The sequence below is a fragment of the Pseudoalteromonas sp. MSK9-3 genome, from assembly GCF_003590335.1.
Taxonomy (GTDB): Bacteria; Pseudomonadota; Gammaproteobacteria; order Enterobacterales; family Alteromonadaceae; genus Pseudoalteromonas.
On record NZ_MIET01000024.1, the window covers coordinates 230,686 to 288,356 of the forward strand.

Genomic DNA, 57,671 nt, shown 5'->3' on the forward strand with positions numbered 1-57,671 from the left:
ATGTTGAACATCGAGATCGATATTTAACAGCTAGAGATACACTAACGGAATTACTACATCACGATGTAGTGCCTATTATTAATGAAAACGATGCTGTGTCGACCGCTGAAATCACTGTGGGCGATAACGATAACTTATCTGCGATGGTGGCAATACTCGCTAATGCAAATAAGTTGATCTTGTTAACTGATCAATCTGGACTTTTTACAGCCGACCCTCGAAATTGCCCTGACGCACAATTGATTTCTGAGGTACATAAGGTGGATGATGAATTGCGCGCTTTGGCTGGAGGCAGTGGTAGTAGTCTAGGTACGGGGGGGATGGCAACGAAGCTGCAAGCCGCAGATATAGCTCAAAGAGCGGGAGTCGAAACGATTATCGCGAAAGGAAGTGAATGTGATGTTATTACTCAAGTGATAAATAATGACGCACCGAATACCACTTTCTTGCGTTTTAGTGCGCCTGTAGAGGGGCGCAAAAAATGGTTACTCTCTGCGCCAAAATCAACCGGTGCCTTGATCATTGATACCGGTGCCTGTGAGGCGCTCATTAATAATGGCGCAAGTTTGTTAGCCAAAGGGGTTATATCGAGTCAAGGGCAATTTAAAAGGGGAGATCTAGTGACTGTAAAGGATCAGAACGGCCGTATTATCGCGAAAGGTTTATGTGGTTTTTCAGATAGTGAGCTACGCGTGATTAAAGGGTGGCATAGCTCTCAAATTGAAGCGGAGTTAGGGTGTAAGTCATCTTATGAGGTACTTCATAGAGATGATATGGTTTTATTAGAATGTGTATTGTAGTGCGTAATTTACGTAGGGTGGTCTAAGCTATAAGCTCAAGAGTGTTTTGAGGCTTGAGATGAATACTGTCACACCGTGTGGTCATGAATTAACAACACGCTTGCTTGATCAAAAAAGCGAGTGTGCACTAGATAGCTGCTTTAATCGAGTGCTGAGTACCCTAACTCACGAGACGCAGGCGTGTGCGCTCTTTTTTAGTAAGCACTTTTCGCAGATACATACACCTGTGGTCGTTTTTAACTCGTTGGATGAGCCCCTCTCCGACGACACTATCGACCTGCATCTTGCTAAGTTAAAAAAACTCAAACCCAGTATTGAAGTACACCATTATCAAAAAATGAGTGTCTTTCCGGCAAAGTTTGAAAATAACCTACTGGGCTTTTTAGTAGTAAAAGCGACAAATAATGCGCTTAAACCTTTTGAAAACCTCATCGCGCATTTGTTAAATGTGTATGTAAAGCAGCTTTCTACGCTGCATTACGCGTGTATTGACCCACTTTCTCAGTTGTTAAACCGTCAAACCTTTGAAGAAAAAGTGTTGAGCGTGGTTGCCCGAGATAATCACGCAGCAATGCGACAAGGGTATGCTGAGCGGTCTTGGTACTTAGCGATGTTAGATATAGATAACTTTAAGTTGGTTAACGATACATACGGGCATGTGATTGGTGATGAAGTTATTTTGCTGGTGGCGCAGTTGTTAAAAAATAACTTTAGAGCTGAAGATTACGTATTTCGCTATGGTGGTGAAGAGTTTGCTGTGCTTTTTCCAAGCCAAAATGCGCAGACCGCGTTTGAAGGACTTGATAGGATCCGATCGCTCATCGCGGCAACGCGCTTTCCTCAGGTCGGTACTGTGACCGTGAGTGGGGGCTTTGTGACCTTGATTGATATTGGTCAAACTTCAGAGGCTGTGCACCAGGCTGATCAAGCCTTATATTACTCTAAGCAGCATGGACGTAATAAAATGACATATTTTAATGACTTAGATATTAAGCCGTTAGAGCTCAATCAGAGCGATATTGAATTGTTTTAGCTTGTGATATGATATACCCATTATAGATATGGGGAAAAATATGAAATTTGTACGTTGGTTACTTGGACGCATCATCTTATTACTTGATTTTATCTTCACTCCAAGCAGTAAAAAGCGCTCACCAGAGCAACAAAACATGCTTGATATGCAAACTGCGCAGTTTAAATTGTATCAATTTAAAGCCTGCCCTTTTTGCGTAAAGGTGCGTCGTGCGATAAAGCGTGAAGGGTTAAACATTGAAACGCGTGATGCAAAAGCAAATGATCAATATCGGCAAGAGTTAGCGGAGCAAGGGGGTAAAGTAAAAGTACCTTGTTTACGTATCGAGCAAAACAACAAAGTTACTTGGTTGTATGAATCGAGCGACATTGTCAGTTATCTGCAAAAACTTGATAACGCCGCATAAAGACTGCTCACAGAGCAATGAGAAAATTTGAGAATATGGGTTGGTATGCTAGCATACCAACCCATATTTTATTGTCTGATATTTAAGAGAATCCACATGACTATCCGTACTCGTGTAGCCCCGTCGCCGACGGGTGATCCGCATTTAGGCACCGCTTATATTGCGCTTTTTAATTACTGTTTTGCTAAGCAGCAAGGTGGTGAGTTTGTATTACGTATTGAAGATACGGACCAAGTGCGCAGCACCCCAGAATCAGAACAAGCGATTATGGATAGCTTACGTTGGTTAGGTTTAGAGTGGGATCATGGCCCGGATATTGGTGGCGAGTTTGGCCCATATCGCCAATCAGAGCGCAGCGAAATATACAAAAAATATGCACACCAGCTGGTTGAGCAAGGCAAAGCTTTTTATTGTTTTGCGACCTCTGAAGAGCTAGATCAAATGCGTGAAGAGCAAATGGCTGAAGGGTTGCGTCCAAAATATGATGGACGTGGTTTACTGCTAACTGAAGAGCAAATTAAAGCGAACTTAGACGAAGGTAAGCCTTATGTGATTCGTATGAAGATCCCAGCCGAAGGCACCTTTAAGTTTAATGACTATCTGCGTGATGAAATAGAGATCCCGTGGGAAAATGTCGACATGCAGGTGCTACTTAAAGCTGATGGATTCCCAACGTATTTCTTAGCGAATGTGGTTGATGATCACCATATGCAGATCAGTCATATTTTCCGCGGGGAAGAGTGGATCAACTCAGCCCCTAAGTTGCTGAAATTATACGAAGACTTTGGTTGGGAAGCGCCAGTGTTAGGTCACCTTCCATTGTTACGCAACCCTGATAAGTCTAAATTGTCGAAGCGTAAGAACCCCACTTCAATTAATTATTACAAAGAGATGGGTTTTTTACCTGAGGCTGTACTTAATTATCTTGGTCGTATGGGTTGGTCTATGCCTGATGAGCGTGAAAAATTCACGTTAGCAGAAATGATTGAACATTTTGACATGAAACGAGTTTCATTGGGTGGCCCGGTATTTGATGTTGATAAGTTAAGCTGGTTAAACGGCCTTTGGATCCGTGAAAACCTCACTGACGAACAACTTATTCAGCGTTTTGTGGATTGGAAGTTTAACGGTGAAACGCTAGCACGAATTTTACCTGAAGCGAAAGCGCGTATTAACACCTTGTCTGACTTGGTTGATTTGGCTGGTCACTTTGTAGGGGGGATCCCTGAATATGACCCTGCGTTGCTAACGGCGGGTAAAGCGGATGAAGAGGTTGTTCGTCAGGCGTTACAGTTCTTTATTTGGGAACTTGAAAGCTTACGTAGCTGGGAAAAAAGCGAAATTTTTGCGATTGCAAAATCAGTGTCTACGTTCCATGAATTAAAAATTAAAGACTTCTTAGAGCCAATCTTTGTGGCGGTTACAGGTAAAGCATCTTCAACTTCGGTATTGGATGCAATGGAAATCTTAGGCTCAGATCTGTCAAGAGCACGTTTACGTGTTGCGCTAGGGCATATTGGCGTATCGAAGAAACAAGCTAAAAAGCTTGAAAAAGCCTATAGAGATTACCCTGCTTCATAATTCAACTGATTGAATTTTATAATTAAAAAGCCACCTTAAATCTAGGTGGTTTTTTTTATGCTTAAATTTAAACAGATTCGACCTCTTATTGTAAATATTCTGATAACATGGCGCGGTTTTATAACTGATCAAAGAAAGAGTATATGTTAAGTCGTTTTTACCAAGAGCAAGGCGAGCACGTGGTGATCACCCGTGAACAAGGTAGTTTATTTGCAAAGCAAGTTGCAGATGATTTTAATCCATTGCATGACGTTGATGCTAAAAAGTTTTGTGTTCCTGGCGACTTACTTTTTTCTTTGGTTTTAGCCCGTTATGGGGTCAGTGAAAATATGCAGTTTTCATTTGTTGGCATGGTAGATGAATCGTCTTTATTGAGCTTTCCGCAAGGCAGTGACGCCTTTGATATTACCTCAAATGATAAAGTGATGATGTCGGTAAAACGAGAGGGCGAAGCGAACTTATGCCCAACGTTAATTGACAGTTTGACCAAGAACTATGTTGAGTTTTCTGGCACTGCATTTCCGCATGTTATTATTCCTTTAATGGCAGAGCAAGGGGTTATGATAAACCCTGCACGTCCTATGGTAATTTATGAATCAATGGCGATTCATTTAGATGATAAATCTATTTCTCAGGTGGAGCTAGCTGCTGATACACCGGAATTTAGCTACGAAGGTAAACGCGGTAAAATTATTTTACGCTTTAAGTTATTAAGTAACGGTCAGCAAGTTGGTCGGGGTGAAAAGCATATGTTGGTGTCAGGTATTCGTGAATACTGCCAAGATATGGTTGATGATTTAATTACATATTACAACAACAGAAAAGCCACACTATAAACGCACGTTGCCGTGAATATTGATAGTGACGCCTGATGCGGGCATCTGTTGCACGCATTTGTTATACTGCAGCCAATTTATTTGTCTGTGAGTCGTCACTATGTCATTCCAATCTTTGCAGTTAGCGCCTGAGCTTGATCAGGCCTTAGCGACACTGCAGTTTTCTGTCCCCACGCCAATACAACAGCAAAGCATTCCTCTGGTGCTTGAAGGGCATGATTTATTAGCAACAGCACAAACCGGTACGGGCAAAACTGCGGCTTTCATGTTGCCAATCTTACATCGCCTTTTAAAAGAACCTGAACACAATGGTAAGGTAAGGGCTTTAGTGTTGGCACCAACCAGAGAGCTTGCTCAGCAAGTTGCAGCTAATAGTGAAGCGTACGCTCAATACACAGGTTTAAAAGTCGCGTGTATTTACGGCGGGGCGAATATTAGTCCACAAGAGAAGGCACTCAAAGCAGGTGTTGATGTTGTTGTTGCAACTCCAGGTCGGTTACTTGATCACTTGCTAAAGGGGACTTTAAAATTAGACAAGGTATCTCACTTGGTCTTTGATGAAGCCGACCGTATGCTTGATATGGGGTTTATTGGTGAAATTAAGCGCATTATGCGTCATTTACCAGAACAAAGACAAACGCTGCTATTTTCAGCCACCCTCGATGAACAAGTACAAAAATTGGCGGCACAATGGCTTGCCAAGCCGCAGCGAGTGGGTGTAGATCCAGAGAATAGCGCAGCCGAAAAAGTAGAACAGCTATTTTATGCGGTCGATGATGATAGAAAGCGTGAGCTGATGTCACATCTTATCGGGAAGAATAATTGGCAGCAGGTGCTTATTTTTACTCGAACGAAAAATATGGCCGATGAATATGCCAAAGAACTGAATAAAGACGGCTTGCCAACCTTAGCCATTCATGGTGATAAATCGCAAGGTGCCCGCGATAAAGCGTTGGCACAATTTAAGTCAGGTAAAACGCGAGTACTGGTCGCGACTGATGTTGCCGCACGTGGGATAGATATTGTTGATTTAAACTATGTGATAAACGCACAGCTCCCCTTCGTTGCAGAAGATTATATCCATCGCATAGGGCGGACTGGGCGCGCAGGTAAAGCTGGGATGGCATTATCGTTGGTCAGCGTTGATGAGCAGTGGTTATTAGAAGAGCTTGAGGTGTTACTTGATGAACGCCTCACACCGCAATGGTTACAAGGTTATGAACCCGACTTAACGAAGGAGCCCAAAGATAACCGAAAAAACTCAGCGAAAGCACGTAAGCAACGCGATAAAAAACATATTTTAGGTAAGCGAGATCAGCGACGCCGTAAAAAATAAATGAGTTAACTCTGTATTAATGCGACAGGTTTGATGTTTTGTTGGTATGCTTATTAAGCAAGAGGCAACGGACATAGGCACACAAGAGACTGTCGCATGGATACTGATCCTGAGTTACTAGAACAGACTAAATCACAAGAGACGCTCGCGAAATGGCAAAAAACCATTGATTTAATGGCGCGAGTGTTTAATGCCCCCGCCGGGTTTATAGTACAAGCTCAACAAGATGGGTATTCTGTACTGGTCGCTAATCGTAATGAAAAGAACCCTTATTCAGCCGGTGGTGTTATTCCACTCGACACCAATATTTTTTGTAAAAAAGTGGTGTTAGATAATGCACCATTATATGAACGCCATGCGAGTACGAATCAGCGGTGGGATACAAACCCAGAGGTGAGTGAAGATGGGTTCGAATCGTATTTAGGGGTTCCTATTCGGTGGCCTGACGGTAGCGCATTTGGCACGTTATGCGTGATGGATTTTAAAATCACCGCGTATGATATTAATTTACAGGAATTAATAGAGCATCTACGAGATATGCTCGAAGATGATTTGATTTTAATTCACCGCTTTAGCCAAATGCGCCATATTGCCATGCTCGACCCCTTAACCAATATTTATAATCGACGTGCAGTTGTGACACTCGCGGAGCATAAACGTGATATTGCTCTTAAAATGCATATGTACTTTTACTGTATTTTTATTGACCTGAATGAGTTCAAGGCCGTAAATGATCAGTATGGTCACCCTGTTGGTGATAAAGTGTTAAATGGGTTAGCTACAGCTATAAAGGCGGTAAGTCGTGATGATGATTTAGCTGGGCGTATGGGCGGAGATGAGTTTTTAATGTTTGTTCAAGGGCCATCTGGTGACTGGGTAAATGATTTGATGCAACGTTTAACCACGGAATTTGAGCAATTGCTGTTAGCACAAAACCTACCTAATGTGGTGTTTAGCTATGGGCATGCTATGACCGACGATAAGTTTTTTGACTTACAACAATTAATTAGCCTAGCTGATAAAGCTATGTATCAAGCTAAGACTGAAAAGTCTTAACCCAATACACAAAAGCACGCTGCGTGTTATGCAATTTGCTTCTCAGCTAAGTTCAATTCCATAGTGGCCTTGAGTAAGCGGTAAAGGTTTATTGATGCATCTATTTCTTCTTTACGGTTGGTTAAGCTTTCAATATTCAGCCCTAAAGGGACATTCAATCGTGCGCAGCTTTGTAAGATTAAATCTAAGTTTTCACGACAAATGCGGATTGATTCACTCAACGGATTTTGTGAGTCAAGCATGCGCCACTTGGTTGCATCTGGCACCGAGATACCCAACCACTCCATAAATTCAAGCGTCTTTTGTCCGCCACAGGGCGTAAACGTTAAAATAATACGTTTAGGTGTATCGCCTTGTTGCTTGCAAGTTCTTGCGTAGCTGGTGATTAAGTCGATAGTTTCTTGGGGGTTATAGACTGCTTGAGATATAAAAAATTCACAGCCTTGCGCTGTTTTTTCAATTAAACGTTGCTGTTCGTTCTTTTTACTCGCGTGGCGCTCGGCAATCGTGACGCCCCCGAGAAAAAATGATTCTTGATGTGCAGCCAAGGCTTTATAGGCATCGGGTAAGCTTAATCGAATGTCGCCAGTAGAGGATGGACTGCCAACAAGGACTAGGTTATCTAATCCAAATTTGTCTTTTGTGTCGCTTAGCCACTCATTAAATTGTGACGCATCACGCTGTGCCACGCTTTTGTAGGTGATCACATCTAATTGAGATAACTCCCTAATGAGCTGGCTATATTCACATGGATCAACCGTATGTTTAAACGGGAAAGGGCGAGGGGCTTGTGTGCGACTACTTTCATCTTGAATATCATAGATAACGACACCGTCGTACTCTATTTCGTGTAAACGAGCCAGCAGCTTATTGGCAATGGTTTCTAATTGAGCTCTATCAGTACCTTGCTTTGGTGGGGTAGTACCAATCAAGTAAACGCCCTGATTTGGGTCTTGTATTTTGTCTTGCAGTGATAAAGCCATAATCCTCATTCCAGCCTAAAGTCGTTTTGATGGGTATAATATAGCAGCCATTTAGACGTCTAGATAGATTTTTTTATTGAAACTTACTCAACAACCATGAATTAGACGCATATTCTTAATTAGTCTACTGAAATTTATCGACATATTTTTTTACATAAATCTGCCTTTTTTGGGTATAACCCTTGTTAATTTACGGCATAATTGCATGGTTAAACTAGCCACCGCGCTAGTTAAAAAAATAATTTTTAAGGACACATATGAAATTTAAACTATTGGCAACCAGCCTAGCGGTAACACTCGCATTAACTGGCTGTGTAAGTAACAGTGCGAACAACAGTACACCTGTGGCTAGCGTAGCAAATGCCAGTGATAAAGTGTTTTCACAAGATTACCTAATTGAAGAGCTTGAGAATGGCTTACGAGTCATGGTGGTAAAAACGGATTACCCTGATGTGGTGTCATTACAGATCCCAGTATCTGTGGGCTCGCGTGATGAAGTAGAGGCAGGTAAAACCGGTTTTGCCCACTTCTTTGAACATATGATGTTTAAAGGATCTGAAAAGTACCCTCAAGAAGTGTACTCAGATATATTGAAAAACTCAGGTGTTGATAATCGCGCATATACAACCAATGATTTTACTAATTACTATTTGAGCTTTTCAAAAGAACATTTAAACAAAGTCCTTGAAATTGAAGCTGACATATTTCAAAACTTGTCATACACCGAAGAGCAGTTTCGTACTGAAGCTCTGACTGTAAAAGGCGAGTATTTAAAGAACAATGCAAACCCAGTGCGTAAGTTATTATCGGCGGTACGTAACGAGGCCTTCGATAAGCATACCTATAAACACACCACAATGGGCTTTTTCAAAGATATTGAAGCGATGCCAGATCAAATGGCGTATGGGCAAACCTTCTTTGAGCGCTTTTATAAACCAGAATATGTATCAATGGTGATTGTTGGTGACGTTGATCCACAAGAAACCATGAAAGCGGTCAAGCAGCATTGGGGGAATTGGAAAAAAGGTGACTTCAAAGCAGAGGTGCCTGTTGAGCCAAAACAAACTGAGGCAAAATATGTCCATGAGCAATTTGAAGGTATGCCTGGTCATTGGTTATTAGTTTCTTATAAAGGCACTTCATGGGTGCCAGAGAAGAAAGACCGAGCGGCGCTAGATCTGATCTCAGAGTTATACTTTGGTAAAAACTCAGCGTTGTATCAAGAGCTTGTTGTTGACAAACAAATCGCTAGTCAAATGTTCCCGTATAATGCAGAAACGAAAGATCCAGGGCTATTGCACGTATTTGTTAAAGTTGAAAAAGAGCAAGACTTAATAGTTGTACGAGATGCAATTAACCGCACTTATGCTAGTGCGCGCACTGAGTTGGTTGATGCTGATAAATTGGCTGCGTTAAAATCAAATAGAAAATATAGCTTTATTAATGGCCTTGATTCATCACAAGCGATAGCATCTACGCTTGCACGTTATATGCATTTTGAGCGTGATCCTGAAGTGATTAATCAATTATACCAATCGGCTGATTCAGTGACGCCAGAAGATATCCGCACTATCGCGAATGAATATTTTGTCGACAGTGGGCGTACGACAGTTACTATGTCAGATCTTGCTAAGGTATCAGGGTTCGAGCGTGAAGTTTCACTGAATACGCTGGTTACAGACTCAAAACAGCCAGTAGAACGTCACTTTAAGTTACTTGATAAAACCAATACCTCTCCACTTGTTGACGTGAACTTATTGTTTTATACAGGTGCCGCAGCTGATCCTGTTGGTAAAAAAGGGGTGGCAGCACTGACTGCGGCTATGCTTGCAAAAGGCGGCTCGCAAACTAAAACGTATAAAGAGATTCAAACGGCGCTTTACCCAATTGCAGGCAGTTTTAATTACCAAATTGATAAAGAAATGATTTCATTGCGCGGGCGTGTTCACAAAGATAATGCCCAGCAATGGTATGACTTAGTCAGTAGGCAACTACTTGACCCAGGTTTTAGAGAAGATGACTTTAAACGTTTGAAGAAAGAGTTGATAGACGGCATTAAAGCGGGCTTAAAATCGTCTAATGATGAAGAATTAGGTAAAGAGGTGCTTTATCATAAACTTTATCAAGGCCACCCATATGAAAGTTATAACTTTGGTGATTTGTCTGATTTAGATGCGTTAACGTTAGACGATGTGAAAGCTTTTTACCGCAGTGAGTTTACTCAGGCTAAATTAAATGTGGGGATCACTGGTGCGTTATCTGAAAAAGTAAAAGCTCAACTTCTAGATGATTTAGCAACGCTACCAAAAGGTGATGAAGCACGTTTGATGGTACCTGATGCGCCAATATTAACAGGTCGTCACGCTACAATTATCGAGAAAAATGCTAAATCTACCGCTGTGTCGTTTGGTTTCCCTATCGATACAATACGCAGTTCTAAAGATTGGACCGCATTGTGGCTAGTGCGATCATACTTTGGTGAGCACCGTAGTTCGAATAGCTTTTTGTATAAGCGCATTCGTCAAACTCGTGGTATGAACTATGGTGATTACGCATATATTGAATACTTCCCACGTGGTATGTTCCAAACAAAGCCTGATGCGAACTTAGGCCGTTCAGAGCAGATTTTCCAAATTTGGTTACGTCCTCTTCGTTCGAATAACGATGCTCACTTTGCAACACGCGTTGCACAATTTGAGCTAGATAAGTTAATTGAGCAAGGGATGACTGATAAAGACTTTAATGCGACGCGAAACTTCTTAAGTAATTACGTTCCGCAGCTAGTTGCAAGTCAAGATCGCCAATTAGGATATGCACTCGATAGTGAATATTACAACACGGAAAGCTTTGTTGAATATGTTCGTAAACAACTTTCCAATTTGACGGTGGAAGATGTCAATCGCGTGATATCTGACACACTACAAACTGACAATATGCATTATGTTTTCATCACTGGTGATGGTAAAGATATGGCACAGCGTTTGGCGTCGGAGCAAGTATCTTCGCTTAAATACAATACGAATAAGCCAGCATCGCTGATTAATGAAGACAAGCAGATTGAAAAGTATAAGCTTGCCATTCCATCAGGCAATATAACGGTGGAAGATGTAAAAACTGTTTTTGAATAATTAACAGCTTTACGTGATGCTTTAACGAGAAATGGCCATAATTAATTTATGGCCATTTTTATATTTGAGTGAAAAATTGTAATAAATGCTATTTATTACAATGAGATGCTAGATTCTCGTTATACGTGCTTTGTATCACATTAAGTACACCGATATGGTACATAGATAAAAGCGATAATATTGCTCTATACAGAGCAGTTTGTTATAAGTAATAGCGAGAAGGTTTGCAATAGCAGTAACATATCTTGTGTTAAGCCGTTAAAATCTGCAAGTATTAGCAATAGTTAGGTTTTCCTTATGCGTCATGAAATTTGGCACCAGCTTCAAAAAGAAGCAAAAGAATTAGTCAACGTCGAGCCTTTACTCGCAAGTCACGTTTATTCAAGTGTGCTAAATCATGAGTGTTTGGGTGCAGCATTGAGTTTTATCGTTGCTAACAAACTGGCTGATGCCGTGGTATCAGCGTTTACGATAAGAGAATTGTTCGATCAAGCGTTTGTCGATTGCGATAAAATGCTCACGCATGTAGCCCATGATATAAAAGCGGTTAAAGATCGCGACCCAGCGGCCGATAGTTACTTAACCGTAATTTTGAATCTGAAAGGTTTTCATGCGATACAAGCACATCGACTTGCCTACTGCCTATGGCGACAAAACAGAAAAGAATTGGCTCGGTTTATTCAAAGCCGTACATCCGAAGTATTTGGTGTTGACATCCATCCTGCTTGTAAAGTCGGTCATGGCATTATGCTTGATCATGCGACTGGTATAGTGATTGGTGAAACCGCCGTTATTGAAGATAATGTGTCGATTTTACAATCGGTCACGCTGGGTGGTACAGGTAATGAGCAAGGCGACCGTCACCCTAAAATCCGTGCCGGTGTACTCATTGGCGCAGGGGCGAAAGTACTTGGTAACATTGAAGTGGGAGAATGCGCGCGAATTGGTGCCGGTTCTGTCGTATTGAACCCTGTAGCACCGCATACCACGGTCGTTGGGATCCCTGCTAAAGTAGTGGGTAAACCAAACTGTCCTAATCCAGCTGAAAGCATGAACCAAAACTTCTTAGAAGATGAACCAAACTCGGTGAATGATTCTTACACGAGCGCCATGCTCTAGCTGTCATCAAAAGTCGCTCAGTTGGGCTGTTCATCACTTATGATGAGGGTTGCCCAACCAAACGTTTCTCTAAAAATAAATCAATGGGCTCAATTTATCTCTTTGGACTGTGCTTTAGGCACGAGCTGTGTGATCTGCGATGAAATTGTTCCATCATTTAATTGCGTTTGAATTACTTGCCCTTCTTGTAATTGAGAAATCGACTTTATGACTTTATTGTTCGTTTTTGTGATGCTGTAACCACGCGCTAATACACTCAATGGGCTCACACTATTTAACGTTGCAGCCAAGAACGCTAATTTATTTTGACGGGCGTTAGCGTGTTGTTTTTGCAGCTGGCTTAATTGCAACGTTAATTGATTGAGGCGCTGCTTAGCCTGTGTAATACGACCATTAGGATGCTGGTGGCTTAACTTTTGTTCTAATAACGACATGCGACTTTGCAAAAGGTGATGACGCTGATCAAAGGCGCGCTGCAAACGCAGTGACAGTTCGTCAATACGCTGTGATTGCTGCATTAGTTGGTTCTTAGGGTGTTGCAGCCTCAAGCGTTGTGTGAGGTTTTGTGTACGCTGCTTGGCGTAATTAATCTGGTTATTAGTGGCTTTTTTAAGTTGTCGCTTTTTATTAGCGATTAAGTCAATTAAGACATCTTGTTCTGAACTTACGAGTTCAGCCGCCGCAGACGGTGTTGCTGCTCTTAAGTCGGCAGTATAGTCTGATATAGTCGTATCTATTTCATGGCCTACCGCACTAATGATAGGTAAGTTGCTGGCGAAAATAGCCCGTGCGAGTAATTCTTCATTGAAACACCATAGATCCTCAAGAGAGCCCCCACCTCGACCAATAATTAACACGTCTACTTCGTTACGTTGGTTAGCCAGCTGTAACTTTTCGATGAGTTGGAAATGCGCGTCTTTGCCTTGCACTTGGGCTGGATAAATAATCACTTCAAGTTGGGGCGCACGGCGTTGTAATATGGATAAGATATCTTTTACCGCAGCACCCGTCGCAGAGGTAATGATCCCTACTTTGTTGATATGTGCTGGCAATGGTTTCTTATGGGCACTGCCAAAAAGCCCTTCGGCTGCGAGCTTTAGCTTGAGTGCGTCGTATTGCTGTTTAAGTAACCCTTCGCCAGCTGCTTCCATGTGTTCGACTATGACTTGATAATCACCCCTTGGTTCATAGACAGAGATGCGAGCTCGCAGTGTGACCTGTGCGCCATTCACCGGGCGGTAGCTACAATTACGATTATTTCCTCGCCACATTGCAGCTTTTACTTGGGCTTTTTCATCTTTAAGTGAAAAGTACCAATGACCAGACGCAGGCGCAACAAAATTTGAAATTTCTCCAGTTAACTGAATTTGGGCGAAACCTTGCTCTAAAATAGCTCGGATCTCTTTGTTTAATCTAGAAACTGTATAAATATGTTGGGGTATAGTACTGCGTGATTGATAGCTCAATTTAGTCTCTCCAAGTGCCATTGCGGTGTACTTTATCACATTTTTTGATAATATTTATTTACTCGCATGGGGAACGCTGATAAAATTTGCACGCAATTCCTTATACTCAGTTCCACGTGAGAGAAATCGCAAACATGCTAAGAATTGCCAAAGAAGCCCTAACCTTTGATGATGTGCTATTAGTTCCAGCACACTCTACTGTTTTACCTCATACTGCAAATCTATCGACGCGTTTAACGCGTGGTATTGAATTGAACTTACCCCTTGTATCAGCCTCTATGGATACTGTTACTGAAGCGCGTTTAGCGATTGCGTTAGCGCAAGAAGGTGGTATTGGTTTTATTCATAAGAATATGACGATTGAAGAGCAAGCTCGCAATGTACGTAAAGTTAAAACGTATGAAGCGGGGATTGTTTCTTTCCCTGTTACTGTGACTGCAGATTTAACTATTGAAGATGCACTGGTACTTGCTGAAGAAAAAGGCTTCTCAGGTTTTCCTGTGACGGGTGCCGATAATCAGCTTGAAGGGATTGTGACGAGTCGTGATATGCGTTTCGAAACAAAACTAGACCAGCCTGTTTCAACCGTAATGACGAAAAAAGATAAGTTAGTGACGGTGAAAGAAGGCGCATGTCGTGAAGAGATTCTTGGCTTGATGCATGAGCACCGAATCGAAAAGATTTTGGTTGTTGATGATGCATTTAAGCTTAAAGGCATGATCACGGTTAAAGATTATCAAAAAGCCCAAGAAAAGCCGAATGCATGTAAAGATGAGCGTGGCCGTCTTCGTGTTGGTGCTGCTGTAGGTGTTGGTGCGGGTACTGATGAGCGTATCGCTGCATTGGTTGATGCAGGTGTTGATGTATTACTTATCGATACTTCTCATGGTCACTCACAAGGTGTACTTGACCGAGTTAAAGAAACGCGTACTGCATTTCCTGATTTACAAATCGTAGCGGGTAACGTTGCAACAGCTGAAGGTGCGATTGCCCTTGCTGATGCCGGTGTTGACGCGGTTAAAGTGGGTATTGGCCCAGGATCAATTTGTACAACACGTATCGTAACAGGTTGTGGTGTACCACAGATCACGGCTATTTCTGACGCAGTTGAAGGTCTTAAAGGTCGCGATATTCCTGTTATTGCTGACGGCGGTATTCGTTTCTCAGGCGATGTTGTTAAAGCATTGGTTGCAGGTGCGTCGTGCGTTATGGTGGGATCAATGCTGGCGGGTACTGAAGAGTCTCCAGGTGAAGTTGAACTTTATCAAGGCCGTTACTACAAATCATACCGTGGTATGGGGTCATTAGGCGCTATGAACCAAAAAGAGGGTTCGTCAGACCGTTACTTCCAAAACTCTAAGCAAGCTGAAAAGTTAGTGCCAGAAGGCATTGAAGGCCGTGTTGCTTATAAAGGACCTATTGCGACTATTATTCACCAACAAGTTGGTGGTATTCGCAGTGCTATGGGCCTAACAGGCTGTGCTGATATTTTTGAACTAAATACTAAACCACAGTTTGTGCGTGTTACATCTGCTGGTATGGGTGAGTCGCACGTTCATGATGTGCAGATCACCAAAGAAGCGCCTAACTACAGAATGGGCTAACACACTGAAATTCAGCGTGTTTAAATGGGCTAGCATATGCTAGCCCTTCTTAATTTTAAGTAAAGTTCGTTTTTGTGCTTTACTAAATTGATACCAATATAGCGAAGTTAACTCAGAGTAGTTTATTTCGGTTGGTGTGAGTCGTTTCCTAACTACGAGATTATCAATGAGCAAAGACATCCATGATTCCCGCATTTTGATTTTAGACTTCGGTTCACAGTACACGCAGCTAATTGCGCGTCGTGTTCGTGAAATCGGTGTTTATTGTGAGCTATGGGCTTGGGACGTGACCGAAGAGCAGATCCGTGAATTTAATCCGCAAGGTATTATTTTATCGGGTGGCCCAGAGTCAACAACTGAAGATAATAGTCCAAGAGCACCTGAGTACGTATTTAACGCTGGCGTGCCAGTATTAGGCGTATGTTACGGCATGCAAACAATGGCGATGCAGCTTGGTGGCTTAGTTGAAAGCTCTGACAAAAAAGAGTTTGGTTATGCCCGTGTTGAGAAAGTGGGTGACTGTAAGTTATTTGATCAAATTCAAGATCACATTGAAGACGGCACTGACTTTTTAGATGTGTGGATGAGCCACGGCGATAAAGTGATTTCAATTCCTGATACATTTACGACGACAGCGCGCACCGATACGTGCCCTCATGCGGCGATGTCTTGGGAAGAAAAGCGCTTCTATGGTGTGCAATTCCACCCAGAAGTGACACACACGCAGCAAGGCTTGCGTTTATTAGAGCGTTTTGCAATCGACATTTGTGGTTGTGAGAAGTTGTGGACGCCAGCACAAATCATTGATGATGCGATCGCGCGTATTAAAGAAAAAGTAGGGGATGACGAAGTTATCCTTGGCTTATCAGGTGGTGTTGATTCATCAGTAGTTGCGATGCTGATTAACCGTGCGATTGGCGATAAACTTACCTGTGTATTTGTTGATAACGGTTTACTTCGTTTAAACGAAGGTCAACAAGTCATGGATATGTTTGGTGATAAGTTTGGTTTGAATATCATCAAAGTAGATGCTGAAGCCCAGTTTTTGAAAGATCTTGAAGGGTTATCAGATCCTGAAGATAAGCGTAAAGCAATTGGCCATACTTTCATTGATATTTTTGACGAAGAGTCGAAGAAATTAGTGAATGCTAAATGGCTGGCACAAGGGACGATTTATCCTGACGTGATTGAATCGGCAGCCTCTGCAACAGGTAAAGCGCATGTCATCAAGTCACACCATAACGTAGGTGGCTTGCCAGATGATATGGAAATGGGGCTTGTTGAGCCATTACGTGAATTGTTTAAAGATGAAGTACGTAAGATTGGTCTAGAGCTCGGCTTACCTTACGATATGCTTTATCGTCATCCATTCCCAGGGCCAGGTCTAGGTGTACGTGTACTTGGTGAGATCAAGAAAGAGTACTGTGACTTGCTACGTCGCGCAGACGCTATCTTTATTGAAGAGCTGCATAAAGCTGACCTTTATCATAAAGTGTCTCAAGCGTTTACGGTATTCCTACCAGTGAAATCAGTAGGGGTGATGGGTGATGCACGTAAGTATGATTGGGTTGTATCATTACGCTGTGTAGAAACCATTGATTTCATGACTGCGCGTTGGTCACACTTGCCATACGACTTTTTAGGGTTAGTATCGAACCGTATCATTAATGAAATTGATGGTATTTCGCGTGTTGTTTACGATATTTCAGGTAAACCACCAGCAACTATCGAGTGGGAATAACTACGTATTAGTGACTTAGTTTACTAATATTAAAGGCGAATATGTTAAATATTCGCCTTTTTGTTTATTTAAAAGGCAGTTGAACGGTATTTTATAAAATAACGCTTTACCTTTTATAAAACATCTCTATAATTCGTCGTCATTGCAGGGGCGTAGTTCCAATTGGTAGAACAGCGGTCTCCAAAACCGATGGTTGCGGGTTCGAGTCCTGCCGCCCCTGCCACTTCCTTTTTTACTTCATATTTTATATTCTTAGCAACACTCAGTATTATAAAATCGTAGGTTTTTATGCACCCATTGCATGCCGATATTTTAGATGTCTCCCCTTTGGTATTAAAACACACTCATACTGCGTCAACCTCAGATCAGGCTAATGTATACATTGAGCTAAGTCCGCAAATGGCCATCGATATCGGATTGGTTAATACACACCTTGATTTAAATGGTGTGCAACAGGGGCATGATGTGGCGGTTAATGGCCAAGGGCTAATATTGCCTTCAGGGCAATTAAACCCAGAACAGAAACGCCAATTATGGAAACTGTTAAGTGAATACTAATATTAAGCACGACATACTCGCTCAGCTACCTGTGTGTGAATTTATGGCAATAGAAATCGCATGCCATGCCTTTCCTTGGACACAAAAAACGATGGAAGGCTGTTTAGCTGGACGCTACTTTAATGGTGCATTGTATGTAGATGAGCAACTTGCGGGTTTTTATGTAGGTGAGCGAGCTGGGCCCGATAACACCTTAATGGATATTTGTATTGCACCTGAGTTTCAAGGGAATGGCTTAGCGAAAGCCTTGTTACAAGATTTTGTGACGCGCAGTGAGATAATGTCTGCTGAAAACTTGTTTTTAGAAGTGAGGGCATCGAATAAAGCCGCTATTGGTCTGTATGAGCAAGCTGGGTTTATTGAGTCAGGTATTCGTAAAAATTACTACCCGAGTCATGACGGCAAAGAAGATGCGATATTAATGGCATTAGCTCTGTGCTTTATGGGCGGCAGCTAACCTAGATACTGGTGCACCATATAGTCCAATAGAAAAGCATCACCATCTAACTATGCTTATTTAGTTCGCAACTTTCAGTGGCTGTTGATTGGTGAGTGTGTATTTAATTGCCTCAGTCAGATTCAATAACGCATATTGCCACTGGGCTTTATTATTGGTTCGAAGACTCTGTTCTAAATCATCTGCAGCACTATGTACGTTCATAAAGCCAAAACATCCAGCACTGCCTTTTAAGCTATGAGCGAGCGCCCTGAGAGATTCCCATTCCTGATTATCGTAGTACGTTTGTAGCTGAATAAGGTAGTCAGGCAGCTTTTCGATATAGTTTTGGCTGATCTGCATAAACTTTTCACTTTGAAGTAAAGAGTCCCATTGCGACTGGCTGGCGTCTTCAATTTGCAAATGTTCCAGTAAGACCGATCCTAACTCTGCTTTATCAATAGGCTTACCTAGGGTTGCATCACACCCTGCTGCGAGATAGGTATCAACATCTTGCTTCATAACATTCGCTGTAAGAGCAATAATAGGGCCATCATAAGCCGCATGACGGAGCATTTCGGTGGCTTCTAAGCCACCCATTACCGGCATTTGCATATCCATTAATATCAGTTGGTAATCGTTTACGAGTGCCTTTTCTACAGCTTCAGCGCCATTGTTCGCGATATCTGGCGTGATCCCCCATGCTTGTAATAGCAGTGTAACCAAGACTTGGTTATCAGTGTTATCTTCTGCCAGCAATATATGCGCATCTAGATGAGTGTTTGCTAACTCTTCAGACACATTGGGCTCAGGTAGTGCTGCAGATAGCTCATAAGCAAGTTCATACTCGCTGTTTTGATAGTTACCAGCGATGCTAATGGTGAATCGGCTGCCAATACCTTGCTCACTATTTACCTCAACATCTCCGCCAAGCAGTTGTGCCAGATTTTTTGAGATACATAACCCAAGCCCTGTCCCCCCAAAGCGGCGCGTGGTGGTGCTATCTGCCTGTTCAAAAGGTTTAAATACGCGGTCTATTTCAGCTTCAGACATACCAATGCCGGTGTCTTCTACAACAAACTGAAATTGTTGTAATGTTTCATTGAACGAGACTTTGATCTTAATGCCACCGAACTCGGTAAACTTCACTGCATTCGTCGCGATGTTTAATAAAATCTGTTTTAAACGGGTAATATCGCTATTCATGGTTCGTGGAAGCGGGAACTGGTATTCAACAGCAAATGATAAGAGCTTTTCTTGTGCCATAGGCGCCATGATTGAATTAATATCATCTAGCAGGGGCTGGAGTTTTAATTCATTTTTTTCGACGGCCAGCTTTTCGGCTTCGATTTTTGATAGATCGAGAATGTTGTTGATGAGTTCTAATAGGTGCTTTGAATTACGCAGCACAGTATCTAAGTGGTGACGCGTACCTTGTGCATCAGGGTTGTGCAACAGTTGCTCTGTAAAGCCCATGATTGCTGTAAGCGGCGTGCGTATTTCATGGCTCATATTTGCCAAAAAGCGGCTTTTCAATTCATTGGCTTGCTTTGCTTGCGTGATAGCCATACCCAGTTGCTTATTCATTTCTTCTAGAGCACGGGTTCGGTTGTCTACCTTTTCTTCTAAGTGATGTTTATACTCTTCTAATTCACCCTGAAAGTCTCTTATTTGCTTAACCATGTGATTGAAGTCATGAAATAACGTGCCTACTTCATCATTACCTTGTGTGGGTAGATATACGGATAAATCACCGTCACCGACTCTATGACTCGCTTCACCCAATAACTCTATCGGGTTTAATAGTAAGTTGCGCACGACGATAAAAATTAAAATGGGTAATATAATGACTGACAAAATCACAATCAGCGCAGTGATCAGGCTGATGGCTTTACCTGAGTGGTATAACAAAGACTTAGGGATCGTTGATAAGTAATAATAACCACCACTTAGCTGTACGGCGTAGAGCATCCGCTCGATGTTATCTATACTATTGAGGTTAATAGCGTTAAGCGTGCCTTTGTCTGCTACATCATGAATTTGCTCTATTTCATCTGGCGATAGGTAACTACCAAAAAGTTGCTTGTCTGAGCTAAATAAAATCTCACCGCCATCGGTCACTAATAAGTTCAGGGTATTATCGTAGGCAGCTTCAAAAATGCTGGAGTTAATAATAGAAGGATCAACTTTAACGATGATATAGCCTTGTTGATTAGGCTGTCTAAGTTGTAGGTTAACGCCATAAATGCGCTGTACAAAATATAAGTGCGTCGTGCCTTTTTCTGTAGCAACCATGAACTGTTGCTGTCTTAAATTATTATTGATCATTTGACTATAAAACGGGTAATTCTGTGGTGCTTTATTCAAATTATTTGCGTGATAGGCCTGACTTTTACCTGCAGGGTCAATCAAGTTAATGCTTAAAATGTCAGGGTAAGCCTCACTGTAACTGGCAAATACATCAACAAGGGCACTGAGTCGAGACGTACTTGATACATCATAAAAGCTATTGTGATTCAGAAAGTCCATTAATACAGGCGAGTTTGAGAGTAATTTTGTCGTAGACTGGTATATCTCAATGTAGTTAAACATTTTTTGCTGTTGCTGCTCAACAAAGCGACTCACGGTGAGCTTGGCCTGCTTTTGAGTTGAACTCGTTACATTAGTGAGAGTAAAACCACCAAGAAACAACAAGGGTAATATCACCAAGGGGGTGATATACCATAATAGCTTAATACTCAACTTACTTGTTTTCATGGTGTTACATAGATATCCATATGATTGATCAGTATAAGAGATCATTATTGGTTTACGACATTCTAATCCTAAGCCAATGCAGCATGTTTCACAAGAAAACGCGTTAGAGTAAGGTTAAATTGGTGTCTATTTTATGAAGTTTCTATGATAACAGTGGTATGTATACCAATAGTATTAAATGAATAGCTTGCTATGAGGTAATTTAAGTCAGTTATATCATATTGATATGATAGAGCTTTGAGTTGGGTAAAAGAGCTAAAACAGTAAAAGAATGTGCCCCAGCGTCGCGGATGCTGATGTCAGCCCTTGAACCCTAAGGTTCAAGGCGGAACGCAACAGCTTACCGTAGGCTTCTCGGTACATGCCGAGCTTGCACAATAGTAAGCAAACTACGTCCCTAAATAAAGTTTATCGGCTCAGGGACTTAATCTGCTGTCCAACGCGCTAGGGAACCCAAACAGTATATAAAACATCTGCGTGAGTAGAAACCATAAATATAAAATACTTATTCGTTTGCTGTTAATTTAGGCTGTGTCGCTAGTTTAGTAAACGGTGCGTTTGATTTTTAAGCTAGCACATACAATTGCTTGGAGTTGCTATACTTCGAGTGGTAGCATTAACCCACTAAATTGTGAGTGTAAGAAATACTGATGAGCGAATTAAAAGATTATACCCAAGCCCAATTGGTGCTAGAAAAAAACGACATTTATGTAGCCCCTGCTGAAGTACATGGTGCCATCAGTGGTTTATTGGCTTGCGGACTGAATATAGAAGCAAAAGAATACTTAGGTTTACTGAGTGATGTGTTCAATGAAGGGCAAAACTTTAGTGAAGAGCTAAAGCAGTTCTTTGCCGATATGTACAAACATGTCATTGAGCATTTTAATGAAAGTGAATTTCAGTTTGACCTTTTTCTCCCTAGTGAAGATGAGTCATTGCTAGATCAAGCCAATGCACTGGTTGCTTGGGTGTCTGGTTTTTTACTTGGTTTTGGCTTAAAGCAAAAAGACTATGGCAAGTTGTCGGCTGACGTAAAAGAGGTGATCAGTGACTTCACTGAGATCACTAAGCTTGATACGCACTTTGATGACAGTGAAGAAGATCAGCAAGCTTTACATGAAATTGTTGAGTATATTCGGGTCTCTGCTTTGTTATGTTTCGCAGAGATGGGAAAAGAACCTGACGCCAGTACAACCTCAAAGACACTACACTAATGATCACAATACAAGAATTCTTAGAACGCCGTACCCGAGTACTGGCACAATTAGATAATGACTCAGTAGCGATTATTCCAGCCGCTGTTGAATTAACGCGAAGCCGAGATACAGAATACGCATTTCGACAAGATAGCGACTTTTTTTACTTAACGGGCTTCAACGAGCCAGATGCCGTATTGGTGTTAAGTAAGGATAAACAAGGCAAAGGGGTAAGTAGCTTATTTTGCCGAAACAAAGACAAAGTTGCTGAAATTTGGCATGGTCGAAGAATGGGCTTTGAGCGCGCAAAAACAAACTTGCTGCTTGATGAGACATACCCATTAAGCGAGCTCGATGAAGAGTTACTCCATTTGGTAAATGGTCATCGGGTATTGTATTTTGGTCAAGGCACGTATGCGGCGTTTGACGATAAAATATGGTCTTTGATGAACACACTCCGTGGCGCGCCTAAAAAAGGCTATCGAGCACCTGAGATCATTAAAGATATTCGCCCAATACTACACGAAATGCGCTTATTTAAATCGGAAGCTGAAATTGCCGTGATGCGCAAAGCCGCACAAATTAGTTGCAATGCGCATAAGCGTGCGATGCGTTTTGCCTCAGCTGAGGCGACTGAATATCAACTTGAGGCGGAAATTCATCATCATTACGCTATGAATGGCGCACGTCATCCAGCTTACGGCACCATTGTTGGCTCGGGTAATAACGCCAATATTTTACATTACACAGAAAATAGCGATGACTTGCATAGTGGTGATTTAGTACTTATTGATTCAGGTTGTGAACTAGAAGGGTATGCCGCTGATATTACCAGAACGTTCCCTGTATCTGGTCAATTTAGTGAATCACAAAAAGTCGTGTATGAACTGGTATTAGCGGCACAAGAAGCGGCATTTAAACACGTCAAACCCGGCGGTACTTTAGTCAAAGCAAATCTAGCGGCAATGAAAGTAATGACCCAAGGTTTGATCGACCTTGGAATTTTAGCGGGTGATTTAGATACACTGGTTGATAAGCAGGCATGCAAAGCTTTTTATATGCATGGCTTAGGTCATTGGTTGGGGCTTGATGTACATGATGTGGGTGAATACAAGCAGGATGAAGCAGACCGAGCTTTTGAGCCAGGTATGGTTCTGACTATTGAGCCAGGGTTGTATTTCGATGAAGATGCTGAAATTCCTGAGCAATATAAAGGAATTGGCATTCGCATTGAAGATGACTTATTGGTTACCAGCGATGGCTTTGAAAACTTAACTGCCGGTGTCCCAAAATCAATTATTGAAATAGAAGCCCTCATGCAACAGTAGGAGAGTCGGTTGCAACAGTTTGATGTATTAATTGTCGGTGGCGGTATGGCGGGAGCCACCGCTGCCTTGGCAATCAAAAAACAGTGTCCCACTTACCAAATTGCTGTGATTGAAGCATTTGCTTTAAATGATCATGCTCATCCGAGCTTTGATGATCGCAGTATTGCACTCGCACAACAGTCGGCGTCATATTTGATGAAGCTCGGGCTATTTAATCCTCAATGGTCTTTTACACAGGCAATTCATCAAGTACATGTGTCTGACAGAGGCCATTTTGGAAAAACTGATATAGATCATCAGGATTATAACTGTGATGCGTTAGGCTATGTGGTAGAGGTTAATCAATATGGGCATGAGTTACACCAACAACTGAAAAAATCGGATATTACGTTATTTTGCCCAACAACGGTGTGTGCACTCGAACAGCAACCGGAGCAGATCACGCTGACACTGTCTACTGATGAGGTGTTGGTTGGTAAGTTATTGGTTGTGGCTGATGGGGCTAAATCTCCCACTCGCGAGTTATTAAAATTGGGCTTTGAAAGCACGCAGTATGAACAAGGTGCATTAATTGCAAACATTGAAGTTGCGGGTGGTCACAACGGTCAAGCGTTTGAACGATTTACCGAACATGGGCCAATGGCTTTATTGCCGATGAGCCAAAACCGCTACTCACTCGTATGGTGTATGGAGAATAATCAGCTGCACGAGTATCAAAATATGAAAAGTGAGCAGTTTGTTGAAGCACTGCAAACAGCCTTTGGTTTTCGAGCTGGATTATTTACTCAAGTAGGAAGCCGAACATCGTATCCATTGGTACTTGGCAAAGTAGAGCAGTTAGCACATCATCGCTGCGTTATTATTGGGAATGCAGCACATGCCATTCACCCTATTGCGGGCCAAGGCTTTAATTTAGGTGTACGAGATATTCAGCAGCTGGTGTCATTAATGGCAAGCGGGCCACTCGACGGATTGGGCGATTTCTCTTTTACTCGAGCATATGCAAAAGCCAGAGAGGCAGACATAAAGCAAGTGATGACATTAACAGATACCTTAGTTCGGCTTTTTTCAAATAGCTCGCGTATTTTTGCTTTGGGGCGTAGTTGTGGTTTGCTGGCAATGGCGTTGTCGACACGGTTAAAAAGTCCATTAGCAAAACAATTGATGGGTCATGTGATCAAAGGAAGTAAGTAATGCAACAAGCGCAAGTATGTATTGTGGGTGGTGGTGCCGTAGGGTTAACTCTGGCGCTTGGCCTTGCAAAGGCTGATATAAATGTGTTGGTTATCGATAGTAATGGGGCACCTCAGCCGCTGGCAGCGCAATTTGCCAATAGAGTGAGTGCGATTAGCTTAGCCAGCCAAACTCAGTTTGAGCAGTTAGGTGTGTGGCAAGATATTGTTTCACAGCGTGCTACCCCTTATACCCATATGGATGTGCGCGATCAGGATAGTTTTGGTAAAATAGCATTTAATAATGTGGAGTTAGATTTACCAGAGTTGGGGCATATCGTTGAAAACGATGCGATCCGTTACGCATTATTTACCGCGCTTCAGCAACTCGATAATGTGACATTGTGTTTTGACACGCGTTATCAAACCATTCATCAGACTGAAACTGATGTATTAATAACGCTTGAGTCTGGCATACCTGTGATGGCTAAATTACTGGTAGCCGCTGATGGAGCAAATTCAGCGATACGTACTCAGTTTAAAATGCCACTGACATTTTGGGATTATGACCATCATGCTATTGTCGCGACTGTTAAAACCCAATTACCACATGATGCGACTGCTCGACAGATATTTTTAGATACTGGGCCTTTGGCATTTTTACCTCTGCAAGATGAACACCATCATTCAATCGTTTGGTCTACCTCACCTGAAGAAGCAAAGCGTTTAATGGCGTTACCTGACATTGAATTTAACAAAGCGCTTAATGTTGCGATTGATGGACAATGTGGTTTGTGTGAAGTAGCCGATGATAGAGCGGTATTTCCCCTAAAAATGCGTTACGCTCAGCAATGGCTTAATGGCAAAATTGTATTGATGGGTGATGCAGCACACACGATTCATCCATTAGCGGGCCTTGGCATGAACCTTGGGTTAAAAGACGCAGAAGCATTGATTGAACAGTTAAGTAAAGAAGGCGAATTTGCCACGACGCGCGCTCTTCGCGAATATGAGCGAAGCCGTAAGCTTGATGCTCAAAAGCACATTGCCATGATGCAAGGCTTGAAAGAGTTATTTGAAGGTTCAAATCCCGTTAAAAAGTTGATCCGTGGAGTTGGGCTGAGCTTGGTTGATAACTTAGGTCCGATCAAGACTTTATTTGCAAAAGAAGCGGTAGGTAAGTAGGGCATGACACCTAAACTTCGTCTTCCTGAATTTGCTCCCTAAATTTTATCTCCCTGAACTGGACTCTTACACTCCGTCTCCCTGAACTTGATTCAGGGTCCATTAGTTTGACCCCCGGGTTTACGTTTTACATGGATCCTGACCTTCGTCAGGAAGACGGCGGGTGTTGTGGTTTGACGCCTATACTTCGTATTCCTGAATTTGACTTTTAAACTTCGTCACCCTGAACTTGACTCTTACACTTCGTCTCCCTGAACTTGATTCAGGGTCCATTAGTTTGACCCCCGGGTTTACGTTTTACATGGATCCTGACCTTGATCAGGAAGACGGCGGTGTTGGGATTTGACGTCTAAACTTCGTATTCCTGAATTTGCTCCCTAAATTTTATCTCCCTGAACTGGACTCTTACACTCCGTCTCCCTGAACTTGATTCAGGGCCCGTTGGTTTGACCCCCGCGTTTAGGTTTTACATGGATCCTGACCTTCGTCAGGAAGACGGCGGGTGTTGTGGTTTGACTCTTAAACTTCGTCTCTGAACTTGACGCTTAAATTTTGTCTCCCTGAACTTGATTCAGGGTCCATTGGCTTGAGGTCTGAGTTTATGTTTTACATGGATCCTGACCTTCGTCAGGAAGACGGTGGGTGTTGGGGTTGGCGCCTATACTTCGTATTCCTGAATTTGACTTTTAAACTTCATCTCCCTGAACTTGATTCAGGGTCCATTGAGTTAGGCGCTAGCTTCTAGAGCTATATCCTACATATTTAACTTAATCGCAGGGCAATAAACTCCGCTAACTTATCGACGGCATGCACAGACTCAGCAGAGTTTTTGACTAAGCAGATCCCAATGTCGCCGAGTTCTGGTAAATGTTTAGTGCTGGTTTGATAGTTAAGTTCATTGGGTACCGTGCTTTTTGCAAGTACCGTCACGCCTAGTCCTTCTTTTAATGCAGCGGTCAACCCTGTTAAGTCGGCATTACTATATATAACACGGTGTTTAATGCCCGCTTGTTGTAGTGCTTCAATGGCACGGCGGCGATAAATACACCCTTCTGGCGCGGTAACTAAGGTAACGACCTGCGTGCTATCTTTGACCAAAGACAGGTCGCCAACCCACACTAACTGATCTTGCATAAACACAGGGAATTGCTCTGATCCAGTTTGCTCATTTAATGCTAACACGAGATCAAATTGATCTTGGCGAGATACTGAAAGCAAGTGTTTACTCAAGCGAGATTTAACTTCAAGCGATACATCAGGGTACAAAGCAACAAAGTCGCCAATGATTGAAGGCAGTATACGGGCAGCAAATTCACTGGGTATACCTAAACGGACTTTACCTGTAACGCTCTCGGAAGTGAATTGCTGTAAAATCGCGTCATTATGCTGCAGCATTTGTTTTGCAAGTGGCAGTAATAACTCACCGTATTGATTTAAAACTTGGCGCTGGCCTTGCTTTTTAAACAGCTTACAATTGAGCATATCTTCAAGGCGCTTAATTTGTAAAGAGACTGCCGGTTGCGATAAACCCAGTCGTTCTCCCGCTTTTGCAAAGCCACCCACTTCAACCACGGTGACTAATGTACGCAGTCCATCAATAGATAAGTTCTTCATATTAATAAATACAATTTAATCTAGCTGTTTATATAAGTATTATTTATCAATTGATAAAAAATTACAATTTGTTGTTGCTTATCAGCCCTCATATACTCGCAGTCAATGAAAATTTATTTAAGGTGTAGCAATGACTTTTGCTCCTACAATGTTTGCTAAACATCGCCAAGGCACAGCGCCTGCAGCCAATAGCATGGTTGCTACACATAACCTAGTGATTTTAGATTTTAGTGGTTTTGAAACCACGCCATTTTTAAATCAAGTACTAGGGCTTAACTTAAACAAATTGATGGCCCCGGGACTGGGCGTCAAAGGTCAATTAGTAAGTGGTGAATATTTTGCCGTTTATTACTTTAGCGAAACGGCCTATCGCTTTGTTGTTGATGTGGAGTCGGTTGCATCATTTAAAGCTTTAATCACTCAGCATGAACATGACTATGATATTGAGCTGGTGGTGCGTGACGACTTAAATGTAAACACGCTCAGTGGTCAGCAAGCATTTGACACCTTGGTGAGCAGCTTTGAACTAACGCCGGGTCTTCGTATATCTGACGAGCAAGCGTGCTATGGCCGACAAAGTGGTGAGGTGTTTGTCACTTCATTACTGCAAAGCGGCGAACAGCAATATCAGCTTATTGCGCTAAAACCAACACTTGAAAAGTGGCAAGGCGTATTGCAGCAACAAGGCTTTAGCCTAAACTAACAAACAGATTAAATGATAGGGGCTAGCAAGACGATTTTGCGGCCCTTATTGTTATTGAATTAACCCCACCTCACTATGAGGCAAGACTTATAGCTCATACCCTATAAGTTCAAATATGACAGTGAAGGAATGATATGACTTCTAAAACAGTACTACATGCAAAGCACATTGAAGCTGGCGCGAAAATGGTGGATTTCCACGGTTGGGATATGCCAATTAACTATGGTTCACAGATTGAAGAGCATAACGCGGTACGTACCGATGCCGGTATGTTTGACGTATCTCATATGACCATTGTTGATGTGAAAGGCAACGATGCCAAAGCATTCTTACGTAAGTTGGTTGCTAATGATGTAGCGAAGTTAACTGTTCCAGGTAAGGCTCTATACACTGGCATGTTAAATGAGCAAGGCGGCGTAATTGACGACCTTATCATTTATTTCTTCACTGAAACGGATTACCGACTAGTGGTTAATTCAGCGACGCGTGAAAAAGATTTAGCACACATCGCAACAGTATCTGAAGGTTATGCAGTTGAAGTAACTGAACGTCCAGAGTATGCGATGATTGCAGTACAAGGCCCGAATGCCAAAGCAAAAACGGCTGAGGTTTTAAATGCTGAACAAAATGCTGCTGTAGAAGGTATGAAGCCTTTCTTTGGTGTGCAAGCAGGTGATTTATTCATCGCTACCACAGGTTACACGGGTGAAGCAGGATATGAAATTGTGGTACACAATGACGGTGCTGCGGACCTTTGGCAAAAATTATTAGATGCAGGTGTTGCTCCTGCTGGCTTAGGTGCACGTGATACGCTACGTTTAGAAGCGGGCATGAACTTGTACGGCTTAGACATGGACGACACTGTGTCGCCATTGGCTGCAAACATGGCGTGGACGATTGCTTGGGAACCTGCTGAGCGTGACTTCATTGGCCGTAAAGTGGTTGAGCAACAACGTGCAGACAAGAGCACAGATAAGCTAGTTGGTTTAGTGCTAGAGAGCAAAGGCGTGTTACGTGCAGGCTCTAAAGTTATCGTAGAAGGTGGCGAAGGGGTTATCACTTCTGGTACATTCTCACCGACGCTTGGCTTTAGTGTTGCTTTAGCACGTGTACCTCGCTCTACTGGTGAGACAGCACAGGTTGAAATGCGCAAAAAGCTAGTTGACGTTAAAGTAGTGAAGCCAAGCTTCGTACGTAACGGCAAGTCAATTATTTAATATTATAATAGGGCGGTGCGCCGCCTAAAAAACCGAACCAAAGGAACAAAAAATGAGCAATATTCCTAGCGAGTTAAAGTACGCGTCTTCACACGAGTGGGTTCGCGCCGAAGGTGATGGTACTTATACTGTAGGTATCACTGAGCACGCTCAAGAGCTTTTAGGCGACATGGTATTCGTAGAATTACCAGAAGTTGGCGATGAAGTTGATGCGGGTGAAGATTGTGCTGTAGCTGAGTCGGTAAAAGCGGCATCAGATATCTATGCACCAATCACTGGTGAAATCGTTGCTATTAACGAAGACCTTGAAGATTCACCAGAAACGGTTAACAACGACGCGTTCGGCGACGGTTGGTTATTCCGTGTTAAAGCATCTGATGAAGCTGAGCTAGGTAACCTGTTAGATGCAGAAGGTTACGCAAACTCAATCGACGAAGATTAATCGCCGAGTGAGTTTTTAAAAGCCCCAACTGGGGCTTTTATTGTTTTCAAACACACACTTTAGTCAAGCCATTACCCTTGATGTGTGCTGTTTAAAATTGATTACCATAGACCAATATAAACCCCGTTGGTTTATTGCAGTAAATATTATTTATATTTTTGGATCATAGGAATCTGGACTAATGTCAAACGCCAAATCTCTTGAACAGTTAGAGCAAAAGCAAGATTTTATTCGCCGCCATATTGGGCCTAGCCCAGCGCAAGTTAGCGATATGCTAGCTGCTCTTGAAGTATCGAGTGTTGAAGAGCTGATCGGTCAAACCGTCCCTGCAGCTATCCGTTTAGAGCAAGGTTTAACAGTAGGCGATAGCCGTACTGAAGTTGAAACGTTGAGCTACTTAAAGTCAGTTGCAAGCCAAAACAAAGTATTCAAGTCGTACATTGGACAGGGCTACCACCCAACACATGTACCAAACGTGATTTTACGTAACGTACTTGAAAACCCAGGTTGGTACACGGCATATACACCTTATCAGCCAGAGATTGCGCAAGGTCGTTTAGAATCACTACTTAACTTCCAGACTCTTACCATTGATATTACTGGTTTAGACTTAGCGTCAGCCTCATTGTTAGATGAATCAACTGCAGCAGCAGAGGCGATGGCACTGGCTAAACGCGTATCTAAAGCGAAAAAAGCCAATGCATTCTTTATTGCCGAAGACGTTCACACGCAAACCATTGACGTAGTAACAACGCGTGCAGAACAGTTTGGTTTTGACATCATCGTTGGTCCAGCAACAGACGCCGTAAATCATGAAATTTTTGGTGCGCTATTCCAATACCCAAGCACAACGGGTGAAGTGGTAGACGTACAAGCGCTTATCGCACAAATACAAGATAAAAAAGCGATTGCTTGTGTTGCAGCAGACATCATGAGTTTAATGCTTCTAAAAGCACCAGGTAAACTCGGTGCAGACGTCGTACTAGGATCAGCACAACGTTTTGGTGTACCAATGGGTTACGGTGGTCCACATGCTGCATTTTTCGCAACACGCGATAAATATAAGCGTTCACTACCTGGTCGTATTATTGGTGTATCAAAAGACCGTTTAGGTAACGATGCATTACGTATGGCAATGCAAACACGTGAACAGCATATTCGTCGTGAAAAAGCCAATTCAAACATTTGTACAGCGCAGGTATTACTTGCCAACATGGCAGCATTTTATGCGGTGTACCATGGTCCACAAGGGCTAAAAACCATTGCTCAGCGTACTAACCGTTTTGCCAGCATTTTAGCAACCGGCCTTAAAGCAAAAGGCGTTGCATTGAAGCATGACACATGGTTTGACACGCTAACAGTAGTAAGCGCAGACAAAGACGCGGTAGTGGCACGTGCAATTGCAGCAGAGGTAAACTTTGCAACTAATCATGCCGGTGAATACTCAGTATCAGTGAACGAAACAACCACTCGTGCCGATGTAGCACAGTTGTTTGATATTATTCTAGGTGAAGGCCATGGCCTTGATGTAGACGCACTTGATTCTCAGGTTGCAGCTGATGGCATCACAGGTATTCCTGCAAGCCTAGAACGTGACGACGAAATTTTAACGCACCCTAACTTCAACTCGTACCACAGCGAGACTGAAATGCTGCGTTATATTAAGCGTCTTGAAAATAAAGATTTAGCGCTTAACCACTCTATGATCTCATTAGGTTCATGTACCATGAAACTGAATGCGACAGCGGAGATGATCCCAGTAACGTGGCCTGAATTTGCAGAAATGCACCCATTCTGCCCGCTTGATCAAGCACAAGGTTACCAAGTGATGATCAACGAGCTTAACGAGTGGTTGGTAAACATCACCGGATACGACGCAGTATCACTACAGCCAAACTCTGGTGCACAAGGTGAATATGCGGGTCTTATCGCAATTCGTAAATACCATGAGTCACGTGGCGAAGGGCACCGTAACATCTGCTTAATCCCAAGTTCAGCACATGGTACTAACCCAGCATCAGCACAAATGGCCAGCATGAAAGTGGTGGTTGTTGCGTGTGACTCGCTTGGTAACATTGATATGGACGACCTACGTGCGAAAGCCGCTGACGTCGCTGAAAACCTATCATGTATCATGGTAACTTACCCATCTACACACGGTGTTTACGAGCAAAGCATTAAAGAAGTATGCAACATCGTGCATGAGCACGGCGGCCAAGTATACATGGATGGCGCGAACATGAACGCACAGGTGGGTATTACCAGCCCAGGTTCAATTGGGTCTGACGTATCGCACCTTAACTTGCACAAAACATTCTGTATTCCACACGGTGGTGGTGGCCCAGGTGTTGGCCCAATTGGGGTTAAATCACACCTAGCAGAGTTTATGCCGAACCACAGCGTGATCAACGTGCCTGGCACGACTGAAGGCAATGGCGCAGTATCAGCAGCACCATACGGTTCAGCCGCTATTTTACCTATTTCATGGGCATACATCACGATGATGGGCTCAGAAGGCTTAAAGCAAGCAACTGAAATGGCGATTGTGAATGCTAACTACTTAACTGAAAAGCTAAGTGAGCATTACCCAATTTTGTACCGTGGTCAAAACAACCGTGTTGCTCATGAGTGTATTGTTGATTTACGTCCAATCAAAGAAACGTCAGGTATCACAGAAATGGATATCGCTAAGCGTTTACAAGATTATGGTTTCCACTCACCAACTATGTCGTTCCCAGTAGCGGGCACATTGATGATTGAGCCTACTGAGTCTGAATCTAAAGTAGAAATTGACCGCTTCATTGAAGCTATGATCTCTATCAAGGGCGAAGTAGACAGAATCATCTCTGGTGAATGGTCTATCGAAAACAACCCATTGGTATTTGCACCACACACCCAAGCTGACGTACTAGGCAATGAGTGGAACCGAGCGTATGACCGTTTCTACGCGGCATTCCCAGTACCAAGTGTGGCAAAAGACAAGTTCTGGCCAACAGTTACACGTATTGATGACGTGTTAGGTGACCGTAACTTAATTTGTTCATGTCCGCCGATTGAGACGTATGCAGAGTAATTGAGGTAGGTTGGGCTTTATGCCTAATCTCAACCTAGATTTCAAAAGCCGCTTTGAGTGATCAAAGCGGCTTTTTTGTGGCTAGTTAAATAGAAGTAGGTATTTTAATTGTGTCTTCCTGACGCAGGTCAGGATCCATTCTTAGTAGTACTTGTATCAAGGTCGTCTTCCTAACGTAGGTCAGGATCAATTCTTAGCGCTTGTATTAATATCGTCTTCCTGACGAAGGTCCGGATCCATAAACCACTTGTATCAGCACTTTTTGGTCATCAACTATTACCTCTAAACTAACCCTTTGTCGCGTTGGCGACAGCAACCAAAGAGGGACGGCCGCTGGCCCCTCTCTGGACTCACCCAGCGCCCCACCATCACGCTGATCTTCAAATAAACAATTGATGTGAACGTAAACGCCATGTATTCGCCGTCCTTGGCGAAATCATGGCTTGCCTCGCATCCATGCGAGCGCATTACTCATCAATTGTTTATTTTCAGGCGTGATAGAAGGGGGAATGGTGTTTTCTGTAAGCGCGGTGATAGTGGTTAGAGTATAGGCGATAGCTAGTTTTGCTAACTTTGTCTTCCTGACGCAGGTCAGGATCCATTCTTAGCAGTACTTGTATCAATATCGTCTTCCTGACGCAGGTCAGGATGCATGCTTAGCAGCACTTGAATCAATATCGTCTTCCTGACACAGATCAGGATCTATGCATAGCAGCACTTGAATCAGTATCGTCTTCCTTACGCAGGTCAGGATCCATTCATAGCAGAACTTGTATTAATATCGTCTTCCTGACGCAGGTCAGGATCCATTCTTAGCAGCACTTGAATCAATATCGTCTTCCTGACGCAGGTCAGGATCCATTCTTAGCAGCGCTTGCATCAATATTGTCTTCCTGACGCAGGTCAGGATCCATAAAACAACTCATGTCAGCATTTTCTATTTTTCAACAGTCATTTGAAAATTAACCCCTTGTCGCGTTGGCGACAGCAACCAAAGAGGGTCGGCCGCTGGCCCCTCACTGGACTCACCCAGCGACGCTGATCTTCAAATAAATAATTGATGTGAACGTAAACGCCATGAAAGCACATCCATGTGCCAGCATGGCTTGAAGCGCATTGCCTATAGGGATTTACGTACTCTGATTAGGAAGACCGATTAATTTATTACCTTCAAGTTTAATGATGGTATCTTGGTGGGCATAAGCAAGACTAGATAAAAGCATAAATAAGATTAAATACTTCACTGACTTTCCGTGATCGCAACGCTTCACCTATGGCACTTTTAGTGTCAGTTGCATGGCCTTGTTGGAGATTATAACTTTTACGAACGGCTTATTTTCAGTGGGTTGTTCGTATAAGAGTTTATGTACTTGGAATCAAAAAAGCAGCCAATAAATATGTGAAAAAGAGATTATGGCTGCTTAACTTTGTCGCGCTGTGAGTCGCGCTAAACAATTAAATTAACGAGTAATAGGACATATATACGTACACATTATGTAGTTTGTTGGAATTGACCATCCTCCACCGACTTGTTTGGTTTGTTCCTGATTTAACGACTTTTCTGTATAAGATAGAGACTTGATTGTTTTTTTATTGAGTTTCACTTTCATAATTCATTCCTTTATATTAATAGTCTTAGTTCACTGCCATGCCGATCCTTATTTAAAGCTAAATCGCATAAAGCTACATACCAAAATTACGGCAATATAGAGTGAACAAAAATTACTCTATCACTTGGACCTGTATAAGGCAATATGTTAAGCGTTATACAAATTAAATTGAAATTACAGAGGTATGTATTGACGATGTACCGATGGGTGCTCGTGGCGCTACTTGTCGACGGGCTAATTTTTTGACCAGTTTTATATTGGTATTTACCCTGATTTTGAGAGTGGTTAAATTGTTATATGTAGTAATAAGGAAAGATAGCTGCTGACAGGTTTTGAGCAGCTAACGTAACTAGCTTTGGGCAGCTCATACCCCCATATGCAGCTCTTTATTTGCTTGTCGGTTTGTCTTGTTTTTCTCTAAAAAGGAAGGTTCTTGGCGTGAATGCGATTTAACTGTTTGCTTACTCGATTTATCAAATAAAATTAGCCCCCACAGAGGGTAGTTCAGCTCTAATTATATAGCGTACCTGAGATTTGGGTTAATATACGGTTAAGCAAACGTTAATATGATCAAGTTCATTGAAACCACGCCTTGGTGGTTCTTAATACTTCTTTAGAATCAATGGGGTCAGAGTCTGTGCGATCCCCACAAAATAATTATGCGTTTGTATAATCATAACCCTCTCCTATATTACGAAGCTGCTTCATTGCATTTAAGCAGCTCCGCATATACAACTTTATCCCATTATCTGCAGAGACACGCTGCCCAATAAATTGTAATGACGATACGTTATCTGTTTTTAAAGAGTTAGCTTGATACTGCCTGTACTTATTCTCAAGCTTAGCCGTCATACCTATAATCATGAAAAACCAGTGTGCCAAAGTGGTGAGTAATACAAGCAAGGATAAACGGCTTTGAATGGTTGTCTGATTGTAGTTAAACCCTTGTCCAAAGCGCCGGCTTTTCATGTCTCTAAACCCTTCTTCTATCTGCATTCTTAACTGGTAAATCTTAACTAGCTTAGTTGCAGAGTTGCGTGAATAAGGAAGTGAACTAGAGATAAGCCACGGATCTCTAGCAGACTTAATATGCACTTTTGCATGCTTTGATTGTTTTGGTTTTCCCGAGCGATTGAGTGATTTCCTTCCTTTCGCTTTTTGCTTGTATACAACAAGCTGACACTTCAAGGGATTCCTACGAGCAATGTAGCCAATAAATGCTTGAGCATGTTGTGTCGCTTTTTTATAAAGATGTGTGATGCATTGCCAATTTTCTTCATCAACAGATTAAAAATTTGGCAGTCGGGTTCTACCAACAAAATCCCAACCTTGGGCTAATACACTGCGAAACCAAGGCGTTTTAAAACCTGCATCCGTGACAATAATAGGCTTACAATCCTGCGGCAGTACTTGGGCTAATTTTTTCAAGAACAACGTATGCGTTATTGGTTTTTCTTTGGTTTTGAGTGAATGAACTTCTTCATAGGCACATATACTTCGTTTATTTGATGGCAAAGAAGCGCGAAGCAAGAAGTGGCGTTTATATTCATCTAAATCAGACCAATCAACTAAAATAATGGGTCGCTTTTTAGTGCCTACGGTATGTTTAGCTAATTCGGCATAGATGCCTAGACTTTCACGAGCAAGGTTCGTGTTTGATAGCAATCTATCCGCTCGCTTAATTTTATGTTTTTCCTTCACATTGCAATCAATACCTCTGCCTATCGTTGTCACTGTGGCGGCAGACCCTGAAATTAGACTCGCAACAGCAGCTATAAGACTATTCCTGCGATATGTATGCATATTAGGGGTGACAAAGGTGAGTGTTTTCTTCAAAATGGTGGTTACTTTCATAGTGTGTAGTGGTGTGTGATTTTTGGCGATTGATCAGATCGCGAAATATTGTGAAAGTTCCCATATATTATTTTATCAGGCTGATTTTTATAAATTATTTCTGGGGATAGCTCAGACTCTGACCCCATTGAGCCCTGCATCATTGAGGTCAGGTCTTGCATTGAGTTGGCTCTGGTTAATGACAGTAAGTTACTTTTTTCATTTAGGGATCACATTACCATTGTTGCTGGTACGATGAGTTGCTACTCTCAAAATAAATAACCATAATTTTGAGGCAACGTCATGCAGGAGTTTTTCGAAAAGTTTGCAATTAATACAAAAGTGAATGTGGTGTGGGGAGAAATGGATGCATTGGGGCATGTGAATAACGTGTCGTATTTTCGCTATTTTGAAACCGCGCGAATTGATTTTTTAAGCCAAACGGGCTTACTGTCTATATTGTCAGAACCCAGCCATAGCCCTGTTCTGCGTGATACTTACGCGCAATACAAACGGCCAGTGACTTTTCCTGATACGCTGCATATTGGTTCATACATTACTGATATAAAAGAAGACCGCTTCACGATGCGCTACGAGGCGTTTAGTGAATCACAGCAAGTAATATGCACAACGGGGTATGCGAGTGTGGTGATGTTTAATATGAACTCAGGGCAAAAAGCCTCCATTCCAAGCAATATGCTAACCATACTGAAGCAATACACGTTAGACAACAATCGCAACTGACGGGTTAAAAGTTCAGTTGGATGGATGCTGTATAAGTGTTGTGTCTCGGAGTGTGAACATCAAATGACTCATAGGGCGATTGCACGAAGCAAGACCCGGCCCTGATTATCCTCTTTTAATTTCACTCGCGCATAGTCAATTACAGACAAAAAACGCTTGAACTATCCTCGCTTGACTTTGTTAATAAAACATTTAACCATCGTTAATAGTGTGAAATTTAACCATGTATTTACTTTGTAATAAGGATAATCAAACAGGTGATTTATGAAAAAGTCTCTATTAGTGTTGTCAGTGGCGTTTGGACTGTCTGCGTGTAACATTGATGACAGGTTGCAATTTGCGTCAGAAACAAAAAAGAGTGAACAGGTGCATTTGAGTGCCGAAAATACGGGGTTGCTCATTATTGATGCGCAGCAAGGATATGTCATGGATAGTGACGACTTTTGGGTCAAGCTCTTCTATCCGGAATATGAAATACCAGCACAAAATGTCGACCCTCAATTGCATTCTAGCATTGACCGTATTGCACAATTGGCGCAAAAAGCCAATGAATTAAATATGCCAACAACCATTACTTACGAAGCTTTCGAAACCGATTTGGGTTTAGATTATACGCCTTACATAACGCGAATTGAGCAAGCGCTTGATGAAAACACCCAAAGCTACTTTAAACAAACGTTTAATTCAACATTAGAAACTGACATACATGCAGCAATGAAAGCGTGGTCTGATGCAGGAGTTTCTCGAGTGGTTGTCGCGGGTGCAGAAACCGATGTGTGTGTTATGCAAACAGTTTTAGGGCTCAAGAAAATGGGCTTTGATGTATATTTGGCGAGTGACGCGACTTTTTCTACTGAAATTTATGAACGACCCACTTTCAAGCGTTTACAGCAAGCAGGTGTTAAGTTGGCAAAGGCCAGTGAAATTATTGAATCGATGGAAGCCAAGGACAAATTGATTTATAGTCCGCGCTATACCGTAGGCATGCGAGATGAGCTTCATCAAGGCGACCGTCACAAAATTGCGATGATCAATTTTAATATGGATGACACAAGTTTGGCTAAGGCCGAACATGATAATAAACCGGCAACAGTGCCTAGGTTTACATTTTTAGGGCTAGAACAGCAATTTATATTTAGCTACATGCCGAGTTTTCATGTGAACAAAAAGGGTAAAGCTTACACATCTAAATATCGCAAAAATACCAATGTTGTGAGCTATAAAACAATTGACCCTGTGATTGCAGATATAAAAGCCGCTGGCAAGACGCAAGCGGTTATCTCAGGCGTGGTTTCGCAGTTAGGTTTGTATGATGCGGTCTATAAGTTAATAGAAGCAGATATTACGCCAGTCATTCTAGAAGACGCATTACTAGGATCTGATGTAGATCCAATCCACTATTTAGATTATATCTATCAATTGGGTGCGGTGCCAAGTACGCAAAAGTCGCATGACTATGAGATGTATGTTCAAGTACAACTAGGAGATTTAACTGAAGAGGAAATTGCGGCTTACTTTCAAATGATAGAGTTAAATGAAGCAATTATCCCAGAGGTATACCCGCGTTTACGTTAGGTTTAGGGTTGGCAAATCTTACAATACAATAAAATTGCACCTCAAATTAAAGGGGTTAGAATCAAAGGGATCGGAGTCGTTGGTCCCTTCTTAAATAATGAAGCTGTTGCTCTCGATAAGTTGAAGTACCAGCTAGCATACGTGCTTTACTAGTACCTCGCGAAAGTGGAAGAAAGTCAGCAGATTGTAGAAAATTTGGTAATCATCACTCTGATCCTATTGCCAGTGATCCCATTGTGTAGAACGAAGTCGAACTAATTAAGTTTTTAAAACGAATGGGCTTACTGTCTGTTTTATAAACTAATACTGCTTAATGCACTGTTATAGGGTGATCATTAACGACTAAAGATTGACCGTTTTCCTTTGCGCGAATAAAACTAGAGATTAAAACGTCATTTGATAAGGTGTTTATATCGTCGACCTTTTCAACCGTGCAAAACGTAATAGACTCCCAACCTAAACCCTTAATAAAAGTTTTAAGCTGTTTGATATTACCTTGGTAATTTTCATCGGTTGTTAGTAAACCGATAGAGTGTTTATTGCCGAGTGTGTACTTGCCATTGTGTGTGGTCGAACATTTGGCGTACCCGCTCAACACATACACTGTATTGTCGCTGTTATTCATTGTGTTTTGCGTACTTAAGTGAATTTTAACTTTACATGCATTTTTCAAACCAAATTAGTAAATGTGTTTATGTGATGTGCCTACGCCTTGAAAAATAGGGCATAAAAAATGATCGGCTACCGACATTTGGTCGTGGATGTCCTATAGGGTGTCAATTTTTTGTATGGAACAACGGGGAAGTACTCGAGTCTCTAACAAGGGTGAGAATGAACCCCATGGCAAAGCAGCGAGTTATGACTATGTGTTTTCAGGTTCTTAATAACTTTATGATAGTCAGTTTATATTGGGTATATAAAGATTTTCTTAACGCGAAGTTAAACTTCTATTTTTTATCTAAAGCTTCTTTAGTTATGCATAATATCGTATTTGAAAAATATAACTTCCTTGAAAAACGCCGTACTTGTTCCGATATCGTTTTGTGGTACATTTATTGAGCAGCTTTAATTGCAATAACAACAAGGAAAGAAAATATGAAAATAAAAAAATATTTCCATTTTATATCAGCGGTATTACTCACATTTTGGTCTTCGTTAGTATTTAGTTTAAATTCAGAGGGTCTTGAGCAGATTAATTCTGGTCGGTTTGTATTTATTGGTGACTCACAAGATAGTTTAGCTTTACAGATTAAGTTAAAAAAGAATGGCAAGGGGATACTAAAACAAATAGCTAAGTCAAATATCCACTGGTATTCAAGTGATACAGGTATTGAAATTTCACTATTAGAACCTATGCTGCAATGGCAGTTTGAACAGGAGGGCGCTCAATTTAAGGTTGAATTAACCAGTGTCTCATTAGTTGCACAGGAGCAAGGCAAAATCGCAGCTACTATAACGCAGCAGTTGGTAAACGTTCAAACTGAAGAGGTGTTGGAGAAGTCTTATCCTGTTACTCAGGGTAAATTACTTAGAGTCGGTGAGCTCAAAAATTGGGAGACAGAGCTGACAGATAAAGTATGGACTATCTCTAACTTTGATCTTATTCATTACCCTCAAGAAGGGACAGAGGCTTTTCATGCCGTGCAGGTCGAATTTTATGACAATGGCCGAGGGAAAATTTACTTTCCTGACAGTGTAGCAGAAGACATGAGATGGAAAGTACGTGAAAATAGACTTGCTATTAAGTATTACCACAGCGGCGCCAAGCGTCTATTTAAATTTTGGGTTGTCGAGGAGTATGCTGGAATTGGATGGCGATATATTGCTAACGTAAAAGGGCTGAAAAATACAGACCCAATCACCCGAAGTGGTTATATGATAGCGAATCAAAATCGTAGTTTTGCCACAGAAGACTTTTATGGAAAGTGGCAAGCAAATGGAGCACAATTTGATTATTATGCAGATAATTATTACATCCCAAACGTAGTGCACCCTAGTTCTAAGTGGAGCCTGACTGATGCGGGGGAGATATATCGAGAAAAAATAGTTCACCCAATACTGGGCACGGTGTCAGAGTGCCCTGATGACACTTGTTATTCTTCTTGTGAATTCAATCTTAAATTATTGGCACGTGATGCTGATACTCTCTTCGTTCACCAGCAATTAAATTCAGAACTTGTTCCGCAAGGCCCATTTTTCGATCTAGGTAGTGCAATAATGAAATTTAAGTTAGATAAACACAATGGTATAGATGCCTTTTCTTACGATTGGTTAGATTATGCGAGTTTAGTGTTAAATAGCTCAGGTAGTGAAACGCGTTTATTCTTTTTCTCTCGCCCGAATAGCTTAGGTGGTACAGACTACCTATACGCAGAAAATAGCCCTAACAATATTGTTGGTCGCTTTGTAGTGAAGCAAGGGAAGTTACATTTGGAGTCCAGCGAAAGCGCTTATATTTTCGAAATCACGGAGTTCAACAGAAATAGCGTTACTTCATGTCGCTATGAAGCAGGAAAAACTTGTGATGAAGGGGAAACGGTGAGTTTTAACTTTGACAATGGCGCACCACATTTAGGATCAAGAAAATAACTAACCAATTTAGTCGTGCGTAACTGACTGAGAGAGTTTCAGGCTTGTGGTTTTAAATACCTTGAAACTTATTAAACAGGCAATAAAGTGATGGCCCATTAAAGCAGCCATCACATACCCACCTCTAAACAGCTTTATAAGCATCTGAAAGGTATTAGAAAGGAGATGTATTCAGCGATATTGAAGCTATTAATAACGACGCAAACTTATTCACTCGCAGCTGCTAGTATTGCATTCGTAAGTTTTTTTGAATTAGGTAAAAAGCCGTTTAGGTAGGCGATAATTTGCCCTTGAGCATTTGTTAGTTTATACACGTTTGATACCGCACATTCGCTACATGTCACGTTATGCAATTGATACTGTGTTTCAGTTAAGCCGGTATAGTGGTAAAGCATGTTGTTTTTCACCACGAGTCGAGTATTGAAATACTGACAACATCGATAGTTCATATACCCCATACGCAGTAGTATGCCTACCATACATAACGACAACACATTAAAGTACCAAACTTGTTGGTTCATAATAAAACTTGAAATGGCAAGCGCCAGCATAACAATGACGAGTAAGCCAAGCCAAACTTGCTGCATTACTTTGAACCCGCCTTGTGATTCGAATGTGATTTCTTGACGATGCATTTAATACCTTTATTACAATGTGTATATAATATTGGGACGAGATTTTAGCGCAATGCAATCATAAAGCACAGTAATAAGGGCTGAAAAGGGGAGTTGTTCTAAGTTCAAACACTTAATGACCCTTGCTCTTAAACCGGACCTTCATTGATAACCCTGGCGACATACGCTCTACATTAATAGTACCTTGCTGTGCTAATACAAGTTCATTGACGAGCGCCAGTCCTATCCCTGTACCTTGGGTTGAACGTGTGAGCTCATTGCCGCCTCGGTAAAATAGTTCAAAAATTTTACTCTCTTGTTCGGGTGATATGCCTTCACCATAATCGCGAATTTCCATCATAATATGGTTTTTGATATTGGGTTCAGCTGTGAAGTTAACCTCTATTCTTTGGCGTTTATCATCTTGGATTTTTTCAGTGTCGAAAAACTTGATTGCGTTGTCGGTTATGTTAATCACAATTTGTGAAAAGGCATCTAAATCAACATAGAGTAGGACATGTTCGGGGTGTTCAAAGTCACTAGAGATATTAATTTTAAAGTTATTTTTAAGTAGCAACGACGACACTTTTGACTGAATGATGTCAGATAAAATACTGAGCTTGGTATACTGCGGCTTAATATTGTGTTGAGGTTGGCTGAGCTTCGATAGCTGCAATATATTGTCAATCAATCGAGACAAGCGCTCACTTTCGCTGTGTATAAACTCGTAATACTCTGATTTATATTCTTCAGAGGGAACCATGCCTGACTTTAACATTTCAGAATACATACGAATTGAAGTTAACGGGGTTTTGAGCTCATGACTGACGGAAGACACAAAGTTGAGGCGCTGCTCTGCGAGAGTGATGTGTTTAACCCCTAAACGATAAAAGCCATAGCAGCCAAGTACAATGCCAACCATCAAGAGTGCCATCAAGCCTAGGCTATATGTTGCTGCTAAAGGCAGTATGAGCTGTGAGGTAGAATAAGTGAGCTTATAGTCCTTAAAGGGCCATCTCAATGCATGACTATTTAATACCTGTTGGGTTAATTGGTCATCTAGGTGCTTAGTTGAGGTAATGCTTGATGTACCTTGTGGGTCGCTCTTATAGATCAAATAAACGTTATCTGCATTCGTTCTATTGGGAGCTACAGTGACAGCAATGGTATTTTTAAATAGCACTGTTTTTAACGTATTGGCAATTTGGTCGTTTAAGTAGGCTTCTACATCAATGATGTAGCCTTGTAATTGCTTTATGTCGTTCACGGATACAATCCGATAAAAAATAAGATATCCAGCGACATCTGATAATAAAAGAAATTTCTCGTTATTTGCCGATAGGTCATGGTCAATGAGTGTGTTTAGTTCATTCGATTTTGCTGTGATGTTGTATAAGTTTAAAGCGAGCTTTTTACGCTCTCTCATTTCTTTATCATCTTGGGGGGTTATTAATCTTTTAGGGCTTTTGATGGTATGAGGCCATACTGGACTATTAAAGTTACCTTCTTTATCTAGTTGGAAATATCCAATCAAGCCTGTAAATCTTGTATGATAATCTGGGTTTGAAAGAGGTGATGGTACTCGGCTTATTTTTTGAGTACTGGGATTGTAAATATGCTGGTAATAATTAAATTCACGTGTACTTAATGCATTATCAAATACGATACGCTTAAATAATCTAAGGTTTAATTGAGAGGTTATTTCTTGCGTTTTACTTTGGTATTCAGTTAAAAGGTCTTGTTCAAACTGAGTGTAACCTTTATACAACACCAAGCTGATTGGAGTGAGCAGTAAGGTTAAAAAAACCAGTGTAAATACACGAAGACGATAAATACGTTGCTGGTAATTTAATAAGCGTTTATTTGAGAATAGTGATGTCATATTTACGACTGAGCACTAAATAGTTGATATCCTTCACCCCTTAGGGTGACCAAGTGAACTGGCGTTTTAGAGTCGCGCTCAATTTTTTTGCGTATTTTGGCGATATGGATGTCGACCGTGCGTGTATCTATGTGCTCCGTTGATTTATACCCCCAGATCTCTCTCAGTAACTCATCACGTGAAACCGGGGATTTTTGTTGATTCAAGTAACTTAACAGAGTGACTTCACGACGGGTGTAGCGTACTTCTTGTCCGTAAGACGTTCCCGTTAATTTTTGCATACAAATACTGATATGGTCGCCAATGTTTAGTTTATTATCATTACTTGATAAGCCAGAACGCCTTATCAATGCGGTCACTCTCAATATCAATTCTGAAGCAGAGAAGGGTTTAGCGACATAATCATCTGCGCCAAGGGTAAGGCCATTAATTATATCTTCTTCAGTATTCTTTGCGGTTAACATAAGGATCGGTTGCACTTGAGATTGCTGCCTAATTGCATTACAAATTTCAAAACCGTTCATGGACGGCAACATCACATCTAGAATAATACAAGTGTATTGGCCCTCAACAGCTCGGTTTAACCCTTTTTTACCATCCATTTCACTGTCGACTTCAAAGCCATGGAAGGTAAATAAGTCCGTTAAGCCTCGTAATATGCTTGGCTCATCTTCGACGATAAGCAGAGTGGGTTTTATATTCATTTTATTCTTTTTATTAATTAACTTACTTAAGACTTACTCTATCATTGTTATTAAAATATCAAATGCAAAGTTTTGTAAAACTAGAATGTTATAGCGCTTATTTTGACACTTTAACTCTAATGGTTTCACGTAGTGTTTGTCGCTTTTTGTTATATTTTTTGAGTAGCACTCTAAATTCAGGCATGTCTTGCAAGGGCTTTAGTAAATGATCGTTTTGTAAGGTCCACCACTGCATATTAAATGATTCTATCCAACCCATCCCGAGTGCACTCGATAAATAATGCAGCGCTTGCTGTGTATTTCCAAGCATACTTGCTACTCGCGCTAAAGAAAATTGGGTTTGAATATTATCAAATACATGGCCTTGCTGAAGGAATGTGTGTACTTTATTTAATAGCATTTCGGCGTTTTTTTTGTCATTTAAATACAGGGTAGATACCGCTAGTAAAATGACTGCAGGATAGTTATCAGCGGTGATCTCGGTGTGCGTTAAAGTACTTTTGTTACGCCACTGAGGGTGTAATTTTAGTAGGGTATTTTTGGCTGAGCTAAAGCGGGCAGCGCGAAATTGCGCATTGGCGAGTTCTAAGTGCGCTTCTTGAGTGTAAGGTATACGAGCTATACGCTGCTTTATATTGGATAGGACTTGCTCGTCGTTGCCCTGTTCACTGAGTCTAATTAAGTTCATGCTATAGACAAAGTGACCGTGTATTGGTCGCATTTTATCAAGCAGCTGCTCAGCTGTTTTGTTTGCGCCAACACTCAGGTATGCCAGCACTTGCTGCTCGCATACTTCAATGCTTGAACAATTGGTAAATAGGGCTGTATTGTCTGCATGCCAATCAGCCATCGCTAAAATTGACGCCTGAGTATACCTGTTCACTTTTGCTGACTGAAAAGGGTGCATAGTCATGTTACCTTCCAAATCTAGCGCTTGTTGATATACTTTTTGGGCCGCATCTAGCTGACCCATTGATTTCAATAAGTGACTGAATGAGCGTTTTAGTGATGCGGACAATGGATTAAGTGTGATTGCTTGGCGTAAATGGTCAATGGCTTGTTGTTGCTTACCTAAGCGCGTTAATAAAATGCTATACCAAAGATGGGTTGTGGCATTACTTTCAAGGTTAAGTGAGCGAGTAAATAAGGCTTCAGCTTGGTGATAAAGCGTGCTGTCTTTCATCGCTTTTGCTTTGTCTGATAAGATCATGCCTTGGGTGGCAAGCGCGAGTGGAGAATTTGGGTTTAGCGCTAGTGCTGTGTTTATATGTGGGAGCGCAGCCTCGATTGCGTCAAGCTCCCCCCAGCTACCAAAGGTGTGTAAAAATGCATAGCTAATGGCTAGTCCAATATGTGCTGGGGCATAATCAGGTTCAAGTTCTAAGCTGTGCTTAAAGTAATCGACCGCTTTATTTAGTGCGTGTGGCGTGCGTTGACGCCAATGATATTGCCCCATTAAATACCATTCATAAGCTTGAGCGTTGATAGTTTGGCTCTGTAGTGCTGCTTTATTGGTCTTAGGGTGAATGAGCGTATGTATGACTTGGCTGATGGTATCCTGTAGTTGAAAGTGATTCTGATTGTTGCTGTCAAAGGTGTTTGACCAAAGTAGTTGGCCATTTTGGGTACTAATTACTCTGACAGTGATCCGAGTTTGTTCATTGAGTCTTTGTACACTGCCATCAAGTAATGCCTCGACTTGCAGTGCGTCACCAATTGCGGTGGCATTGTATTTTTCTCGATAAGTAAAAGAGGAATAACGGGAAATCACTTTTAACGATTTAATTTGAGAAAGTTGATTGATAATCGCGTCTGATAAGCCATCGGCAAAGTACTGATTATTTTGGTTTGGGCTTAAGTCATCAAAAGGCAGCACGGCAATAGAGTCTATATTAAGCTTGGCTGTGATACTTTCCTCGACTGGCTGAGCAAAATACCCCGTTATAAATGTGCTAAAGAGTAAGCTACATACGACAAGTAACGTGAGCAAGCGTGTTTTACTTATATGATGTGAAGCGGTGTTTTTGATCTCTTTGACCGGTGCAATCAGTATGTACCCTTCATTGGGTTGTGTCTTGATAAAAATGGGATGTCGCGCATTATCGTCAAGTGCTTTACGTATTTTACTCACCGTGACCGACAAAATGTCGTTCGTAACGCACTTGCCTTTCCATAAGTGCGCCAAAATTTGCTCTTTGGTGACTGTTTTTCCAGCATTTTGAATTAACAGCAACAAAAGTTGCATGCTTTTATTATCGAGTTGGCGTGTGCCAGATTGGCTTATAAGGCTATTACTATTTGAGCATATGCGCCAAGCGCCCAGTTGGTACTTTGGGTTATGTTCCATGCTTATATCCATACACTAACGTTACTTTTTTGTTCACCCAAGTCTGATCCATTTTTGTCATTATTATTCTTAGTTAGGCAGTAAGGTTTGAACCTTAAATAGGTAATAAAACCCCTATGTCATTGTGCAGGTTTGTTGCTCGAATATCAAAAATAAACAGGCAAGGCGAGATTTAGGAACAAAGCACTTATTTATTGGGCTGAAACTGAAGGTGCTTTAAAAATAACTCAAGTGATTTTACTTTCAACTAACTGATAATAAAGCTTAGTTTTTTATTGAGTTGGTTAACTTCAAACTTTGGAAGATTTTAGGTGTTTTAACTTGTTCAAACTACACGGTCTTTGTAGCGTTTAATTAAATGAGGTTGAACCCGAAGATGGTTAATTAAGAGAGCTAAGATGCACAAGAAATCAAAATTAAAAAGCGCCGTCATGTTCATGTTATTTATGAGTACCTGTGGGCAAGTCGACGCAAGCAACATGAATACTAGTATTGAAAGTCAACATACAGCACCAAAAGCAACAGAGGTTGAAGCAAAAGGTCGATTTTGGGATCTGCCATACCTTGAAAAAGCTTTTATTACCCCTAAGCCTGAGGAAAATAAAGACGGTATTACAGTGGGCAAGCTAGACCTTAATAACACGAGTAAGGCAGGCATCATGAACTTTGCTACAGCAATCGCTGAGAACAAGTATGGCCAATACGATAGCCTGCTGATCTCTCATAAAGGTAAGTTGGTATTTGAGTCATACTATCATCGTGGGCGGGTTGACTTGCCGCATGATCAAGCGTCTGCAGCGAAAGCGTATACCAGTTTATTACTTGGCAGGGCAATGCAGCTTGGGTATTTAAGTATGGCTGATTTGCATAAGCCCTTAGTGCATTTTTTGAAGGAATTAGACACAGAACAGCTGGTAAAAGGCGCTGAAAACATCACGCTTCATAAAGTTCTAACGATGCGCAGTGGGTTAAAAATACATCAAGAAAAAGCTGATGAGTTATCTAAACGACATAGCCAGCTTTCGAGCACGGTTGTAAATAGAGTTCATGGCCAAGGCTTTGTTCAAGAGCTACTAGTACATAGTAAACCCATTACCCCAGCTTCTCAGAGTTTTGTTTATGGTAATTATAATCCGACATTGGTTATGCAAGTTATTGCTGCCCTTGTTCCGGGGAATGTTGATAAGTTTATTGAAAATGAACTGCTAGATAAATTAGGGATCACCGATTATCGATGGATGACGGCGATTAGTGGGTTGCCAGAAGCAGGTTGGCGAGTCAGTTTAAAGTCACGCGATATGATGAAACTGGCAGAGCTAGTGCGCAATGATGGGAACTGGCAAGGAGAGCAGCTGATACCTGTTGTTTATTTAGATAAGGCAACGCAAAAGCTAACTAAGCCAGTTAGTGATTGGATCCCAAAGCATTATTCTTATGGCTATTTTTGGTATCAAACGGATGTGGACATTAACGATAGGTCATATAGTACGCATATTGCGTGGGGTGGGGGTGGTCAGCGTTTAATTATTGTTAAAGAACTTGATTTAACCATCGTGACCACCGGCCATGATGCAGACGATAGAATTTTCGAGCATATAGCTAAAAGTGTAATACCTGCATTTGTTTTGTGATTTAAAAGTGCACTGAAAATTAGCAGCAAAGCTTCATCACCTCCCCTCGAAGAACATGCGCTATCCGTTGTTATAACAAACAAGTTATCGGTAGCGCTGCTTATCTATGGTCATTGCATAGGGTCAAAGAGTCGAGTTGCATTATTTTTTCTAGGTATTTGTATTTAGTCTTATCTTTTTTGCAATTAAGAGTTTTGCAGTTTATTTTCTTAGGAGAATAGACCTGCTTATGCGTTGCCTTTATTTCGGCTAGCGACCTTTAAATTGTATAAAAATAAGAAGACAGATATGACATATTCTAAGGAAAGAGGGTTTAAAGCTAAACACATGGTTATGAGTGGTGTAGCTGTATTATTAGCGATATATTTTTTAGTCGGATTCTATTCAGCTCCGAAGGGTATAATACATGACAAAAACATGGTTAATGATGTGACCATGTTAAACCCTATCAGAGTTGCAAAGGTTGTTGAGCCTCAAAAAATAGAAGATATACAGCGTGCTATTTTATCAACGAATGGGGAAATTTCTGTCGGTGGGGGAAGGTATAGCCAAGGTGGGCAAATTGCAAAGGAACAGAGCCTTCACCTTGATATGAGAAAGTTTAATCAAGTCATTTACTTTAACCCTGAGCTGCGCGAAATTACCGTTCAAAGTGGCATGCGTTGGCGAGATATACAAGATATTATCGACCCGCATGGTCTCTCAGTTAAAATCATGCAATCTTATTCAAACTTTACTGTTGGCGGTTCATTAAGTGTGAATGTACATGGCAGATATATGGGGGAAGGGCCGATCATTCGCTCAGTCAAATCAGTCAAAGTGGTTATGGCTGATGCAAGCATTATTAACGCTTCTGCACAGCAAAACTCAGAATTATTTTATGGTGTGATTGGTGGGTACGGAGGGCTAGGTGTTATAGCACAAGCGACACTTAAACTAATGCCCAATGTTAAGGTCGCTAGAGAAACGACGTATATGAGAGTTGATGAATATAGTACGTTCTTTGCAGATAGGATTAAAGAAAACGCTAATATTGTGTTTCATAACGCCGATATTTACCCGCCCGATTATACTCATATAAATAGCGTAAGTTGGGTACGCACTGAAAAGCCACTCACGGTAACAACAAACCTTATACCTCGTGATAAAAGCTATTGGTGGCAACCTAAAGTGGCCAAGTTTGTCGCTGATTCACACTTTGGGAAGTGGTTAAGGCAGCATGTTTTAGAACCAGCTAAATACGCTTTTGACGCGGTGCAATGGCGAAACTATGAAGCAAGCTATGATGTTAAAGAGCTAGAGCCAAAAAGTAGAGACACAGAAACATACGTATTAAGAGAGTATTTTGTGCCCGTAGCGCGGTTTGACAGTTTTGCGCGAGCAATGTCGCAAATTTTTAAAAAGTATGAAGTCAATGTTATTAACGTATCGGTACGCCATGCACTGCCTGATACAGGCTCTTTATTAGCGTGGGCAAAAGAAGAAGTGTTTGCATTTGTTGTGTATTATCGTCAGGGAACATTAGTACAGGACGAACGAGCCGTTGCTGTATGGAGTCGAGAATTAGTAGATGCTGTCATAGCACATAACGGCGCTTATTATTTACCATATCAAAGGCACGCGACCACTGAACAGTTCCACTTGGCCTACCCAAGAGCGAGTGAGTTTTTCCAATTAAAGCATAGAGTTGATCCTAATAATCGTTTTACCAATAAGTTATGGGAGCAGCACTATGATAATTAAATCTGAGAAGTATTTTTGTGTTCAAGTATATGGATATTATAACTGGGAGTGAATGGGTTTGAGTACGATCATCAGAGGGGGACTGTCTCATTTTGAATATATCTGAAAATCAAAGCTCCAGATTAAGCAAGAGGGGAGCTTGCGGCGTGCTCTAGGTATTTAGGATGGTATCTAATAGCCTACAAACATTGACCTCTGTCGCATTCTAGACAACCCTATTAAAGAGCAATTTTTGGCAATCTAAAAATAAAATATAATACTGGGTGGTTTTATGAAATTTCAACGTCCTTGGGCGTCAGCTTTATTATTGTTAGTGAGTATTGGTATTACGCTTACCTTTCATCACAACATTGCTAGCTTTTATGTTAAGCACGCCATCGACTCAGAGCTAGAATTTTTACTAGAAAAGTTAGAAACGCACGTTGGCGAAGCCATCAATATGAATGAGCAGTTCACCCAGACACTTGCATTTGATTGTTCAGCATCAGATATGACGCAAATGCAACGGGCTGCATTTACCAGCCCTCATGTACGGTTGTTTGAGGTGCATATTGAAAATGGTAAAGAGTGCTCCAGTCATGGTAAAGCCATTGAGCAAAGTGAAGAGGCGTCTTGGCATGCGTTGCGTGATAATGTATTCATTGGCTCAGAGCTTAACAGCATTACTCATACACATGATTTGGCAGTGATCTATAAAACCCCGAATTATAGACTTATCGCAGATATTGAGCCTATTCATATTCCTCGGGCATTTTGTGATGAATGTGCGGTATTAAAGGTACAATTGGATAACTTTGATATTTTAGTCAGCGATATTGATAGTCAAGCAGACAACTTAGCGTTGTCTTCGTTTATTTACTCAGATAAATACCCGTTTTCTTTGTCATTGTCAGTATCTAAGAATTACCTATCTCCGATAGAGCATTGGAGTGGGGCGGTGAGTTTGGGGATTGGCGGAGTATTTGGGCTGCTTTTAGTCATCGCGATGCAGTGGTTATTGAGCCAGAATCAAACGATGGAAGCACTGATTAAGCAAGGCCTGCAATCCCATGAATTTAAACCTTTTTATCAACCTATTTTACACTCTAAGTCTGGGAAAATTGTTGGTTGTGAGGTGCTAGTTCGTTGGGTAAAAGAAGATGGCACGGTGATCCCACCTTATCAATTTATCCCCTATGCGGAAGACTCTGGTTTAATTATCCCTATCACAGAGCAGTTACTTTATCGGGTTGTACGCGATATCAAAAAGCTGGGCTGGGCGGGCACCGATAAGTTTATGAGTGTAAATATTGTACCTGAACATCTTTATAGTGATGATTTATATGCTTATATTAAAAATTTAAAGACCGATGGTTCATGGGACTTTAAAAATTTATCTTTAGAGATCACTGAGCGACGTAAAATTGAAGACTTACAACAAGCCAAAGTGACCTTGTCAAAGTTTTATGAATTGGGCATTGAACTCAAGCTCGACGATGCGGGTACAGGCTATGGCGGGTTCTCTTATGTTCAGGAATTAGGTATCTCTACCATTAAAATAGATAAGATGTTCATTGATGTGATTGGGACGGATGATATGAAAAATTCGGTACTCTCATCAATCATCGCATTTGCAGAGGCGTCATCTAAAAAAACCATTGCCGAAGGGGTAGAAACCAATGAGCAGGTAGAGTTCTTAGCAAAGCATGGTGTTTATAAAATACAAGGGTATGTTTATGCTAAGCCAATGCCATTTAATGAGCTCGTAGAGTGGAAAAAAGTCGCTAAAAACTTACTTACGATGAAGCATGACTAGCTTAATCCTGTCGTTCTTATCCTAAGCTAGGTTAATCAATAACCTAGCTTGAACCATGTAAAATAGCAGGCTTTTTATTGATACACGTTTTGGTTAGCGCTAAAAGTTGCTGATTATTGTGGCATAAAAGTTTTTGCCAATGGTATTTAAATTACAGAGGTTTTTTTAACTCATTGAAATTAAATGTTTGTTTTTGATTTTTGATGCGATTCTGATATCAAAACGAAACCATTCATACTTTTACTGAGCGTTTTTATAAGGCGGCTATATTAATTACGTCACACCTTTATGCTTATCGCAGGCATGATCTGTCTTTTTCCTCTGAAATTACCTCTGCTTTATTTTCTAAGCGCCAGCTATTGCTCGAAAAGTGCTCATAACTCTTGTTAGCTTTTCGGTGAAAAGCGTAAATCGGTAAATATTTTAAAAAAAATTGCAAAAAATCGTTCGGATAGGCCCATTGGAACGACAGTCGGACGCGATTAAGACATTGTTCATATCGAATCTTAATATTTAAAAGAGAAATGATATGAAAATTTTTGAATGGTCAGGCACACGCAGTCAGTTACTTTCTTTACTTTGGGTTTTTCTAACAGTGAATTACATTTTTTGCGATGTGTTTAGTTTACATCTGGGCAAATACTTAGATGCATTATTGTCGGGGGCAGTCGGTGGTATGAACATCACCGAAGAATTCTTGCTCGCTTTTGCTATTGTATTGCAAATCCCTATGATCATGATTGTTTTGTCGAGCGTGTTAACTTTCAGACTAAGCAAATATTGTAATATCGTTGCTGGGATTATTACCACCTCAATTCAAACCTATACCGTGACAATGGGTGGCACACTTCATTATATGTTCTTTAGCTTTTTCGAGATTTGTACGGGGTTACTCATTATTTATTTGGCAGCCACTTGGCAGCAAGAATCAACGTCGTAGATAGCTGTATTGAAGGAGCAGAAATATGAACCGTTTGACCATGAACACACATAATGTACCTTGCTGGGATGCACGCTTTTTCATGATTGCAGGTGTTTTTATGTTGATAAACACCGTAATGCTGTGGGCGCGTTTTTATTTAGACCATCAGCTCTCTATTTTATGGCCAGCCATACCTGCGGTTATAGGTTTGGCGGCAGGCGTATTTGGCCTCTTTAAGCTCTATACACCCGTTGTAAATAACGCACCGCTCATGGCGAAAAGTGGGATTTCTTTTGCATTTTTGGCCTGTTTTTCTTTAGGGAGCGCTGCGATATGGCTTTTCGGCATGTCGCTATTGTATGGTGCAGTGCCGCAACCAACACCGCAGTGGTTCACCCTGTTAATCGTAGTCTTTATGGTTGCAGTGGTACTGGCATTTCTCTGTTATGCCATTGCATTTTTACGAAGTGAAGCACAGCGGAAAATAGGGTACTTGTTATCAGTGCCCGTGGCTATGTGGGCTTTAATGCTGGTGGTGTGCAGTATAAAAGGCATGGAAGCAGGTTTGTCGCTGGATTATTACACTAATGCGGTCATTTCAGTGACTTTTTTAGCGTTAGGGTTTTCTTTAAGAAAATAAAATAATGTAAGTTGTTGATATTAATTGTTAACTTTTATTTGGAGATAGCATTAGAAGAAATAAAAAAATGAAAATAAAAATGAAAAAGATCAAAAGGTGCCATGTTTTTTAGCGTAAGACTTTTTATGCAGTGAAAATTAATGGAAGAACACTGCCGATGGACCAGTATGCGATTTGACTTTATAATTACTTTTGTAAAGTCAAATTGAATACTTGGTAACTAAATGGTCAATCTTTTTCCTACAATTTTATATTCCTGCATGCTGGGCATAACAATCTTTGCTTTGATAGACGTTTTTAACAAACCAAAACAAAGGCACACTTTTTTTTTGAAAGGATTGTTGTTATTGCTATTGATACATTTAGCGGGTGAGCTATTTATCTATTCCGGTGCTTATGTTTACGCACCTGCATTGGCGGGGGCTCAATTTCCGTTTCGGGCGTTGCTGGGTCCAGCACTATATTTTTATGCCTATGCGATGATGTCACCTGGTAAATCAGTGGGTAAGCGAGTGTATCTATTGGCATCAGTTGGGCCCATTTTAGTTGTATTGATTATGCTGCCCTTTATTTTTATGATCAGCCCCGCTGAAAAACTGGCTCTGGCGACCCCCTCTACACGGGATCCTGAACTTTGGAAAATAGCGGTGTTTACCTGTTTGGCTACGACGTTTGTTTTTATCGCGTTTACGGTTTTATTTTTAGCAATGGCGTTTAACCTCCACAGTAAGCATTGCCAGCAATTGATGGAACGCTTTTCTGACATTGAGCAACGAGCTGTGGGGTGGTTTAAAGCGGTATTGTTCATTTGGGGCGCTGTTTGGTTTATGTATGCTGTTGAGTTTGCTTTAGGCGCACTGGGGTGGCGTTGGTTTGGCTCAGGCATTGTACTGCCTATTTTTGAAGTGATTGCACTGACTCTTTTTGTGCAAAAGGCCTTGGGTCAAAGGGCACTGCATAGCGTAGACAAAGGTTTACCGCGTGCGAGTCAAGGTAGAGCGGCGTTACTCAGCGATGAAAAAATGCAACTGGTTGCGTCTAAACTTGAGCAGTCGATGAAAGAAGGTAAGTTGTTTTTGCACAATGATTTATCTTTAAAGAAGCTCTCAGAATCGATTGCGGAAACCGAAAACCATATATCAGAAACTCTTTCTCAGCTTTTACAGACTAATTTTTTCCAATTCGTGAATGGTTTTCGTATTGAGGAAGCAAAAGCTGAATTGCAAGATAAGGGGAAACTCGTGACTAATATTGCCTTAGATGTGGGTTTTAACTCTAAATCGACATTTAATACCGCATTTAAAAAGGTCGCCGGATGTAGCCCATCCGCCTATCGCAATTTACTTAATGACATATAAGCCAGACATGCTTTAAACATACCTTGTTATCGTTATTTAAAAAGGTATGTCTGGATATATAGGGTAAGTTGCTTTGATAAGGGCTTAAGCTATATGGTTCATGGTTCATGGTTCATGGTTCATGGTTCATGGTTCATGGTTCATGGTTCATTGTTCATGGTTCATTGTTCATTGTTCATTGTTCATTGTTCATTGTTCAGTTTTATTTTTTTGTATCAGCGTATTTGCACCAGACCAAGCGACAACAGAGTAACCGATAACGAACGGCAGGGGTTCTACGCTCAGCCACAAGAACAATAAAAGGCCAGCGCTTGACCAAACTCGGCTTCATATTTGGTAACACCAACCAGTAAAAATGTAATGACAGCCACTTGCAGGGTGTGCATGACTTTAAAGTGATGAGCACTTAGCCTATTAACAAACGGTGCTTGCTTGTTTAAAGTGACCCAGCGCAGGGCATAGACTAAAACGAAGAACCACACCGTTATTTTTAAGATATTTGTATTCAGTGAATAGAGAAGGTCAACATTATTAGACTCCAGATAATCAAAAAAAGTAAAAATAATGAGCTGAACAAAAGTCGTTAACACACAGAATGAAATGATTTTAAGCACGATGCACCTCTTTGATTTTATTGGAATAATGTAATGACCATTCCTTACTTTGTCAATTACCGGCTTCGCGTTGGCGTTTTATGAAGGGTTAAATATTAAATTGTTACTTTTCGCTGATTTAACAAAGTTTTTAGGGGGTTACGAACGGTAATGCTATTGAAGTAGCGGTGTTGAAATATTTCATTTATTAGAGGTTCAGGTATCGAGGAGGCAAAGGCATCATAGTGTTAAAATTGTTGTGCTGACTTTGATTTTCACCCAGAACTATAGGTGGTGCTATTGATATTGAGGACTCAAAAAGTGAAATAGGAATGAGCTTTCAGACTAGCAGGCAAGAATAAACATGGCTATAGAATCTCGACAAGGCTCAACTTGTATTTTTTACGTTGAGCCTGTTGAACAAAAGAATATAAAAGTAGGGTTAAGCTGTATTAGTTAAGCTGTATTAGTTAAGCCGATAACTCTTTTCTGATGATCTCGGCACCAGCACTTAACGCGTTCAGCTTTCCTCTCGCGACGGTATGCGATAACGGGGCCATACCGCAGTTTGTACATGGGTAGAGTTTATCTGCATCAACAAATTGAAGTGCTTTTCTTAAAGTATCAGCGACTTCTTCAGGTGTTTCAATGGTGTTACTGGCAACATCAATCGCACCTACCATGACTTTTTTGCCACGAATGAGTTCCAGTAAGTCCATAGGCACATGAGAGTTGTGGCACTCAAGTGAAATAATATCGATACTCGACTTTTGTAGCTTAGGGAAGGCTTCTTCATACTGTCGCCACTCAGATCCTAAGGTTTTCTTCCAATCTGTATTGGCTTTAATGCCATAGCCGTAACAAATATGCACCGCTGTTTCACATTTGAGCCCTTCAATAGCACGCTCTAGTGTGGCAATGCCCCAATCATTCACTTCATCAAAAAATACGTTAAATGCTGGTTCATCGAATTGAATAATATCGACACCCGCAGCCTCTAACTCTTTGGCTTCTTGGTTGAGTATTTTTGCAAATTCCCAGGCCAGCTTTTCGCGGCTTTTGTAATGGGCATCATACAATGTGTCGATCATAGTCATAGGCCCAGGCAATGCCCACTTTATCGGTTGTTTGGTTTGCTTACGTAAGAACTTAGCATCTTCAACAAAAACAGGCTTTTGGCGGCTAACGGGGCCAACGACGGTTGGTACGCTTGCATCGTAGCGATCGCGAATTTTTACTGTTTCACGTTTTTCAAAGTCAACGCCATTAAGGTGTTCAATAAAGGTGGTCACAAAGTGCTGACGAGTTTGTTCGCCGTCACTAACAATATCAATACCAGCATGCTGTTGGTCTTGTAATGACAGACGCAAAGCATCTTGTTTTCCGACAATAAGCTCATTGTCTTGTAATTTCCAAGGAGACCAAAGTGTTTCAGGTTCTGCAAGCCACAAAGGTTTTGGTAAGCTGCCTGCTGTTGAAGTCGGTAATAATGTTTTCATAATTGATGATGTCGCATATATTGGGTTAATGACTGAACGTAAACTATTTCGCAGTATCGCCACGCCACGAGGGCGTGGTTTTATTGTCTGTGCTTACAGCGCGTAGCTCTGTGACCACTTATCAAGCACATGTTGATGTGGTTTGATAAAGTGCTCTTCAGCAAATTTACCTTGCTCACTGGCTAATCTACTGCGCTCTTCTCGGTCATAAATAATCTGTGTTAATGAATGATCTAAGTTCTTTAAATTTGGCTTGTACGATGTACCCGCAGCCGCATTTGCATTGTAAATCTCTGGTCTGTAGATTTTCTGGAACGTTTCCATTGTGCTAATGGTGCTGATCAGCTCAAGGCTTGTGTAGTCATTTAGCAAATCTCCAAAGAAGAAGAATGCCAAAGGCGCAACGCTGTTTGGTGGCATAAAGTAACGCACCTGTAAGCCCATTTTCTTGAAATATTGTTCCGTTAAAGACGATTCATTAGGTAGATATTCCACGCCGAGTACTGGATGCTGATTTTCAGTGCGATGATAAGTTTTATTATCTGAAACACTTAAGCATATGACAGGCGGCTTTTTGAAATTGTCTTTATACACTTGTGAATTTACAAAGTACTGAAATAGCTTGCCATGTAATTCACCAAAGTTCTCAGGGATGCTGAATTTAGGCTGATCTTTATTGTACTGTTGGAGCAACACGCTAAAGTCGTAATCTCGAACATAAGAAGAGAAGTTATTGCCAACAATACCTTCAATACGCTTATTTGTTTTATGATCGATAATGTGTGTTTTTAAGATTTCAATCGATGGGAACGTTTGACCACT

Annotated in this window: 44 protein-coding genes, 1 tRNA gene and 1 other RNA gene (2 of these 46 only partly in view); 31 read left to right on the forward strand and 15 right to left on the reverse strand. The window is 41.3% G+C overall.

Annotation, left to right across the window (positions count from 1 at the left end):
* The 7 genes from proB to BGP78_RS09775 form a co-directional block, all read left to right on the forward strand.
* Positions 1-800: the 3' portion of a glutamate 5-kinase gene (gene proB, locus BGP78_RS09745; protein ID WP_119861274.1), read on the forward strand. The gene continues 316 nt to the left of window position 1, outside the view; the window shows 800 of its 1,116 coding nt (coding positions 317-1,116); the start codon falls outside the window, past its left edge; it ends in the stop codon at positions 798-800.
* Positions 801-858: 58 nt separating this feature from the next.
* Positions 859-1,833: a GGDEF domain-containing protein gene (locus BGP78_RS09750; RefSeq protein WP_119861216.1), complete on the forward strand. Its 975-nt coding sequence runs from the start codon at positions 859-861 to the stop codon at positions 1,831-1,833.
* A gap of 40 nt (positions 1,834-1,873) precedes the next feature.
* On the forward strand, positions 1,874-2,239 hold the full coding sequence (locus BGP78_RS09755) for a glutaredoxin domain-containing protein (protein ID WP_119861217.1): 366 nt from the start codon (positions 1,874-1,876) through the stop codon (positions 2,237-2,239).
* A gap of 96 nt (positions 2,240-2,335) precedes the next feature.
* On the forward strand, positions 2,336-3,820 hold the full coding sequence (gene gltX / locus BGP78_RS09760; protein ID WP_119861218.1) for a glutamate--tRNA ligase: 1,485 nt from the start codon (positions 2,336-2,338) through the stop codon (positions 3,818-3,820).
* Positions 3,821-3,963: 143 nt separating this feature from the next.
* A complete protein-coding gene (locus BGP78_RS09765; protein WP_119861219.1) occupies positions 3,964-4,656 on the forward strand; it encodes a DUF3581 family protein in 693 nt (230 codons plus the stop codon).
* A 100-nt stretch (positions 4,657-4,756) separates the two neighbouring features.
* Positions 4,757-5,992 (forward strand): DEAD/DEAH box helicase, encoded by a 1,236-nt coding sequence (locus BGP78_RS09770; RefSeq protein WP_119861220.1) that lies wholly within the window; start codon positions 4,757-4,759, stop codon positions 5,990-5,992.
* A gap of 96 nt (positions 5,993-6,088) precedes the next feature.
* On the forward strand, positions 6,089-7,048 hold the full coding sequence (locus BGP78_RS09775; RefSeq protein WP_119861221.1) for a sensor domain-containing diguanylate cyclase: 960 nt from the start codon (positions 6,089-6,091) through the stop codon (positions 7,046-7,048).
* A 26-nt stretch (positions 7,049-7,074) separates the two neighbouring features.
* Here BGP78_RS09775 and BGP78_RS09780 read toward each other — a convergent pair whose 3' ends face one another.
* Positions 7,075-8,031, reverse strand: coding sequence for a methylenetetrahydrofolate reductase (locus BGP78_RS09780; protein WP_119861222.1), 957 nt, complete (start codon positions 8,029-8,031; stop codon positions 7,075-7,077).
* A gap of 257 nt (positions 8,032-8,288) precedes the next feature.
* Between BGP78_RS09780 and BGP78_RS09785 the strand changes: the two genes are divergently transcribed.
* Together BGP78_RS09785 and cysE are read left to right on the forward strand one after the other, a co-directional pair.
* Positions 8,289-11,159, forward strand: a complete 2,871-nt coding sequence (locus BGP78_RS09785; RefSeq protein WP_119861223.1) for a pitrilysin family protein — start codon at positions 8,289-8,291, stop codon at positions 11,157-11,159.
* Positions 11,160-11,456: 297 nt separating this feature from the next.
* Entirely contained in the window at positions 11,457-12,278 is an 822-nt protein-coding gene (gene cysE, locus BGP78_RS09790) for a serine O-acetyltransferase (RefSeq protein ID WP_119861224.1), read from the forward strand.
* An 89-nt stretch (positions 12,279-12,367) separates the two neighbouring features.
* Here cysE and xseA read toward each other — a convergent pair whose 3' ends face one another.
* Complete coding sequence (xseA, locus tag BGP78_RS09795; RefSeq protein WP_119861225.1) at positions 12,368-13,765, reverse strand: exodeoxyribonuclease VII large subunit; 1,398 nt, start codon at positions 13,763-13,765, stop codon at positions 12,368-12,370.
* 113 nt (positions 13,766-13,878) lie between these two features.
* Between xseA and guaB the strand changes: the two genes are divergently transcribed.
* The 5 genes from guaB (at position 13,879) to rimI (ending at position 18,104) form a co-directional block, all read left to right on the forward strand.
* Positions 13,879-15,348, forward strand: coding sequence for an IMP dehydrogenase (gene guaB, locus BGP78_RS09800; protein WP_010362529.1), 1,470 nt, complete (start codon positions 13,879-13,881; stop codon positions 15,346-15,348).
* Positions 15,349-15,514: 166 nt separating this feature from the next.
* Positions 15,515-17,089: a glutamine-hydrolyzing GMP synthase gene (gene guaA / locus BGP78_RS09805; RefSeq protein ID WP_119861226.1), complete on the forward strand. Its 1,575-nt coding sequence runs from the start codon at positions 15,515-15,517 to the stop codon at positions 17,087-17,089.
* Between the two features lie 146 nt (positions 17,090-17,235).
* A tRNA-Trp gene (locus tag BGP78_RS09810) sits at positions 17,236-17,312 on the forward strand.
* Positions 17,313-17,377: 65 nt separating this feature from the next.
* The gene (locus BGP78_RS09815) at positions 17,378-17,647 is read left to right on the forward strand and encodes a hypothetical protein (RefSeq protein ID WP_119861227.1); all 270 of its coding nucleotides are present in this window, start codon (positions 17,378-17,380) and stop codon (positions 17,645-17,647) included.
* Between the two features lie 43 nt (positions 17,648-17,690).
* A complete protein-coding gene (gene rimI / locus BGP78_RS09820) occupies positions 17,691-18,104 on the forward strand; it encodes a ribosomal protein S18-alanine N-acetyltransferase (protein WP_119861275.1) in 414 nt (137 codons plus the stop codon).
* Between the two features lie 60 nt (positions 18,105-18,164).
* On the opposite strand, the gene BGP78_RS09825 is transcribed toward rimI, so the two are convergent.
* Together BGP78_RS09825 and ssrS are read right to left on the reverse strand one after the other, a co-directional pair.
* Positions 18,165-20,840 carry an ATP-binding protein gene (locus BGP78_RS09825; protein WP_119861228.1) on the reverse strand — a complete coding sequence of 892 codons (2,676 nt, stop codon included), beginning with the start codon at positions 20,838-20,840 and terminating at the stop codon, positions 18,165-18,167.
* Positions 20,841-21,111: 271 nt separating this feature from the next.
* Positions 21,112-21,294: non-coding RNA, 6S RNA (gene ssrS / locus BGP78_RS09830), on the reverse strand.
* Between the two features lie 196 nt (positions 21,295-21,490).
* On the opposite strand from ssrS, the gene BGP78_RS09835 reads away from it, so the two are divergent.
* From BGP78_RS09835 to BGP78_RS09850, 4 genes are read left to right on the forward strand one after another with little or no spacing between them, the layout of a single operon-like run.
* Positions 21,491-22,054, forward strand: coding sequence for a UPF0149 family protein (locus BGP78_RS09835; RefSeq protein ID WP_119861229.1), 564 nt, complete (start codon positions 21,491-21,493; stop codon positions 22,052-22,054).
* Positions 22,054-23,364, forward strand: coding sequence for a Xaa-Pro aminopeptidase (pepP, locus tag BGP78_RS09840; protein WP_119861230.1), 1,311 nt, complete (start codon positions 22,054-22,056; stop codon positions 23,362-23,364). Before BGP78_RS09835 ends, pepP begins: the two co-directional genes overlap by 1 nt.
* A gap of 9 nt (positions 23,365-23,373) precedes the next feature.
* A complete protein-coding gene (gene ubiH, locus BGP78_RS09845) occupies positions 23,374-24,558 on the forward strand; it encodes a 2-octaprenyl-6-methoxyphenyl hydroxylase (protein ID WP_119861231.1) in 1,185 nt (394 codons plus the stop codon).
* Positions 24,558-25,721, forward strand: coding sequence for an FAD-dependent monooxygenase (locus tag BGP78_RS09850; protein WP_119861232.1), 1,164 nt, complete (start codon positions 24,558-24,560; stop codon positions 25,719-25,721). Before ubiH ends, BGP78_RS09850 begins: the two co-directional genes overlap by 1 nt.
* Positions 25,722-26,483: 762 nt before the next feature.
* Here BGP78_RS09850 and BGP78_RS09855 read toward each other — a convergent pair.
* Positions 26,484-27,335, reverse strand: a complete 852-nt coding sequence (locus BGP78_RS09855) for a LysR family transcriptional regulator (RefSeq protein WP_119861233.1) — start codon at positions 27,333-27,335, stop codon at positions 26,484-26,486.
* A 130-nt stretch (positions 27,336-27,465) separates the two neighbouring features.
* Here BGP78_RS09855 and BGP78_RS09860 point away from each other — a divergent pair, with 130 nt between their 5' ends.
* The 4 genes from BGP78_RS09860 to gcvP all read left to right on the forward strand — a co-directional run bounded on the left by BGP78_RS09860 (position 27,466) and on the right by gcvP (position 32,770).
* Positions 27,466-28,038: a hypothetical protein gene (locus BGP78_RS09860; RefSeq protein WP_119861234.1), complete on the forward strand. Its 573-nt coding sequence runs from the start codon at positions 27,466-27,468 to the stop codon at positions 28,036-28,038.
* A gap of 134 nt (positions 28,039-28,172) precedes the next feature.
* A complete protein-coding gene (gene gcvT / locus BGP78_RS09865; RefSeq protein WP_119861235.1) occupies positions 28,173-29,255 on the forward strand; it encodes a glycine cleavage system aminomethyltransferase GcvT in 1,083 nt (360 codons plus the stop codon).
* 52 nt (positions 29,256-29,307) lie between these two features.
* A complete protein-coding gene (gene gcvH, locus BGP78_RS09870; protein ID WP_010362541.1) occupies positions 29,308-29,697 on the forward strand; it encodes a glycine cleavage system protein GcvH in 390 nt (129 codons plus the stop codon).
* Between the two features lie 181 nt (positions 29,698-29,878).
* Complete coding sequence (gcvP, locus tag BGP78_RS09875) at positions 29,879-32,770, forward strand: aminomethyl-transferring glycine dehydrogenase (protein ID WP_119861236.1); 2,892 nt, start codon at positions 29,879-29,881, stop codon at positions 32,768-32,770.
* Positions 32,771-35,037: 2,267 nt separating this feature from the next.
* On the opposite strand, the gene BGP78_RS09880 is transcribed toward gcvP, so the two are convergent.
* Together BGP78_RS09880 and BGP78_RS09885 are read right to left on the reverse strand one after the other, a co-directional pair.
* A complete protein-coding gene (locus tag BGP78_RS09880; RefSeq protein ID WP_182912259.1) occupies positions 35,038-35,568 on the reverse strand; it encodes a transposase in 531 nt (176 codons plus the stop codon).
* A gap of 99 nt (positions 35,569-35,667) precedes the next feature.
* Positions 35,668-36,216: an IS4 family transposase gene (locus tag BGP78_RS09885; RefSeq protein WP_182912260.1), complete on the reverse strand. Its 549-nt coding sequence runs from the start codon at positions 36,214-36,216 to the stop codon at positions 35,668-35,670.
* Between the two features lie 300 nt (positions 36,217-36,516).
* On the opposite strand from BGP78_RS09885, the gene BGP78_RS09890 reads away from it, so the two are divergent.
* Both BGP78_RS09890 and BGP78_RS09895 read left to right on the forward strand, forming a co-directional pair.
* Entirely contained in the window at positions 36,517-36,957 is a 441-nt protein-coding gene (locus BGP78_RS09890; RefSeq protein WP_119861239.1) for a thioesterase family protein, read from the forward strand.
* A 264-nt stretch (positions 36,958-37,221) separates the two neighbouring features.
* Positions 37,222-38,532, forward strand: coding sequence for a cysteine hydrolase family protein (locus BGP78_RS09895; RefSeq protein WP_119861240.1), 1,311 nt, complete (start codon positions 37,222-37,224; stop codon positions 38,530-38,532).
* Between the two features lie 310 nt (positions 38,533-38,842).
* On the opposite strand, the gene BGP78_RS09900 is transcribed toward BGP78_RS09895, so the two are convergent.
* Positions 38,843-39,157 (reverse strand): hypothetical protein, encoded by a 315-nt coding sequence (locus BGP78_RS09900; protein ID WP_119861276.1) that lies wholly within the window; start codon positions 39,155-39,157, stop codon positions 38,843-38,845.
* Between the two features lie 470 nt (positions 39,158-39,627).
* Here BGP78_RS09900 and BGP78_RS09910 point away from each other — a divergent pair, with 470 nt between their 5' ends.
* Positions 39,628-41,121 carry a hypothetical protein gene (locus BGP78_RS09910; protein ID WP_119861242.1) on the forward strand — a complete coding sequence of 498 codons (1,494 nt, stop codon included), beginning with the start codon at positions 39,628-39,630 and terminating at the stop codon, positions 41,119-41,121.
* A 206-nt stretch (positions 41,122-41,327) separates the two neighbouring features.
* Here BGP78_RS09910 and BGP78_RS09915 read toward each other — a convergent pair whose 3' ends face one another.
* From BGP78_RS09915 to BGP78_RS09930, 4 genes are all read right to left on the reverse strand, one after another.
* Positions 41,328-41,756, reverse strand: a complete 429-nt coding sequence (locus BGP78_RS09915) for a hypothetical protein (RefSeq protein ID WP_119861243.1) — start codon at positions 41,754-41,756, stop codon at positions 41,328-41,330.
* A gap of 112 nt (positions 41,757-41,868) precedes the next feature.
* A complete protein-coding gene (locus BGP78_RS09920; protein WP_119861244.1) occupies positions 41,869-43,617 on the reverse strand; it encodes a sensor histidine kinase KdpD in 1,749 nt (582 codons plus the stop codon).
* Positions 43,618-43,619: 2 nt separating this feature from the next.
* Positions 43,620-44,321 carry a response regulator transcription factor gene (locus tag BGP78_RS09925; RefSeq protein WP_119861245.1) on the reverse strand — a complete coding sequence of 234 codons (702 nt, stop codon included), beginning with the start codon at positions 44,319-44,321 and terminating at the stop codon, positions 43,620-43,622.
* A gap of 97 nt (positions 44,322-44,418) precedes the next feature.
* A complete protein-coding gene (locus BGP78_RS09930) occupies positions 44,419-46,668 on the reverse strand; it encodes a winged helix-turn-helix domain-containing protein (RefSeq protein ID WP_182912261.1) in 2,250 nt (749 codons plus the stop codon).
* Positions 46,669-47,066: 398 nt separating this feature from the next.
* Here BGP78_RS09930 and BGP78_RS09935 point away from each other — a divergent pair, with 398 nt between their 5' ends.
* From BGP78_RS09935 to BGP78_RS09960, 6 genes are all read left to right on the forward strand, one after another.
* Positions 47,067-48,299 carry a serine hydrolase gene (locus tag BGP78_RS09935; RefSeq protein WP_119861247.1) on the forward strand — a complete coding sequence of 411 codons (1,233 nt, stop codon included), beginning with the start codon at positions 47,067-47,069 and terminating at the stop codon, positions 48,297-48,299.
* Positions 48,300-48,587: 288 nt separating this feature from the next.
* Positions 48,588-50,042 (forward strand): FAD-binding protein, encoded by a 1,455-nt coding sequence (locus BGP78_RS09940; RefSeq protein ID WP_259386264.1) that lies wholly within the window; start codon positions 48,588-48,590, stop codon positions 50,040-50,042.
* A 271-nt stretch (positions 50,043-50,313) separates the two neighbouring features.
* Positions 50,314-51,837 carry an EAL domain-containing protein gene (locus BGP78_RS09945; protein ID WP_119861248.1) on the forward strand — a complete coding sequence of 508 codons (1,524 nt, stop codon included), beginning with the start codon at positions 50,314-50,316 and terminating at the stop codon, positions 51,835-51,837.
* Between the two features lie 529 nt (positions 51,838-52,366).
* A complete protein-coding gene (locus BGP78_RS09950) occupies positions 52,367-52,777 on the forward strand; it encodes a DUF6326 family protein (protein WP_220475518.1) in 411 nt (136 codons plus the stop codon).
* 25 nt (positions 52,778-52,802) lie between these two features.
* Positions 52,803-53,399, forward strand: a complete 597-nt coding sequence (locus BGP78_RS09955) for a hypothetical protein (RefSeq protein WP_119861249.1) — start codon at positions 52,803-52,805, stop codon at positions 53,397-53,399.
* 347 nt (positions 53,400-53,746) lie between these two features.
* On the forward strand, positions 53,747-54,757 hold the full coding sequence (locus tag BGP78_RS09960) for an AraC family transcriptional regulator (protein WP_119861279.1): 1,011 nt from the start codon (positions 53,747-53,749) through the stop codon (positions 54,755-54,757).
* 281 nt (positions 54,758-55,038) lie between these two features.
* On the opposite strand, the gene BGP78_RS09965 is transcribed toward BGP78_RS09960, so the two are convergent.
* The 3 genes from BGP78_RS09965 to BGP78_RS09975 form a co-directional block, all read right to left on the reverse strand.
* The gene (locus BGP78_RS09965; RefSeq protein ID WP_119861250.1) at positions 55,039-55,371 is read right to left on the reverse strand and encodes a hypothetical protein; all 333 of its coding nucleotides are present in this window, start codon (positions 55,369-55,371) and stop codon (positions 55,039-55,041) included.
* 449 nt (positions 55,372-55,820) lie between these two features.
* Positions 55,821-56,849 carry a methionine synthase gene (locus BGP78_RS09970; RefSeq protein ID WP_119861251.1) on the reverse strand — a complete coding sequence of 343 codons (1,029 nt, stop codon included), beginning with the start codon at positions 56,847-56,849 and terminating at the stop codon, positions 55,821-55,823.
* Between the two features lie 93 nt (positions 56,850-56,942).
* Positions 56,943-57,671, reverse strand: the 3' portion of a protein-coding gene (locus BGP78_RS09975; RefSeq protein WP_119861252.1) for a DUF1852 domain-containing protein. It continues 249 nt past the right edge of the window; only the last 729 of its 978 coding nucleotides appear in the window; its start codon lies off the right edge, out of view — the gene reads right to left on this strand; it ends in the stop codon at positions 56,943-56,945.

What these genes read in the sequence shown, in the direction of transcription:
- BGP78_RS09750 (WP_119861216.1), top strand. Translation starts at nt 859, where the DNA reads ATGAATACTGTCACACCGTGTGGTCATGAATTAACAACACGCTTGCTT.
- BGP78_RS09755 (WP_119861217.1), top strand. Translation starts at nt 1,874, where the DNA reads ATGAAATTTGTACGTTGGTTACTTGGACGCATCATCTTATTACTTGAT.
- gltX (WP_119861218.1), top strand. Translation starts at nt 2,336, where the DNA reads ATGACTATCCGTACTCGTGTAGCCCCGTCGCCGACGGGTGATCCGCAT.
- BGP78_RS09765 (WP_119861219.1), top strand. Translation starts at nt 3,964, where the DNA reads ATGTTAAGTCGTTTTTACCAAGAGCAAGGCGAGCACGTGGTGATCACC.
- BGP78_RS09770 (WP_119861220.1), top strand. Translation starts at nt 4,757, where the DNA reads ATGTCATTCCAATCTTTGCAGTTAGCGCCTGAGCTTGATCAGGCCTTA.
- BGP78_RS09775 (WP_119861221.1), top strand. Translation starts at nt 6,089, where the DNA reads ATGGATACTGATCCTGAGTTACTAGAACAGACTAAATCACAAGAGACG.
- BGP78_RS09780 (WP_119861222.1), bottom strand. Translation starts at nt 8,031, where the DNA reads ATGGCTTTATCACTGCAAGACAAAATACAAGACCCAAATCAGGGCGTT.
- BGP78_RS09785 (WP_119861223.1), top strand. Translation starts at nt 8,289, where the DNA reads ATGAAATTTAAACTATTGGCAACCAGCCTAGCGGTAACACTCGCATTA.
- cysE (WP_119861224.1), top strand. Translation starts at nt 11,457, where the DNA reads ATGCGTCATGAAATTTGGCACCAGCTTCAAAAAGAAGCAAAAGAATTA.
- xseA (WP_119861225.1), bottom strand. Translation starts at nt 13,765, where the DNA reads ATGGCACTTGGAGAGACTAAATTGAGCTATCAATCACGCAGTACTATA.
- guaB (WP_010362529.1), top strand. Translation starts at nt 13,879, where the DNA reads ATGCTAAGAATTGCCAAAGAAGCCCTAACCTTTGATGATGTGCTATTA.
- guaA (WP_119861226.1), top strand. Translation starts at nt 15,515, where the DNA reads ATGAGCAAAGACATCCATGATTCCCGCATTTTGATTTTAGACTTCGGT.
- BGP78_RS09815 (WP_119861227.1), top strand. Translation starts at nt 17,378, where the DNA reads ATGCACCCATTGCATGCCGATATTTTAGATGTCTCCCCTTTGGTATTA.
- rimI (WP_119861275.1), top strand. Translation starts at nt 17,691, where the DNA reads ATGGCAATAGAAATCGCATGCCATGCCTTTCCTTGGACACAAAAAACG.
- BGP78_RS09825 (WP_119861228.1), bottom strand. Translation starts at nt 20,840, where the DNA reads ATGAAAACAAGTAAGTTGAGTATTAAGCTATTATGGTATATCACCCCC.
- BGP78_RS09835 (WP_119861229.1), top strand. Translation starts at nt 21,491, where the DNA reads ATGAGCGAATTAAAAGATTATACCCAAGCCCAATTGGTGCTAGAAAAA.
- pepP (WP_119861230.1), top strand. Translation starts at nt 22,054, where the DNA reads ATGATCACAATACAAGAATTCTTAGAACGCCGTACCCGAGTACTGGCA.
- BGP78_RS09850 (WP_119861232.1), top strand. Translation starts at nt 24,558, where the DNA reads ATGCAACAAGCGCAAGTATGTATTGTGGGTGGTGGTGCCGTAGGGTTA.
- BGP78_RS09855 (WP_119861233.1), bottom strand. Translation starts at nt 27,335, where the DNA reads ATGAAGAACTTATCTATTGATGGACTGCGTACATTAGTCACCGTGGTT.
- BGP78_RS09860 (WP_119861234.1), top strand. Translation starts at nt 27,466, where the DNA reads ATGACTTTTGCTCCTACAATGTTTGCTAAACATCGCCAAGGCACAGCG.
- gcvT (WP_119861235.1), top strand. Translation starts at nt 28,173, where the DNA reads ATGACTTCTAAAACAGTACTACATGCAAAGCACATTGAAGCTGGCGCG.
- gcvH (WP_010362541.1), top strand. Translation starts at nt 29,308, where the DNA reads ATGAGCAATATTCCTAGCGAGTTAAAGTACGCGTCTTCACACGAGTGG.
- gcvP (WP_119861236.1), top strand. Translation starts at nt 29,879, where the DNA reads ATGTCAAACGCCAAATCTCTTGAACAGTTAGAGCAAAAGCAAGATTTT.
- BGP78_RS09890 (WP_119861239.1), top strand. Translation starts at nt 36,517, where the DNA reads ATGCAGGAGTTTTTCGAAAAGTTTGCAATTAATACAAAAGTGAATGTG.
- BGP78_RS09895 (WP_119861240.1), top strand. Translation starts at nt 37,222, where the DNA reads ATGAAAAAGTCTCTATTAGTGTTGTCAGTGGCGTTTGGACTGTCTGCG.
- BGP78_RS09900 (WP_119861276.1), bottom strand. Translation starts at nt 39,157, where the DNA reads ATGAATAACAGCGACAATACAGTGTATGTGTTGAGCGGGTACGCCAAA.
- BGP78_RS09910 (WP_119861242.1), top strand. Translation starts at nt 39,628, where the DNA reads ATGAAAATAAAAAAATATTTCCATTTTATATCAGCGGTATTACTCACA.
- BGP78_RS09915 (WP_119861243.1), bottom strand. Translation starts at nt 41,756, where the DNA reads ATGCATCGTCAAGAAATCACATTCGAATCACAAGGCGGGTTCAAAGTA.
- BGP78_RS09920 (WP_119861244.1), bottom strand. Translation starts at nt 43,617, where the DNA reads ATGACATCACTATTCTCAAATAAACGCTTATTAAATTACCAGCAACGT.
- BGP78_RS09925 (WP_119861245.1), bottom strand. Translation starts at nt 44,321, where the DNA reads ATGAATATAAAACCCACTCTGCTTATCGTCGAAGATGAGCCAAGCATA.
- BGP78_RS09930 (WP_182912261.1), bottom strand. Translation starts at nt 46,668, where the DNA reads ATGGAACATAACCCAAAGTACCAACTGGGCGCTTGGCGCATATGCTCA.
- BGP78_RS09935 (WP_119861247.1), top strand. Translation starts at nt 47,067, where the DNA reads ATGCACAAGAAATCAAAATTAAAAAGCGCCGTCATGTTCATGTTATTT.
- BGP78_RS09940 (WP_259386264.1), top strand. Translation starts at nt 48,588, where the DNA reads ATGACATATTCTAAGGAAAGAGGGTTTAAAGCTAAACACATGGTTATG.
- BGP78_RS09945 (WP_119861248.1), top strand. Translation starts at nt 50,314, where the DNA reads ATGAAATTTCAACGTCCTTGGGCGTCAGCTTTATTATTGTTAGTGAGT.
- BGP78_RS09950 (WP_220475518.1), top strand. Translation starts at nt 52,367, where the DNA reads ATGAAAATTTTTGAATGGTCAGGCACACGCAGTCAGTTACTTTCTTTA.
- BGP78_RS09955 (WP_119861249.1), top strand. Translation starts at nt 52,803, where the DNA reads ATGAACCGTTTGACCATGAACACACATAATGTACCTTGCTGGGATGCA.
- BGP78_RS09970 (WP_119861251.1), bottom strand. Translation starts at nt 56,849, where the DNA reads ATGAAAACATTATTACCGACTTCAACAGCAGGCAGCTTACCAAAACCT.